Annotated in this window: 57 protein-coding genes and 1 other RNA gene (2 of these 58 only partly in view); 48 read left to right on the forward strand and 10 right to left on the reverse strand. The window is 55.4% G+C overall.

The features are described from left to right. The 9 genes from QHL1GM_RS01030 to hisD all read left to right on the forward strand — a co-directional run. Positions 1-481: the 3' portion of an ATP-binding cassette domain-containing protein gene (locus QHL1GM_RS01030; RefSeq protein WP_071692817.1), read on the forward strand. Its footprint begins 344 nt before the window's first position; only the last 481 of its 825 coding nucleotides appear in the window; the start codon falls outside the window, past its left edge; the stop codon is at positions 479-481. Between the two features lie 49 nt (positions 482-530). Beyond that, on the forward strand, positions 531-1,331 hold the full coding sequence (mlaE, locus tag QHL1GM_RS01035) for a lipid asymmetry maintenance ABC transporter permease subunit MlaE (protein WP_071692818.1): 801 nt from the start codon (positions 531-533) through the stop codon (positions 1,329-1,331). A gap of 16 nt (positions 1,332-1,347) precedes the next feature. Next, a complete protein-coding gene (gene mlaD / locus QHL1GM_RS01040; protein WP_071692819.1) occupies positions 1,348-1,812 on the forward strand; it encodes an outer membrane lipid asymmetry maintenance protein MlaD in 465 nt (154 codons plus the stop codon). 71 nt (positions 1,813-1,883) lie between these two features. After that, positions 1,884-2,540: a phospholipid-binding protein MlaC gene (locus QHL1GM_RS01045; protein ID WP_071692820.1), complete on the forward strand. Its 657-nt coding sequence runs from the start codon at positions 1,884-1,886 to the stop codon at positions 2,538-2,540. Next, positions 2,537-2,875, forward strand: a complete 339-nt coding sequence (locus tag QHL1GM_RS01050; RefSeq protein ID WP_071692821.1) for a lipid asymmetry maintenance protein MlaB — start codon at positions 2,537-2,539, stop codon at positions 2,873-2,875. The genes QHL1GM_RS01045 and QHL1GM_RS01050 overlap by 4 nt, the downstream gene beginning before the upstream one ends. 93 nt (positions 2,876-2,968) lie before the next feature. Next, positions 2,969-3,220, forward strand: a complete 252-nt coding sequence (locus tag QHL1GM_RS01055; protein ID WP_071692822.1) for a BolA family protein — start codon at positions 2,969-2,971, stop codon at positions 3,218-3,220. A gap of 10 nt (positions 3,221-3,230) precedes the next feature. Then, entirely contained in the window at positions 3,231-4,493 is a 1,263-nt protein-coding gene (gene murA / locus QHL1GM_RS01060) for a UDP-N-acetylglucosamine 1-carboxyvinyltransferase (protein WP_071692823.1), read from the forward strand. Positions 4,494-4,540: 47 nt separating this feature from the next. Then, complete coding sequence (gene hisG / locus QHL1GM_RS01065; RefSeq protein ID WP_071692824.1) at positions 4,541-5,194, forward strand: ATP phosphoribosyltransferase; 654 nt, start codon at positions 4,541-4,543, stop codon at positions 5,192-5,194. Between the two features lie 25 nt (positions 5,195-5,219). Further along, the gene (hisD, locus tag QHL1GM_RS01070) at positions 5,220-6,536 is read left to right on the forward strand and encodes a histidinol dehydrogenase (protein WP_254795233.1); all 1,317 of its coding nucleotides are present in this window, start codon (positions 5,220-5,222) and stop codon (positions 6,534-6,536) included. Between the two features lie 83 nt (positions 6,537-6,619). Here hisD and QHL1GM_RS01075 read toward each other — a convergent pair whose 3' ends face one another. Beyond that, on the reverse strand, positions 6,620-7,885 hold the full coding sequence (locus tag QHL1GM_RS01075; RefSeq protein ID WP_071692826.1) for a Do family serine endopeptidase: 1,266 nt from the start codon (positions 7,883-7,885) through the stop codon (positions 6,620-6,622). A 128-nt stretch (positions 7,886-8,013) separates the two neighbouring features. On the opposite strand from QHL1GM_RS01075, the gene QHL1GM_RS01080 reads away from it, so the two are divergent. Beyond that, complete coding sequence (locus QHL1GM_RS01080) at positions 8,014-8,775, forward strand: Nif3-like dinuclear metal center hexameric protein (RefSeq protein WP_071692827.1); 762 nt, start codon at positions 8,014-8,016, stop codon at positions 8,773-8,775. A gap of 58 nt (positions 8,776-8,833) precedes the next feature. Here the strand turns inward: QHL1GM_RS01080 and QHL1GM_RS01085 are convergent, their stop codons facing one another. Next, positions 8,834-9,292: a YhcB family protein gene (locus tag QHL1GM_RS01085; protein WP_071692828.1), complete on the reverse strand. Its 459-nt coding sequence runs from the start codon at positions 9,290-9,292 to the stop codon at positions 8,834-8,836. A 208-nt stretch (positions 9,293-9,500) separates the two neighbouring features. Between QHL1GM_RS01085 and zapE the strand changes: the two genes are divergently transcribed. The 8 genes from zapE (at position 9,501) to QHL1GM_RS01125 (ending at position 15,896) form a co-directional block, all read left to right on the forward strand. Next, the gene (zapE, locus tag QHL1GM_RS01090) at positions 9,501-10,697 is read left to right on the forward strand and encodes a cell division protein ZapE (protein ID WP_071692829.1); all 1,197 of its coding nucleotides are present in this window, start codon (positions 9,501-9,503) and stop codon (positions 10,695-10,697) included. Positions 10,698-10,881: 184 nt separating this feature from the next. Further along, complete coding sequence (gene rplM, locus QHL1GM_RS01095; protein WP_071692830.1) at positions 10,882-11,310, forward strand: 50S ribosomal protein L13; 429 nt, start codon at positions 10,882-10,884, stop codon at positions 11,308-11,310. 13 nt (positions 11,311-11,323) lie between these two features. Further along, on the forward strand, positions 11,324-11,713 hold the full coding sequence (gene rpsI / locus QHL1GM_RS01100; RefSeq protein ID WP_022523918.1) for a 30S ribosomal protein S9: 390 nt from the start codon (positions 11,324-11,326) through the stop codon (positions 11,711-11,713). A 208-nt stretch (positions 11,714-11,921) separates the two neighbouring features. Next, positions 11,922-12,521: a ubiquinol-cytochrome c reductase iron-sulfur subunit gene (petA, locus tag QHL1GM_RS01105; protein WP_071692831.1), complete on the forward strand. Its 600-nt coding sequence runs from the start codon at positions 11,922-11,924 to the stop codon at positions 12,519-12,521. Then, on the forward strand, positions 12,521-13,780 hold the full coding sequence (locus QHL1GM_RS01110; protein ID WP_071692832.1) for a cytochrome bc complex cytochrome b subunit: 1,260 nt from the start codon (positions 12,521-12,523) through the stop codon (positions 13,778-13,780). The genes petA and QHL1GM_RS01110 overlap by 1 nt, the downstream gene beginning before the upstream one ends. Further along, complete coding sequence (locus tag QHL1GM_RS01115; protein WP_071692833.1) at positions 13,780-14,547, forward strand: cytochrome c1; 768 nt, start codon at positions 13,780-13,782, stop codon at positions 14,545-14,547. Before QHL1GM_RS01110 ends, QHL1GM_RS01115 begins: the two co-directional genes overlap by 1 nt. A gap of 149 nt (positions 14,548-14,696) precedes the next feature. Continuing rightward, positions 14,697-15,323, forward strand: coding sequence for a stringent starvation protein SspA (gene sspA / locus QHL1GM_RS01120; RefSeq protein ID WP_071692834.1), 627 nt, complete (start codon positions 14,697-14,699; stop codon positions 15,321-15,323). Between the two features lie 66 nt (positions 15,324-15,389). After that, a complete protein-coding gene (locus QHL1GM_RS01125) occupies positions 15,390-15,896 on the forward strand; it encodes a ClpXP protease specificity-enhancing factor (protein WP_071692835.1) in 507 nt (168 codons plus the stop codon). Positions 15,897-15,987: 91 nt separating this feature from the next. On the opposite strand, the gene QHL1GM_RS01130 is transcribed toward QHL1GM_RS01125, so the two are convergent. The 4 genes from QHL1GM_RS01130 to QHL1GM_RS01145 form a co-directional block, all read right to left on the reverse strand. Then, the gene (locus QHL1GM_RS01130; protein ID WP_071692836.1) at positions 15,988-16,560 is read right to left on the reverse strand and encodes a BON domain-containing protein; all 573 of its coding nucleotides are present in this window, start codon (positions 16,558-16,560) and stop codon (positions 15,988-15,990) included. 89 nt (positions 16,561-16,649) lie between these two features. Further along, on the reverse strand, positions 16,650-17,240 hold the full coding sequence (locus QHL1GM_RS01135) for a phosphoheptose isomerase (protein ID WP_071692837.1): 591 nt from the start codon (positions 17,238-17,240) through the stop codon (positions 16,650-16,652). Between the two features lie 48 nt (positions 17,241-17,288). Then, complete coding sequence (locus QHL1GM_RS01140) at positions 17,289-17,660, reverse strand: YraN family protein (protein WP_083570942.1); 372 nt, start codon at positions 17,658-17,660, stop codon at positions 17,289-17,291. Beyond that, on the reverse strand, positions 17,650-19,158 hold the full coding sequence (locus QHL1GM_RS01145) for a penicillin-binding protein activator (RefSeq protein WP_071692839.1): 1,509 nt from the start codon (positions 19,156-19,158) through the stop codon (positions 17,650-17,652). Before QHL1GM_RS01145 ends, QHL1GM_RS01140 begins: the two co-directional genes overlap by 11 nt. Positions 19,159-19,272: 114 nt before the next feature. Between QHL1GM_RS01145 and rsmI the strand changes: the two genes are divergently transcribed. The 17 genes from rsmI to lpxC all read left to right on the forward strand — a co-directional run bounded on the left by rsmI (position 19,273) and on the right by lpxC (position 38,350). Next, on the forward strand, positions 19,273-20,130 hold the full coding sequence (rsmI, locus tag QHL1GM_RS01150) for a 16S rRNA (cytidine(1402)-2'-O)-methyltransferase (protein WP_071692840.1): 858 nt from the start codon (positions 19,273-19,275) through the stop codon (positions 20,128-20,130). Between the two features lie 32 nt (positions 20,131-20,162). After that, positions 20,163-20,533, forward strand: an RNA gene (rnpB, locus tag QHL1GM_RS01155) — RNase P RNA component class A. A 67-nt stretch (positions 20,534-20,600) separates the two neighbouring features. Beyond that, positions 20,601-21,557 carry a 16S rRNA (cytosine(1402)-N(4))-methyltransferase RsmH gene (rsmH, locus tag QHL1GM_RS01160; protein ID WP_071692841.1) on the forward strand — a complete coding sequence of 319 codons (957 nt, stop codon included), beginning with the start codon at positions 20,601-20,603 and terminating at the stop codon, positions 21,555-21,557. An 8-nt stretch (positions 21,558-21,565) separates the two neighbouring features. Beyond that, positions 21,566-21,901, forward strand: a complete 336-nt coding sequence (ftsL, locus tag QHL1GM_RS01165; RefSeq protein ID WP_071692842.1) for a cell division protein FtsL — start codon at positions 21,566-21,568, stop codon at positions 21,899-21,901. Beyond that, a complete protein-coding gene (locus QHL1GM_RS01170; RefSeq protein WP_071692843.1) occupies positions 21,898-23,604 on the forward strand; it encodes a penicillin-binding protein 2 in 1,707 nt (568 codons plus the stop codon). Before ftsL ends, QHL1GM_RS01170 begins: the two co-directional genes overlap by 4 nt. Before the next feature lie 19 nt (positions 23,605-23,623). Beyond that, on the forward strand, positions 23,624-25,117 hold the full coding sequence (locus QHL1GM_RS01175; protein ID WP_071692844.1) for a UDP-N-acetylmuramoyl-L-alanyl-D-glutamate--2,6-diaminopimelate ligase: 1,494 nt from the start codon (positions 23,624-23,626) through the stop codon (positions 25,115-25,117). Further along, positions 25,117-26,469, forward strand: coding sequence for a UDP-N-acetylmuramoyl-tripeptide--D-alanyl-D-alanine ligase (gene murF, locus QHL1GM_RS01180; RefSeq protein WP_071692845.1), 1,353 nt, complete (start codon positions 25,117-25,119; stop codon positions 26,467-26,469). Before QHL1GM_RS01175 ends, murF begins: the two co-directional genes overlap by 1 nt. A 14-nt stretch (positions 26,470-26,483) precedes the next feature. After that, positions 26,484-27,566 carry a phospho-N-acetylmuramoyl-pentapeptide-transferase gene (gene mraY / locus QHL1GM_RS01185; RefSeq protein ID WP_071692846.1) on the forward strand — a complete coding sequence of 361 codons (1,083 nt, stop codon included), beginning with the start codon at positions 26,484-26,486 and terminating at the stop codon, positions 27,564-27,566. A gap of 72 nt (positions 27,567-27,638) precedes the next feature. Next, on the forward strand, positions 27,639-29,027 hold the full coding sequence (gene murD / locus QHL1GM_RS01190) for a UDP-N-acetylmuramoyl-L-alanine--D-glutamate ligase (protein ID WP_071692847.1): 1,389 nt from the start codon (positions 27,639-27,641) through the stop codon (positions 29,025-29,027). Beyond that, positions 29,024-30,205 carry a putative lipid II flippase FtsW gene (ftsW, locus tag QHL1GM_RS01195; RefSeq protein WP_071692848.1) on the forward strand — a complete coding sequence of 394 codons (1,182 nt, stop codon included), beginning with the start codon at positions 29,024-29,026 and terminating at the stop codon, positions 30,203-30,205. Before murD ends, ftsW begins: the two co-directional genes overlap by 4 nt. Positions 30,206-30,238: 33 nt before the next feature. Further along, positions 30,239-31,336, forward strand: a complete 1,098-nt coding sequence (gene murG / locus QHL1GM_RS01200; protein WP_071692849.1) for an undecaprenyldiphospho-muramoylpentapeptide beta-N-acetylglucosaminyltransferase — start codon at positions 30,239-30,241, stop codon at positions 31,334-31,336. Positions 31,337-31,386: 50 nt separating this feature from the next. Beyond that, the gene (gene murC / locus QHL1GM_RS01205) at positions 31,387-32,799 is read left to right on the forward strand and encodes a UDP-N-acetylmuramate--L-alanine ligase (protein ID WP_071695869.1); all 1,413 of its coding nucleotides are present in this window, start codon (positions 31,387-31,389) and stop codon (positions 32,797-32,799) included. Then, entirely contained in the window at positions 32,796-33,737 is a 942-nt protein-coding gene (locus tag QHL1GM_RS01210) for a D-alanine--D-alanine ligase (RefSeq protein ID WP_071692850.1), read from the forward strand. The genes murC and QHL1GM_RS01210 overlap by 4 nt, the downstream gene beginning before the upstream one ends. A 40-nt stretch (positions 33,738-33,777) precedes the next feature. Further along, positions 33,778-34,491, forward strand: coding sequence for a cell division protein FtsQ/DivIB (locus tag QHL1GM_RS01215; RefSeq protein ID WP_071692851.1), 714 nt, complete (start codon positions 33,778-33,780; stop codon positions 34,489-34,491). A 313-nt stretch (positions 34,492-34,804) separates the two neighbouring features. Further along, entirely contained in the window at positions 34,805-36,094 is a 1,290-nt protein-coding gene (gene ftsA / locus QHL1GM_RS01220) for a cell division protein FtsA (RefSeq protein WP_071692852.1), read from the forward strand. Between the two features lie 34 nt (positions 36,095-36,128). Further along, a complete protein-coding gene (ftsZ, locus tag QHL1GM_RS01225) occupies positions 36,129-37,304 on the forward strand; it encodes a cell division protein FtsZ (RefSeq protein WP_071692853.1) in 1,176 nt (391 codons plus the stop codon). A 134-nt stretch (positions 37,305-37,438) separates the two neighbouring features. Beyond that, a complete protein-coding gene (gene lpxC, locus QHL1GM_RS01230; RefSeq protein WP_071692854.1) occupies positions 37,439-38,350 on the forward strand; it encodes a UDP-3-O-acyl-N-acetylglucosamine deacetylase in 912 nt (303 codons plus the stop codon). Between the two features lie 136 nt (positions 38,351-38,486). Here the strand turns inward: lpxC and QHL1GM_RS01235 are convergent, their stop codons facing one another. After that, positions 38,487-38,948, reverse strand: a complete 462-nt coding sequence (locus tag QHL1GM_RS01235; RefSeq protein ID WP_071692855.1) for a DUF721 domain-containing protein — start codon at positions 38,946-38,948, stop codon at positions 38,487-38,489. A 112-nt stretch (positions 38,949-39,060) separates the two neighbouring features. Here QHL1GM_RS01235 and QHL1GM_RS01240 point away from each other — a divergent pair, with 112 nt between their 5' ends. From QHL1GM_RS01240 to QHL1GM_RS01255, 4 genes are all read left to right on the forward strand, one after another. Next, positions 39,061-39,423 (forward strand): hypothetical protein, encoded by a 363-nt coding sequence (locus QHL1GM_RS01240; RefSeq protein WP_071692856.1) that lies wholly within the window; start codon positions 39,061-39,063, stop codon positions 39,421-39,423. 89 nt (positions 39,424-39,512) lie between these two features. Beyond that, the gene (gene secA / locus QHL1GM_RS01245; RefSeq protein ID WP_071692857.1) at positions 39,513-42,245 is read left to right on the forward strand and encodes a preprotein translocase subunit SecA; all 2,733 of its coding nucleotides are present in this window, start codon (positions 39,513-39,515) and stop codon (positions 42,243-42,245) included. A 67-nt stretch (positions 42,246-42,312) separates the two neighbouring features. Further along, entirely contained in the window at positions 42,313-43,542 is a 1,230-nt protein-coding gene (argJ, locus tag QHL1GM_RS01250) for a bifunctional glutamate N-acetyltransferase/amino-acid acetyltransferase ArgJ (RefSeq protein WP_071692858.1), read from the forward strand. Between the two features lie 82 nt (positions 43,543-43,624). After that, the gene (locus QHL1GM_RS01255; RefSeq protein WP_071692859.1) at positions 43,625-44,581 is read left to right on the forward strand and encodes a Nudix family hydrolase; all 957 of its coding nucleotides are present in this window, start codon (positions 43,625-43,627) and stop codon (positions 44,579-44,581) included. Between the two features lie 97 nt (positions 44,582-44,678). Here the strand turns inward: QHL1GM_RS01255 and QHL1GM_RS01260 are convergent, their stop codons facing one another. Both QHL1GM_RS01260 and QHL1GM_RS01265 read right to left on the reverse strand, forming a co-directional pair. Beyond that, on the reverse strand, positions 44,679-45,593 hold the full coding sequence (locus QHL1GM_RS01260; protein WP_071692860.1) for a carbon-nitrogen hydrolase: 915 nt from the start codon (positions 45,591-45,593) through the stop codon (positions 44,679-44,681). Positions 45,594-45,603: 10 nt separating this feature from the next. Beyond that, positions 45,604-46,665 carry an agmatine/peptidylarginine deiminase gene (locus tag QHL1GM_RS01265; protein ID WP_071692861.1) on the reverse strand — a complete coding sequence of 354 codons (1,062 nt, stop codon included), beginning with the start codon at positions 46,663-46,665 and terminating at the stop codon, positions 45,604-45,606. A gap of 179 nt (positions 46,666-46,844) precedes the next feature. On the opposite strand from QHL1GM_RS01265, the gene QHL1GM_RS01270 reads away from it, so the two are divergent. Both QHL1GM_RS01270 and QHL1GM_RS01275 read left to right on the forward strand, forming a co-directional pair. Then, positions 46,845-48,086 (forward strand): lipoprotein-releasing ABC transporter permease subunit, encoded by a 1,242-nt coding sequence (locus QHL1GM_RS01270; RefSeq protein WP_071692862.1) that lies wholly within the window; start codon positions 46,845-46,847, stop codon positions 48,084-48,086. A 40-nt stretch (positions 48,087-48,126) separates the two neighbouring features. Then, positions 48,127-48,855, forward strand: a complete 729-nt coding sequence (locus QHL1GM_RS01275) for an ABC transporter ATP-binding protein (protein WP_139245589.1) — start codon at positions 48,127-48,129, stop codon at positions 48,853-48,855. 16 nt (positions 48,856-48,871) lie between these two features. Here the strand turns inward: QHL1GM_RS01275 and QHL1GM_RS01280 are convergent, their stop codons facing one another. Next, positions 48,872-49,429, reverse strand: a complete 558-nt coding sequence (locus QHL1GM_RS01280) for a DUF2062 domain-containing protein (RefSeq protein WP_071692863.1) — start codon at positions 49,427-49,429, stop codon at positions 48,872-48,874. A gap of 97 nt (positions 49,430-49,526) precedes the next feature. Here QHL1GM_RS01280 and QHL1GM_RS01285 point away from each other — a divergent pair, with 97 nt between their 5' ends. The 7 genes from QHL1GM_RS01285 to murB all read left to right on the forward strand — a co-directional run. Then, complete coding sequence (locus QHL1GM_RS01285) at positions 49,527-51,806, forward strand: DNA internalization-related competence protein ComEC/Rec2 (RefSeq protein ID WP_071692864.1); 2,280 nt, start codon at positions 49,527-49,529, stop codon at positions 51,804-51,806. 71 nt (positions 51,807-51,877) lie between these two features. After that, complete coding sequence (gene msbA, locus QHL1GM_RS01290) at positions 51,878-53,614, forward strand: lipid A export permease/ATP-binding protein MsbA (protein ID WP_071692865.1); 1,737 nt, start codon at positions 51,878-51,880, stop codon at positions 53,612-53,614. A 27-nt stretch (positions 53,615-53,641) separates the two neighbouring features. Beyond that, complete coding sequence (gene lpxK / locus QHL1GM_RS01295; protein WP_071692866.1) at positions 53,642-54,670, forward strand: tetraacyldisaccharide 4'-kinase; 1,029 nt, start codon at positions 53,642-53,644, stop codon at positions 54,668-54,670. Between the two features lie 13 nt (positions 54,671-54,683). Beyond that, a complete protein-coding gene (locus QHL1GM_RS01300; RefSeq protein WP_071692867.1) occupies positions 54,684-54,929 on the forward strand; it encodes a Trm112 family protein in 246 nt (81 codons plus the stop codon). Next, positions 54,929-55,729, forward strand: coding sequence for a 3-deoxy-manno-octulosonate cytidylyltransferase (kdsB, locus tag QHL1GM_RS01305; protein ID WP_071692868.1), 801 nt, complete (start codon positions 54,929-54,931; stop codon positions 55,727-55,729). The genes QHL1GM_RS01300 and kdsB overlap by 1 nt, the downstream gene beginning before the upstream one ends. Positions 55,730-55,796: 67 nt before the next feature. Further along, entirely contained in the window at positions 55,797-56,261 is a 465-nt protein-coding gene (locus QHL1GM_RS01310) for a low molecular weight protein-tyrosine-phosphatase (protein ID WP_071692869.1), read from the forward strand. 25 nt (positions 56,262-56,286) lie between these two features. After that, positions 56,287-56,541, forward strand: the 5' end (the start) of a protein-coding gene (gene murB, locus QHL1GM_RS01315; RefSeq protein WP_071692870.1) for a UDP-N-acetylmuramate dehydrogenase. The gene runs 756 nt beyond the window's last position; only the first 255 of its 1,011 coding nucleotides appear in the window; it begins with the start codon at positions 56,287-56,289; the stop codon falls past the right edge of the window.

Here is a 56,541-nt window from a genome sequence, read left to right on the forward strand (position 1 = left end):
CGACACCATGGTGCGCGATCTAGTGTTGCTCAAGCTACAGGCTGTCGGGTTGCGCGGAGCGCGACACTTAACACCTGCGGAGCTGTCCGGAGGGATGGCGCGCCGGGTGGCGTTGGCGCGTGCGGTGGCGCTGGATCCCGAGTTGATTCTGTATGACGAGCCGTTTGTTGGCCAGGATCCCATTTCAATGGGCGTGTTGGTGCAGCTAATTAAGCGCCTTAATCAAGCACTGCAGCTCACCTCTGTGGTGGTCTCTCATGATATCAAGGAGACCTTGAGCATCGCGGACTACCTCTATTTGATTGCTGATGGTCAAGTGGTGGCTCATGGCACACCGCAGACTTTGGACGCCAATCAAGATCCGCGGGTTAGTCAGTTTATTCATGGCGAACCCGATGGCCCGGTGCCGTTCCACTATCCTGCTGAGGCATTTTATCGCGATATTTTGGGTGAAGCCCCGGCGACACAGATAGGTAGCTGACAAATTTAGCTTAAATGTACAAATGCAGGGTAAATAAAGGGCAGGGTTAATGCAGTCAAAATTCTCTAACAGCGCCGCGCGGATTACCCGGCTGGGACGCCGAGGGTGCGACTTAATGGAAGCGCTGGGTCGAGCTGGCGTGTTTCTATTTCAGTCGGCGATTGGTCTGCCTTCCCGAGAAGGTTGGCGATTATGGTTGCACCAGATGCACTTTGTCGGCGTTCTTTCGATAGCCATTGTGCTGGTCTCGGGGCTGTTTATCGGCATGGTGCTGGCGCTGCAGGGCTATACCATTCTGGTCGATTTCGGGGCTGAGCAGGCGCTTGGCCAAATGGTGGCGCTTTCGCTATTGCGTGAGCTAGCACCGGTTGTGGCGGCGCTGCTATTTGCCGGGCGGGCAGGCTCTGCGCTTACCGCCGAGATTGGTTTGATGAAAGCGACAGAGCAGCTCACCAGCATGGAAATGATCGGTGTTGACCCGCTGCGTCGCGTGGTGGCTCCTCGATTATGGGCAGGTTTCGTGTCGCTGCCTATTCTTACGGTGGGGTTTAGCGTGGTGGGTATCTGGGGAGGCTACCTGGTGGGCGTTGAGTGGTTAGGCGTCTTTGAGGGTTCCTATTGGAGCAACATGCAGGCCAACGTGACCTTTATCAATGATATTGGTAACGGCATGATCAAAAGCGCCGTGTTTGCGTTGGTGGTGACCTGGATTGCGGTGTTCCAAGGTTATGATTTGGTGCCCACTTCTGAAGGTATCTCCCGTGCTACTACGCGCACAGTAGTGTATTCGTCGCTTGCAGTATTGGGGCTTGATTTTGTGTTGACCGCCATCATGTTTGGCGGCCTTTAATGGCTGGAGCAGTTTCATGAAACGCAGTAAAACCATGGAGTTCGGTGTTGGCTTGTTTATGGTGGCAGGCATCCTAGGGCTTGTGTTCCTCGGCTTGCGTGTTAGTGGATTGACGCTCTCTGCACCCACACAGTCGTTTCAGCTAGAGGCCAACTTTGCCAATATTGGCAGCTTAAAGCCCCGCGCCAGGGTTACTATGGCTGGCGTAACGGTGGGTCGGGTAGAAGCCATTGAGCTGGATACGCAATGGTTCGATGCACGGGTAGTGTTAAGTCTGGATAGCGAGCTTGAAGGCCAGCTCTCAAAAGATTCGATTGCCTCTATCCTGACGGCAGGTTTGTTAGGTGAGCAGTACATTGGCCTGAGCGTGGGCGGCGACCCCGAGGTGTTGGAAAATGGCGACACTATTCGAGATACCCAGTCGGCGCTGGTGCTGGAAGAACTTATCCAGCAGTTTGTGTCCAATATGGCAAGTAACTAGTGTTCCAAATGACAGGCTCCAATCAGTGTAATAACGGGCCCAGTGCAATAAATGGTAGGGAGATAATGGCTATGAATGGAATGAACACAATGTTGGGGCGTTGGTTATTAGGGTTGATGATCGCAATGCTAATGGTACCGCTACAGTCACAGGCCCAGTCTCAAACGCCAGAAGAGATGATTCGCGTTAACGTTGAGTCACTGATGGCTGATCTTGAAGGCCGCAAAGATTACTACGCTAACAACCTTGGCGAGCTCGAAGAACTGGTGGATAGCAATCTCGATCAAGTGGCTGACTTCCGCTACATCGGTGCTAGCGTGATGGGCAGCTATTTTCGCAACGCTTCGCCTGAACAGCGTAGCCGCTTTGTTGATGTGTTTCGCCAGACGCTGATTGATACCTATACCCGCGGTCTGGTGACGTTTGATTATGATGAGCTGCGGGTATTGGATACCCAGCAGGCTCAGCGCTATGACGACCAGGCCAGCGTTGCCATGGAAGTGGTGGCCAATAATGGAGAGGTGTATCCCGTAAGCTATAGCCTGCGGCTCTCCGACGGCAAATGGCGGGTAGTTAATGTGATCGTTAATGGTATTAACCTAGGCCTGACGTTCCGCAATCAGTTTGATCAAGCCATGCGCGACAACAACCGTGATTATGACGCGGTTATTAATGGGTGGTCGCCTGAAGTGGGTGTTGACGAGCTTGAGCAGGGAGGCGATGCGTGACAGCGCTGTTTTCACACCCCGACGTCACGGTTAGCGTAGAGAACGCTACCTTGCTTGTAGTAGGTGATGTGGAGGTAACCTTGGCGGCCGATTTGGCCGCCAGTGGTGTTAAATGGCTCAAGCACACCGAGCTAACCTCGATAAGTTTAGATTTTAGTCTTGTTGAAAAAGCCAGCAGTGCCGCCATTAGCGTGCTGTTTGAATGGCTTCGAATTTGTCGACAGCGCGGTATTCAGATCCAAGCCATTCTTTTTTCAGCTCCGCTACGCCGACTTGCCTCCTTGGCTGAGTTGGATGCTTTGATCGATCAGCCAGCAACTACTCTGGCCGTTTAACGCCTCGGCATCGCCAAGCGCACTGCTTTTCTTTATTATGTCGACCCAATTACGTTCATTAATAACGATGACCCCAAAGGAGTTTTCTGCGCCATGCAACCCAACGAGGTAAAAGCACTGCTTGAATCCCGTATTGACGGATGCCGGTTCCATATCCAGGGTGAAGGCTGTAACTTTCAGGTGATTGCGGTTGGCGATGCCTTTGAAGGTCTCTCTCCGGTTAAACGTCAGCAGCTTGTTTATGCTGCGCTGAGCGACGAGATCGCCTCGGGTGCGCTCCACGCTATTAGCATTAAAACGTTTACTCCGGCGCAGTGGCAAACTGCACCGGAAAACGTCCAATAACGGTCGCCCCATGGATAAATTAATTATTACCGGCAACGGATCGGTAGACGGTGAAGTGTGGGTGAGTGGCGCCAAAAATGCAGCGCTGCCTATTCTGTGTGCCAGCCTGTTGGCCGATGGCCCTGTGGTAATCGGTAATTTGCCGCACTTGCAGGATATTACCACTACGCTTGAGCTGCTTGGCCGCATGGGCGTTGAACCGGTGATGGGCGAAAAGCTGAGTATTCAGTTGGATGGCTCCCAGGTGACCCAGTGCCATGCGCCATATGAGCTCGTGAAGAAAATGCGTGCCTCGATCCTGGTACTGGGCCCTCTGCTTGCCCACTTCGGGAAAGCCGATGTGTCGCTACCCGGCGGTTGCGCCATTGGCTCGCGCCCGGTTGATTTACACATTCGCGGTTTAGAAGCCATGGGGGCGGAGATTCGCGTTGAGGCCGGCTATATCCGCGCGCGGGTCGACGGTCGTCTAAAAGGGGCGACTATCTACTTTGATACCGTGACAGTGACCGGTACTGAAAACCTGCTGATGGCGGCGACTCTTGCCGATGGCAAAACCGTTCTAGAAAACGCTGCCCGCGAGCCTGAAATCGTCGACTTGGCAGAGTGCTTGATCAAGATGGGCGCTAAAATAAGCGGTCAAGGCACTGATACCATTACTATCGAAGGCGTCGAAAAACTGCACGGTTGCGAACACGATGTCATGCCCGATCGTATCGAGACTGGCACGTTTTTAGTCGCCGCTGCCATGACTGGCGGGCGGGTAAAGGTCAAGCGCACTCGGGCCAATATTCTGGATGCGGTCATCGCCAAGCTGGAAGAGGCGGGTGCTGAAGTCACCAGTGGCGACGACTGGATTGCCCTGGATATGCACGGCAAGCGTCCCAAGGCGGTAAATATTCGTACCGCGCCTTATCCTGCTTTCCCTACCGACATGCAGGCGCAGTTCGTTGCCATGAATGCGGTGGCCGTGGGGCACTCTCGGGTAGTCGAGACTATCTTCGAAAATCGCTTTATGCACGTTCAAGAGCTAAACCGCATGGGCGCCAATATCGTGCTGGAAGGCAACACCGCTTTGATTGAAGGGGTCGATAAGCTTTCCGGGGCGCCGGTAATGGCAACCGACCTGCGCGCGTCGGCTTCGCTGGTGATTGCTGCCATGATGGCCGAGGGCGAAACACTTGTAGACCGCATCTATCACATTGACCGCGGCTACGAGTGTATCGAAGAGAAATTGCAGCTACTGGGTGCGCGTATTCGCCGTATTCCTGGCTAGACCATTTCTGCTAAGCCCCTGCATGCTAATAACCACTGGGCGACACGATGAGTAAGCAACTGATTTTAGCCCTCTCGAAGGGTCGTATTCTGGAAGAGACACTGCCGCTGCTAGCCGATGCGGGTATTACGCCCGCAGAGGATTTAAGCAAAAGTCGTAAGCTGCTATTTGATACCAACTTGCCCGACGTAAAACTGGTGATTATCCGCGCCACCGATGTGCCCACCTACGTTCAACTAGGGGCAGCCGATGTCGGTATTGCAGGTAAAGATGTACTGCTTGAGCACGGTGCCGAAGGGCTTTATGAGCCGCTGGATTTGGAGATTGCCCGCTGTAAGTTGATGACAGCGGGTGTGACCGGCCAATTGCCAGCCCGTGCCCGGCGTCGGGTGGCAACGAAATTTGTTAACGTGGCCCGACGCTACTACGCCGAGCAGGGAATTCAAGCCGAGGTGATCAAACTTTATGGCGCTATGGAACTGGCGCCGTTAATGAACCTCGCCGATGAAATTGTCGATATCGTCGATACTGGCAATACCTTGCGGGCAAATGGTATGGAACCACGTGAGCTTATTGCCCATATCAGCACCCGGCTAGTGGTGAATAAGGCTGCTATGACGATGAAGCATGAGCGTATTAAGCCGTTATTAGAGCGCTTGGACACTGCGGTCAAAAAGCGTCAGGCCCAGCTTGCCGAATGATGTGAGGTGACCCATGAGTGAACCCATGAGCAAACAGACGACTGCGACGATTTCACGGCTATCGACAAGCGATGCTGCCTTTAACCAGCGACTTGATGAACTGTTAGATTGGGAAGGGGTGTCTGACAAAGCGGTGCAGGCGCGGGTCGAAGGAATTCTTGCCAGCGTAAAGCAGCGCGGCGATGCGGCGGTAGTGGAAGCCACGAACCGCTTTGACCGGCTTTCTGCTACCTCTATGGACGAACTGCAGTTGACACCCGAGCAGTTGAAAAAAGCGTTTGATAACTTGCCCGCCGAGCAGCGCGAGGCGCTCTCCACTGCCGCCGAGCGGATTAAGCGCTACCACGAGCGCCAGAAGCCCAGCTCCTGGCAATACGAAGAGGCAGACGGCACGGTGCTGGGGCAGAAAGTCACCCCGCTGGATCGCGCCGGTATTTACGTTCCTGGCGGAAAGGCTGCTTATCCCTCGTCGGTGCTGATGAATGCCATTCCTGCCCATGTGGCCGGCGTGCGCGAAATCGTTATGGTCGTGCCTACGCCGGATGGCGTGCTCAATGAGCTGGTGCTGGCAGCGGCCCACCTAGCGGGAGTGGACTATGTGTTCACGATTGGCGGTGCCCAAGCGGTCGCAGCGCTGGCTTACGGCACTGAAAGTATTCCCCGAGTCGATAAAATAGTTGGGCCGGGCAATATTTATGTGGCCACGGCTAAACGTGCGGTATTTGGTCAAGTGGGGATTGATATGATTGCCGGGCCTTCGGAAATTATGGTGGTTTCCGATGGACAGACCGATCCCGATTGGCTGGCGATGGATCTATTTTCTCAAGCCGAGCACGACGAAGATGCCCAGGCGATCTTGGTGAGCTGGGATGCTGAGCACATAGATGCCGTTGAAGCGGCCATTGAGCGGCTGCTGCCGACCTTAGAGCGCGAAGAGATCGTGCGTGAGTCGCTGCGTAAGCGAGGAGCGTTGGTGCTCTGCCAGGACGCCCAAGAGGCGATTACGCTGATTAACCGGATCGCTCCTGAACACCTGGAGCTTTCGATTGCTGCCCCGGAAACGTGGTTAGACGATATTCGCCATGCTGGCGCCATCTTTATGGGACGTTACACCGCCGAAGCGCTGGGTGATTACTGTGCTGGACCAAATCACGTGCTGCCTACCTCTGGCACGGCGCGTTTCTCTTCACCGCTGGGGGTTTACGATTTCCAGAAGCGCTCTTCGATTATTCACTGCTCCGCAGACGGCGCTTCTGAGCTGGGTAAAATCGCCTCGGTATTGGCGCGGGGTGAGTCGTTGACCGCCCACGCCCGCTCAGCGGAGTACCGGATTAACGATTGATACGACCGCTATGGCCAGCGCGCTCATATCACTAGCCGTGTATTAGTAGCTGGACGATTAGTTACTATGTGTTTGTAGGCATGCTATGAGTCGCGTTGGCCGTGCGTCTCTTCATTAATCGGGATGGTGGGTAGCGGACGCTCTCCTACTTCCAGCGTCATTTCCATCCGTTCACCGCTACGTACGATGGTTAATGGTAGCGAGGTGCCGGGGGCAATAGAGGCAATTTCGCTCATCGTGGAGCGGGCATTCAAAATAGGTTGGCCGTCGACGGCGAGGAGTACATCGCCTGGTTCTAGTCCCGCTTTCGCGGCGGGCCCGCCGCTAACCACGCCTGCGACGATCACCCCTTGAGGTGTTTGCAGCCCAAAGGAGGCAGCCAGCTCCCTTGATAGTGCCTGTGCTTCAATGCCCAGCCAGCCACGAATCACTCGTCCTTGGGTGACCAGTTCATCCAAAATGCTGTGGGCAAGGTTGGCGGGAATTGCAAAGCCAATACCCTGAGAGCCACCTGAGCGCGAGAATATCGCCGTATTGATGCCAACCATTGCTCCTTCAGGGTTGACCAGTGCGCCACCTGAATTGCCCGGATTGATGGCTGCATCTGTTTGGATAAAATCTTCGTAGGCGTTTAGCCCTAAATGGTTTCGCCCTGTGGCGCTAATGATGCCCATGGTAACCGTCTGGCCCACGCCAAAAGGGTTGCCAATGGCAAGCGCTACGTCGCCCACCGCTACGTCGGCAGAGTCTGTCAGTTCAATTACCGGCAAATCGTCCAGGTTAATTCTCAACACGGCTAGATCACTTTCAGGGTCTGTGCCGATCACCTCGGCAAGGGTTTCGCGTCCGTCACGCAGCGCGACCTGGATTTCATCGGCGCCGTTGATGACGTGGTGATTGGTAAGCACGTAGCCGTCCTCGCTGACAATAACGCCAGAACCCAAACTTGAGAGCATGCGCTGGTGGGTCGTTGCGTCATCGCCCTGGTTATCAAAAAATTGCTGAAAAAACGGATCTGACATCAGCGGGTGCTGGTCGCGCTCAACAATGCGCGAAGAGTAAATATTTACCACCGCTGGCGCGGCTTGCTCCACTGCCTGTGCGTAACTGACGGGCCCATCGTTGCGGGAAAGCGGCGCTGCCTGGTGAATTTCCGGTGCAGGGCGATTGGGATTCGGCTCTGCTACTGTAGGAATCGTAGAAATAACCGGAGCGGGAGGTTGAGGGGCTTGTGGTGATGACTCACGAAACGGGTTGGGCAGCTGCTCGGGGAGCGCAAATAGGATCACCAAAGCGAGCAGCACGCCAGTGATAATAGGCCATAGGTAAGGCAGCACGTAGCGTCGCATGCAATCAATTCCTTAACGGGTCGGTCTCGCTGTTCGCGATAAAAAGCAGCGAGTTTTACAATGGTTTTATGGTAACACTTTCTTAGCAAGTACCTCACGGGTGCAGTTAAATCAATAAAGGACTCAATATGATTCATCGTGACCAATTAGTGGCGGCCTGTGACCATCAGTTACGTGCGTCTGAATTTAAAGATTTTACGATTAACGGTTTACAGGTGGCGGGTGGCGAGCACGTCAAGCGCATCATGACGGGCGTGACTGCCTGCCAGGCCCTGCTGGACGAAGCCGTGGCTTGGCAAGCGGATATGGTACTGGTGCATCACGGCTACTTTTGGAAAAACGAGCCCGTGGCGATTACCGGCATGAAGCAGCGGCGGATTAAAACCCTGCTTGATCATGACATTAGCCTGTTAGCGTATCATCTGCCCCTGGATGCCCATGCAGAGATGGGCAACAACGCTGAGTTGGCCCGACGCCTGGGGTGGAAAGTAGAGGGGTGTATTGATGGCGAATTGGGGGAGGGGCTTTTGTGGTCAGGGCGATTACCGCAGCCACATTCTGTCGGCGAGCTGGCGGCGCAAATAGCGCAAACCTTACAGCGTGAGCCTTTGGTCATTGAAGCCCCACAAGTGGGGGATATTGAGCGTATCGCCTGGTGCACCGGTGGTGCACAGGACATGATCACCGCCGCCTTTGAGGCCGGCGCGCAGGCCTTCGTTTCAGGTGAAATATCTGAACGAACTACCCACTTGGCGCGGGAAATGGGGATTCACTATATCGCCGCGGGACATCATGCCACTGAGCGTTATGGGGTTCAGGCGCTTGGCGAATGGCTAAGCGATGAGTACGACGTCGAACACCGCTTTGTGGATATTGATAATCCTGCTTAACATATTAAATGCCCCGGATCGTTGATGTCAGAAGCCGGGGCAAAGCAGTCACTAACTATTAGTAGCGCGGTGGCTGGGGTGTCGCCACCTCATTGCCTCTCAAACCAAAATCTTCTGATAGCGTGCCGCCCTTACCATCCGCATAGTCGCGGGGAGTGGCAGGAGTGGTGGCGTCCGCCTTTGTCTGCTGCTCTTGCGTTGAATCGATGCCCGAGAGATCGAGGCTAGGCTGAATGGCCGCGTCGCGTATATTCCACTCCTCTGCGTCCTCTTTGAGTTGAAGCTCTAACTGGTTAGCTTCATCGCGGATATTGCTTAAGCGTTGATAAATGCCCGTTAAATGGCTGCCCACGCTGCTCTTCATCTCGGCAATCTGGTGCTCGCGTTCGAGCAGCTTTTGACGCATGGAAGCAGCCTCACGCTGGCTTTTGCTGAATAGGCGGTAGCAGCCTAATCCAACAATCACACCGACGATAAAACCGATAATGGCAAAGGTTAATGGTGAGCTTGCGTCCACAGTGTTCTCCCTGGCGCCTTGAATAAATAGTTAGGCTGCATTAGCTGGCAGCTTAAGAAATCAAACAGGCTGCCATTATAGGCGTCAGTCAGCCGGTTGGGTCAATCCACTCATGCGCTTAGATGACTCTGCGGGTATAATCGCAGTCTTCTTAAGGTTGCCAGTGGTTGTGCTGGTTACTGCCTTACATGTTGTGGGAGGCGATTGCATGTCATCAACATCTGCGGGTAGGGCAGCGTCAAAAACGCGCCTTGCATCGCCAATAGAGCGCTATCGAGCGGACTTAGAGCGCGATGATTTTCAATATGATGCAGCCCAGGAGTTGGCGGTAAAGCATTTGCAGCGGCTTTATGACGAGCTCGTCGCTGCGCCAACAACCGTCCCCAAAGCGCTGGTCGCTAATAAAGGGCTGCACAAAGGCTTAAAAGCCAAAATGGCGGGGTTGATGGGTAAGAAGTCCTCGTCATCTGATGAGCCTGTCTTGCCTCAAGTTAAGGGGCTCTATTTTTGGGGCGGGGTAGGGCGTGGTAAGACCTACTTGGTCGATACCTTTTATGAAGCCTTACCCTTTCCCGACAAAATGCGTACCCATTTTCACCGTTTTATGCAGCGCGTCCATAATGAGCTGACCCACTACAAAGGTGAAAAGAATCCGCTGGCCCTCATCGCGGGTAAATTTGCCACCGAGGCCCGGGTTATCTGTTTTGATGAGTTTTTTGTCAAAGATATTACCGATGCAATGATTCTTGCCAACCTGCTGGAGGCGCTGTTCGAGCGTGGGGTGGTGTTGGTAGCGACCTCTAACATCGTGCCTGATGATTTATATAAAGATGGCCTGCAGCGGGCGCGCTTTCTGCCAGCCATTGAGCTTGTGAACCGCCATTGTGAGGTGGTTAACGTCGATTCTGGGGTCGATTATCGATTGCGCGCGCTAGAGCGAGCGGCCATTTTTTACTCGCCGCTAGACGAGGCGGCAGAGCGCGAGCTAGCGCGCAGCTTTCGGGAAATAGCCGGGCATGAGGGGGAGACAGAGGCGTCGCTAGAGGTAAATCATCGCGTGTTGAAAACGCGTCGGCTGCATGACGACGTCGCTTGGTTTGAGTTTGTCGAGCTCTGCGATGGGCCGCGGAGTCAAAACGATTATATTGAACTAGCCCGCGAGTTCCATACGGTGCTGGTTTCCAATGTGACGTGTATGGATGCCAAACAGGATGATCAGGCGCGCCGCTTCATTAATATGGTCGATGAGTTTTATGATCGTGGCGTCAAGCTACTGATGTCCGCGGAAGCGCCGATTGAAGAGCTTTATCGCGATGGCAAGCTAACGTTCGAGTTCCAGCGGACTCTCTCTCGTCTGCAAGAGATGCAGTCCAAGGAGTACTTGGCGCTGGCGCACAAGCCCTAGGGCCTTACGGGGCGTCGGCTAAGTAAAAAAGTCACAATACGGCTTAACTTGTCACTAGCCTTACTGTAGAATGCCGCCTCGCTGCATGTTGCTGGGTTAAACCAGCAACCAAAAAGAATAGGGATGGTGCTTCGCCGTATAACGGTGTAAGTCACCCAATACATTTAATCTGGTGATTTCATCCATGAAGACGTTCAGTGCTAAGCCGCAGTCCGTCCAGCGCGACTGGTATGTAGTCGACGCTACGGACAAAACGCTCGGTCGTCTGGCAACCGAGATTGCTCGCCGCCTACGTGGCAAGCATAAGCCCGAATTTACCCCTCACGTTGATACTGGCGACTACATCGTCGTCATCAACGCAGAGAAAGTCCACGTAACCGGTAATAAGGCGAAGGCAAAAACCTATTACCGCCACACTGGTTACCCGGGCGGTCTGCGCTCTATGACATTCGACAAAATGCTTGATCATGCGCCCGAGCGTATCATTGAGTCTGCCGTTAAAGGCATGTTGCCGAAAGGTCCCTTGGGCCGTGCCATGTACACTAAATTGAAAGTGTATGCTGGCAACGAGCATCCGCATGCTGCCCAACAGCCGCTTGAACTGAACCTCTGAGGAAATCTTCGCCATGACACAGCAGTATTACGGTACCGGGCGCCGCAAGACTTCCACCGCTCGCGTGTTTATGAAGCCGGGCTCTGGCAAAATTACTGTCAATAACCAAGACCTAGACCTCTATTTTGGTCGTGTTACCGGTCGTATGGTTGTTCGCCAGCCGCTTGAATTGACTGAAACCCTTAACCAGTTTGACATCTTCGTGACTGTCGCTGGTGGCGGTGGCTCTTCTCAAGCTGGCGCCATTCGTCACGGCATCACTCGTGCCCTGATGAACTACAACGAAGACCTGCGTCCTTCGCTACGTGCCGCAGGCTACGTAACGCGTGATGCGCGTCAAGTTGAACGTAAGAAAGTCGGCCTGCGCAAAGCACGTCGTCGTCCGCAGTTCTCCAAGCGTTAATTTTTACGCTATGCGGCAAAACGCCCAGGTCATCGACCTGGGCGTTTTTTATTGGAATATCAAAAAATTATATTGCTCGTACCACTATGGTCACGAGCGGTTGTTCTTGTGCACAGCGCTTTGTTTTTTTACCATAGAGCGTAATTAATATTCGTCGTCGCAAGACGCCTTTGCGGCGGAACGGGTAAGCTGATGGGAGAAACCTGAAATGGCAGATAACGGCGTAAACAAAGGCCGACGCCGTTTCCTCGTAGGCGCCACCTCCGTTGTGGGTGCGGTAGGTGCTGTCGGGGTAGCGGTACCCTTTGTGGCTTCTTGGCAGCCTAGTGCCAGGGCAAGAGCGGCGGGTGCTCCCGTTCAAGCAGATATATCCAAGCTTGAACCTGGGCAACGGATGACCGTTGAGTGGCGGGGACGTCCGATTTGGATCATCCATCGCACACCTGAAATGATTGAGCGCACAGAGTCGCTCGAAGAGGGGGTACTCGCTGATCCAGAATCAGCCGAGCCGCAGCAACCAACTTATATTGAAGGGCACATGCGCTCTATCAAGCCTGAGATTGGGGTGCTGATTGGTATCTGTACGCATCTGGGCTGTTCGCCGCTTTTCCGGCCAGAGCCTGACGCTGAGGGTGTTGGCGTCGATAACTGGCCGGGTGGTTTCTTCTGTCCTTGCCATGGCTCTCGCTTTGATTTGGCTGGTCGCGTGTTCAGTAACGTCCCCGCACCAACCAATCTTGAGGTGCCACCCTACCGCTTCGAAAATGATGACATCATTATCGTCGGCGAAGATGAGGAGTCTGCCTAATGGGTAATCCGAATAAAGCCAAGGCGGAAAAAGGCATCATGCGTTGGGTGGATGACCGCTTTCCCGCTACACAAATGTGGCAAGAGCATCTCTCCAAGTACTACGCGCCGAAGAACTTTAACTTTTGGTACTTCTTTGGTTCATTAGCGCTGCTAGCGCTTGTTAACCAGATTCTTACCGGTGTCTGGTTGACCATGAGCTTTAACCCCTCCGCTGAAGGTGCGTTCGATTCCGTCGAATACATCATGCGCGATGTGGAGTGGGGGTGGTTGATTCGCTACATGCACACCACAGGGGCCTCGGCCTTCTTCCTCGTCGTCTATCTGCATATGTTCCGTGGCCTCTTATACGGCTCTTACAAAGCACCCCGCGAGCTAGTGTGGGTCTTTGGTATGACTATTTATCTGGTGCTAATGGCGGAAGCCTTCATGGGTTACCTGCTGCCGTGGGGGCAAATGTCTTACTGGGGCGCACAGGTAATTATCTCGCTGTTCTCGGCGATTCCGGCTATCGGTCCCGATTTAGCGCAGTGGGTACGTGGTGACTTCCTGATTTCAGGTATTACCCTTAACCGTTTCTTTGCGCTGCACGTGGTCGCATTGCCAATCGTCATTCTGGCGCTCGTTGTACTGCACATCATTGCCCTGCATGAGGTGGGTTCAAACAACCCAGACGGCATCGATATCAAGCAGAAGAAAGATGAGGCCGGTGTGCCGTTGGATGGGATTCCGTTCCACCCCTATTACACGGTGAAAGACCTTGTTGGCGTAGCAGTATTTCTGTTCGTTTTCTGTGTGGTGGTGTTTTATTTCCCAGAGGGCGGCGGCTACTTTATTGAAAAGCCAAACTTTGACCCCGCGAACCCGCTGCAGACGCCTGATCACATTGCGCCCGTTTGGTATATGACGCCTTTCTACGCCATTCTCCGCGCGATAACCTTTTCGGTGTTTGGCTTAGACGCTAAGTTCTTGGGCGTTATCTTTATGGGGGCGGCAATTGCAATATTGTTTGTTCTGCCCTGGCTGGATCGTAGTCCGGTACGCTCAATGCGTTACAAAGGCTGGATGTCGAAAACCATGCTGACGCTGTTTGCTATCAGCTTTGTCATCCTGGGTGTTTTGGGCGTGTTGCCATCGACAGAGGGTAGGACGCTCCTGGCTCAGGCGTGCACCGTGATCTATTTCGCCTTCTTTGTCTTGATGCCGTTCTACACCAAGCTGGAGAAGACTAAACCCGTTCCGGAAAGGGTGACTGGCTAATGAAAAAGTATCTATTTGGACTCCTTTTCGCGTTAGTGCCAGTAACGGCGATGGCAGCGCCAGCTGCAAGTGTGCCTCACTCAATGGATCCTGATCTGCAAGATCAGGCCTCGCTGCAAAATGGCATGAAGCTCTATGTGAACTACTGCATGGGCTGCCACTCGCTTCAGTATCAACGCTTTTCCCGTGCGGCTGACGACTTGGGAATGCCTCAGGATCTGGTTGAAGAGAACCTTATTTTCTCACCTGAACTGGCCTATAACGACCAAATGCATAACGCTATGAGCAGCGGCGATGGTGAGAGTTGGTTTGGTGCGCCGCCGCCGGATCTGTCTCTCAAGACGCGTGTGCGAGGAACCGATTGGATTTACTCCTACTTGCTCGGGTTCTACAAAGATCCTAGCCGTCCCACGGGCGTTAACAACACGGTGTTTGACCTAGTGGCAATGCCAAACGTGTTGGAGCCTCTGCAGGGCGTTCAAGAGCTGGTATGTGCTGAAACTGACCGCCCGGTAGAAGGCCAAGAGCCGGATGCGTTATCGGGCAAGTACCAGTCTTGTGATGTGCTGCAAGTGACCGAGCCAGGCGAGCTCGAGCCTGCGGAGTTTGAGGAAGCGATGTATGACCTTACTAACTTCCTGGCTTATGTAGGTGAGCCTTCCAAGCTTCAGGCCCAGGCGCTGGCGCCTAAAGTACTGATCTTTATTTTCATTTTTGGTGTGATTGCTTACCTGCTCAAGCGTGAGTACTGGCGAGACATCCACTAATTAGTAGTAGCTGATGGTCAGTTAGGCGCACGGCGTAAGTCGTGCGCCTTTTGCTTGTCAGCATGGCAGTAAAGCAAAGCAAGCTGGCTTCCCCTAAGGTAGCGCTGGCGTGTTATTATCCAAGATTGTTTTGATGTGAGGATGCTTTCATGGGTGTTGTGGCCAAGCGGTCGTCGATGATCTTTTACTCAGGTAGTGATGATCATTTCAGTCATCGTGTGCGCATTGTGCTGGCCGAGAAGGGGGTTGCCGTCGATATCGTCGATGTGCTCGAAGAAAAACCGCCGGAAGAGCTGGCAGACCTCAACCCGTACAACAGCGTACCGACGCTGTTAGATCGTGACTTGGTGCTGTATGAGTCCAAAGTCATGATGGAGTACTTGGATGAGCGTTTCCCGCATCCTCCGCTGTTGCCTGTTTATCCTGTAGCGCGTGCGCAAAGCCGCCTATGGATGCACCGCATTGAGCGCGAGTGGTGCCCAATGGTCGACCTGATTCGCAGCGGTGGAAAGAAAGAGGCAGATAAAGCGCGTAAAGAGTTGCGTGAAAGCCTGATCGGCATATCGCCTATTTTCGAGGATATGCCTTACTTCATGAGCGAAGAGTTTACGCTGGTGGATTGCTGTTTGGCGCCTGTATTGTGGCGTTTGCCGGAACTCAACATCGAGTTGCCTGAAAAGCAGGTCAAGCCGCTGCTGTCATACATGTCGCGAGTATTCGAGCGTGAAGCGTTTAAGGCATCTTTAAGTGAGCGTGAAAAAGAGATGCGCGCTTGAATTCATTTGGCTCCTTTGTGCTCGACAAGGGCAGGGAGCCTTTCTTGTAAGGAGGAGGGAGTCTAGATGAAATCGAGTCGCCCCTATCTCGCCCGAGCGCTCTACGAGTGGTTGTTGGATAATGAGCTAACGCCTTATCTGGTGGTTGACGCTACCTTGCCAGGCGTAGAGGTTCCGCGTCAGTTTGTTCAGAACGGTCAGATCGTTTTGAACGTGGCGCCGACCGCTGTGCGTGATCTTTTTATGGAGAACCAGGCGATAGGCTTTAATGCGCGCTTTGGCGGGCAACCTATGCAGGTAATGATACCGATCCCGGCCTTAATCGCTATTTACGCCCGTGAGAACGGTGCAGGTATGGTCTTTGGTCACGAGCCTGAGCTAGGCGATGGAGCCGAGTCCTTTGGCGATATTGAGGACGAAGATAAGCCCTCTACCAAACCGGAGTTGTCGGTCACAGAGCCTGTTCCTGAGAAAAGTGACAGTGATACTAAGGCTTCAAGCGAAGAGGCTGATAAAGAGGCTCAAGCGAAGAGCAAGACGAAGAAAAAGCCCACCCTGCGGGTCGTAAAATAACGCCCTGGGTTGCTTACAAAAAAAGCCTCGCTCATTTGAATTGAGCGAGGCTTTTTTTATGGCTACTAGAACGCAATGGGGAAATAGCGGGTTAGTCTAGGTAATCAAATACTTTTACGATTCGCTGTACGCCGCCAACCGAGGAGGCTGCATTGACGATCCGATCAGCCTCTTCGCGGGTAACGCGGCCCATCAGGTAGACGCTGGCATTTTCAGTGGTGACTTTTATCTTCGAAGAGTCAATACGGTCATTGGTTGCCAGATGGCTGATTACATTGGTAGTTAGCCAGGTGTCGGTCAGGCGCTGGCTAGCCGGTAGGCGGGCGGCAATGGTGAGTTCGTTGTGGACGTCAGTAACACCGCGTAGGTTACTGGCAACTTCACCCGCCTTATCGCGAAGCTCTTCACTGGGTACTTGACCCACCAGAAGCACGACGCCGTTATAGCTATGAGCGCGAATACGGGCATCGCCTAGCCGGCCGTCGGCACGCTTTAGCGCGGCATCAACTTCACGCTCAATGGTGGTATCGATAGCTTCAACATCGTCGCTACGCTGGGCATAATTGGACTGATTAGAGGCTGAGTTGTTGGCACAGCCGGTAATGAAGAGTGCCGCGCAAAGCACAGCGGCTATTAAGGCGCGAGGGGAGAGGCGTTGGGCCATCGGTATGACTCCTTGATGCTAGCAGTAAAGCATTGTTTAAAAGGTTTGGTTAAAAACCACTCGCTTGGTGACGCTATAATAAGTTCTATTTAGGCGCTGCCAAACAGCTGTTCATCGATAAGATCGCATAGACAGTGAATCACCAGCAGATGAACCTCCTGAATGCGGGCCGTCGATGTAGCCGGGACGCGAATTTCACAATCATCCTGGCCTAAGAGTGACGCCATGTCGCCACCGTCGCGACCCGTGAGGGCGACCACCGTCATTTCACGATCATGGGCGGCTTGAATCGCTTGTACAATATTACCTGAGTTACCGCTGGTGGATATGGCCAGCAGCACATCCCCCGGCTGACCTAGGGCGCGAATCTGCTTTGAGAAAACCTCATTATAGCTGTAGTCGTTAGCAATTGAGGTAAGCGTAGACGTATCGGTCGTAAGCGCCAGTGCAGGTAAGCTGGGGCGTTCGCGCTCGAAGCGGTTGAGTAGCTCAGAAGAGAAGTGCTGGCTATCGCCGGCACTGCCACCATTACCGCAAGCGAGAATTTTCCCTTCGCTAACAAGGCACTGCACCATCATTTGGCTAGCCACTTCAATAAACGGCGGAAGTACTTCGCTGGCGTAAGTTTTGGTGTCAATGCTAGCGTTGAAGTGGCCGAGTATCCGAGATTGAAAGTCCATCAGGGCTTCCTGGTTAAATTAAAGTGTAAAGACCGTTTTTAAAGACAGTCAAAAGGCATCAAAAGCAGCTTTCACCCAATGGAATTCGAGATTGGGCTGCTTGCCCGTTATCGCTAGGATATCAAAGCGGCAGGGTGATGAAAGCCCGCTGCGGGCGATATAGAGCCTTGCCGCACGCACCAAGCGTTGCTGTTTCTGGTATGAGACCGTTTCCAGCGGATGTCCGTAGCGCGTCGTCGTGCGGTGTTTGACCTCAATAAAGACGAGAATATCGCCATCTCGCATTACCAAGTCAAGCTCACCTCCTTTCACGTAATGATTCTGCGTGACAAGGGTGAGCCCCTGTTGGCGCAGCCAGTGAGCGGCAAGCTGCTCAATGGCTGCGCCGCGGGCACGGGCAGTGTGGGCGTTAGTCGTCACTGTCATCCAGGTTAGGGATTAAAATGGGTGAGGGCACACCGTTCTGGAATTTGGCCCAGGGTAGTTCGCGGTAGATACGACCGTCGTCGCTTAAGTAGAGGGTGCCGGTGCTGCCATTAAGGCCGTTCAACTCGCCAAGGTTGGAAAAGCGGATAGCCAGCTCGTAAGCATCAACGCCCATTGCCATCAGGCGGAACATGGAAGCATCAGATTCGTCCCGCAGGCTTTGGTAGGTAGATGCATAGGGCAGGGCCTCTTCGCCACCGACGGCGGCGTCAGGGATCTGCCAAGGGATATCCACGAACATGACCTCGTTTAGATCTTGGTCAAGGCGTGTCTGAAGGCGCCCTTCATGCAAGTGTGAGGTAGCATAGATCGGCAGATCGGGGGCGTAGTAGTAATCCATAGTCGGTGGCACCTGGCGCGCATACTCGGGCAGGGCGAGCAGGAATAGGGCATCAATATTGCTTAGACGCGCGCGATCACCGCTGACATTGAGCGCGGTTTGTACGGCATTGGAAACCGAGCTATCCGGGTTGTAGCGCACGGCGTTGTTGATTTCGCCGCCCTGGCTATGCCACTCGTTCCAGAAGGCTTCGCCTACGCGTCTGCCCCAGCCGTTATCCGGTACCATCATGGACATTTGACGGTGACCATCCTGCCAGGCACGACGGGCAGCTTGGCGCGCTTCATCTTCGGCTGAAAGGCCGTACTGGAAGAGTCGCTGGGCTTGGTTGTTATCGCCGCTGCCATAGTTGAGCGCCAGTGTCGGAAGCGGCACGCTATCGCGCTGCTCTAGCTGGGTTACTTGATCCTTATCTAGCGGGCCAATAATTAACTGCGCATTCATTTGTTGGGCGCGGTCGTAAAGCTCATCCATTGAGTAGCTCGAGGCGTCCAGGAAGCTCAACTCTACATTGCTGCCTTTAACATCATGGTGCTGCCGCATAGCCGTAGCGATGGTATTGGCGACGCTGCTAAGCGGGCCTGATTCGGGCAGTGCTACCACGATGCGGCGTATTTCCTGACCCTCAAGCTCTGGCAGTGCAACGCTCACCGCACCGCTGGGCTGATCAAGCGCCTCACGGGCCCAGCGCTGGCGCTCTTCAAGCCGCTCCTGCTGGTTGGCCTGCATTGGCAGCTCGTCATCGAGTACCTGAGTGGCGCGCAGTACGGCACGGGGTTCATCTAGCGCGCGGGCAAGCTCGGAAAATAGCAGTGCCCAGCGTACCCGGTCGGATTCTGAGAGCAAGCTTTCATCAATCCCATCGGCGGTTTCGAAGGCTCTGTCGCGCTCACCTTGGCGAGCCAGAATGTTAGCCGCTTCCAGGCGTGTTTTCGCGGCTTGCTCTGGCGCTTGCTGTTCCGCTTGGCTGAGTAGCTGGCCAGGGTCTTCATCGGGCACTCGATCTACCACGCTAGGCGATTGCATCGCACAGCCAGCAACGAGAAATGCCACAAGAGCAGCGGCGACTAAGCCACGTAATGACTGTTTCATGTATCCTTCCTTAGGTTTCCATTTGCGCTGTCGCTGCTTGTCAGCGATTGACCAAGCCACTGCACAAGCATAGCGCACCAGCAGGGCAAGCCATCAACGAATTGAGAGTCAACAATGACAGACGATAATCCGGGCACATTGTACGTGGTTGCCACGCCAATTGGGAATTTGGATGACTTAACCGCGCGTGCCGCTCGGGTGTTGGGCCAGGTGACGCGAATTGCCGCTGAAGATACTCGCCATAGTGGCCGCCTGTTGGCGCACTTGGGGCTAAACAAGCCCATGCTCTCTTTACACGAGCACAATGAAGCGCGTCGGGTAGATACTTTGGATAGTTATCTCGCTGCGGGTGAAGATATTGCCCTGATCAGTGACGCCGGAACACCGTTGATTAGCGATCCCGGCTTTGTGCTGGTACGAGAGTTGCGGGCACGCAATCGCCATATTGTGCCTATTCCCGGCCCTTGTGCGCTGATTACTGCGCTGTCAGGAGCGGGCCTGCCGACAGACCGTTTTGTATTTGCCGGTTTTCTACCTGCCAAGCCAGGCGCACGACGCCAAGCATTGGAGGGTTGGAAAACCCGCGAAGAGACGCTGGTGTTTTATGAATCTCCACATCGTATCGTGCACACCCTTGAAGCGTTACTGGAACAAATGGCGGATCGCGATGTGGTGCTGGCACGTGAGCTAACCAAGACCTTCGAGACGTTTCTACACGGTACGCCTGCATCGTTACTGGAGCAATTGGCTGCCGATCCTAATCAAGCCCGCGGCGAATTCGTGGTGATTGTTGCCGGGGCGCCGCCGGTTGAGCAGAGTGAGCATCAGGATATATCAGCGGACGCCTTGCTGGAGGCGCTGCTGGCAGAGGCGGTTGGCGTGAAGCAGGGCGCTGCGATTGCCGCGCGAATGCTCGGTGGACGTAAGCAAGTCTGGTACGCGCGTTTGCAAGCAATTAAAGGTGAGCATTGAGGCAAATCGAGGGCGCTGGTATGCTTGCCGCCGGAGTTGGCCAGACAGTCGCCGCTAATACCCCTCAAAAGGTGTTGGGGGAGGAAAGTCCGGGCTCCATAGGGCAGAGTGCCAGGTAACGCCTGGGCGGCGTGAGCCGACGGAAAGTGCAGCAGAGAGTAGACCGCCTAAGCCCCTGAAATAAACCTCTGGGGCCGGTAAGGGTGAAAGGGTGCGGTAAGAGCGCACCGCGCGCCTGGTAACAGTGCGTGGCATGGTAAACCCCACTCGGAGCAAGACCAAATAGGGATCCAATGGCGTGGCCCGCGCTGGATCCGGGTAGGTTGCTTGAGCGCTGTGGTAACGCAGCGCCTAGAGGAATGGCTGTCCACGACAGAACCCGGCTTATCGGCCGACTCCCCCACTTACGTACCAGAGCGTGTCCGCACGCTCTTTATTACGCTGTCACTATCATTTTGTGTGAGAAAAACATGCCTTCTCCTGACGCTGAACAGGTTGCTAACTGCTTTCGCCATACCAGCGTACTACTGGAAGGTGCTGTCGATGCCCTGGTGCACGATGCGCGAGGCGTCTATTTAGACGGCACCTTCGGGAGAGGCGGTCACTCACGGTTGATTCTTGATCGTTTGGATGCCCAGGGCCAACTGCTCGCTATGGATCGCGATCCCCAAGCGATTGCTGCGGCTGCTGAAATAGACGATTCACGCTTCCAGATTGCCCAGCGAGAATTTGCTCAGCTTGCCGAATTTGCCCGTGAACAGGGCGTGTTCGGTAAGCTTTCCGGCGTTTTACTCGATGTTGGCGTTTCTTCGCCTCAGTTAGATGACCCCGAGCGCGGCTTCAGCTTTATGCGCGACGGCCCGCTAGATATGCGTATGGATCCTACCCAAGGGCAAAGCGTGGCTGATTTCCTGGCCCGGGCCAGTGAGTCCGACATCGCCTATGTGTTTAAAACCTATGGCGAAGAGCGTTATGCCAAACGTTTGGCCCGCGCCGTGGTCACTCGCCGGGTTGAGAGGCCGTTTACCCATACGGTCGACCTGGCCGAAGTATTGAAAGTGGCTCACCCCGCCTGGGAAAAGGGGCGTCACCCCGCCACCAAAGCGTTTCAAGGGCTGCGTATTTTCGTCAACGGCGAACTGGAGCAGTTAGACAGCGCCTTAGACGCCGCGCTTGAGGCGCTGGCGCCTGGTGGCCACTTAGTGGTTATCAGCTTTCACTCGTTGGAAGATCGCCGCGTGAAGCGCTTTATTCGCCACCATGTCCGCGGCGATACCGACTTACCGCGAGGGGTGCCGATTCGCGACGATCAAATGAATCGGCGTCTTGAAGCACTCGGCAAAGGTGTGCGGCCAAGCGAGGAGGAAGTGGATGCCAATCCTCGCGCACGCAGCGCCGTCATGCGGGCTGCACGCAAACGGATGTAATTATCATCATGAGCATGGATCGGATTGAGCAGTGGGCAGCCACGCTACGCACCGAATGGCCTTTCAGGGTGCGTTTACGCACCTGGCCGGTGGCTATTACGCTACTGTTTCTACTCTGCATAGCCTCCGGGTTGGGCGTGGTTGTCACTACCCACATGACGCGGGTTCAATTTGCTCAGCTGCAACAGCTGGAGCAAGAAGAGAACCAGCTGCAAACGGAGTGGGGACAACTGTTGCTTGAGGAGGGCGCATGGTCGACGCCTGCCCGTATTGAGCAAATTGCCACTGACCGACTGGGTATGCGAATCCCCGATGTCCATGATGTTGAGGTGATTCGACCATGAGAAGCGAACGTCGAGGCGGTACCTCGCGTCTGGCGCCGATTGCGCCTCCGCTAGGCGGCGGGCGTTTTATGTTTATTCTGCTCGCGATTGGCTTGGCATCGGCTATTTTGATTGGCCGTATTACTTTGCTGCAGGTCATTGACCGCCCCTTTCTGCAAAGCCAGGGTGACGCGCGCACTCTCCGTCACGAAACAATCCCTGCCCACCGCGGCATGATTACAGACCGCAATGGCGAACCGTTGGCGATTTCCACGCCGGTGGTAACCCTTTGGGCCAATCCGCAAGAACTTCCCGAAGATGCTATACAGCGTGTAATGCTGGCCCAGGGGTTGGGCATGTCGCTGGGCGACTTCGAGGCGCGGGTGGCGCGCTTTAGCGAGCATGAGTTTATGTATTTGCGCCGCCAGATGACTCCCGCAGCGGCACAGCAGATTCTAAACCTGCGCACGCCTGGCGTTTACCCCCAGCGTGAATATAAACGCTACTATCCCGCTGGTGAAGTCGCCGCTCAGCTGCTAGGGGTGACCAACGTTGATGATGTCGGTCAGGAGGGCTTGGAGCTTTCCTATCAGCCTTACCTAGCGGGGCGACCAGGTCAGCGGCGGGTCATTAAAGATCGCCGTGGGCGTCTGGTTCGCGAGCTGGGTGTTATTGACGAAGCCCAGCCGGGCGGCGAGCTGACTCTCTCCATTGATCAGCGCATTCAATATATGGCCTACCGGGAGCTGCGCGCAGCGGTGGCTGAGAATGAGGCTGATGGCGGCGTACTGGTGATGATGGATGCCCGTACGGGAGAGGTGTTGGCTATGGCTAACTTGCCCTCCTACAACCCTAATAACCGAGCGGGGCTTGATCCGCGTGGGTTGCGTAACCAGGCCTTGGTCGATGTATTTGAGCCCGGCTCGGTGATGAAGCCGCTGGCTATGGCTGCCGTGTTAGAGAGTGGCGTGGTGGATCGCAACTCTGTGGTTGATACCTCGCCCGGCTGGATGCGATTGGATCAGTTCACCATTCGCGATTTCCGTAATTATGGCGAACTGGATCTACCCGGCATTCTGGAGAAATCATCGAATGTGGGTATGGCCCGCTTGGCGCTGCAATTAAGCGATACGGCGATTTGGGAAAAGTATAATCAGCTAGGGCTGGGGCAGGCGGCCGGAACCGGTTTTCCTGGTGAGTCTACTGGCAGCTTGCCGGCGCCGGTTCGCTGGTCGCGCAGCGAGCGGGCGACGCTCTCCTACGGTTACGGCCTGTCTGTGTCAGCGGTGCAACTGGCCAGTGCTTACACGGCACTAGCTAACGATGGCGTTCGTTTGCCGCCCTCACTGATACGCCTTTCTGAGCCACCCCAAGGCACTCCCGCGATAGAGCCCACGGTTGCCAATGACCTGTTGCGGATACTGGAGACTTCCGTTGCTGCCTATACTGGCGGGCGGAGAGCTCGGGTCGAGGGCTATCGGGTCGGGGGTAAGACGGGCACGGTGCGCAAAATAGGCCAGCAGGGCTATACCACCGATGCATACCGCAGCGTCTTTGCCGGTATTGCACCTATTTCTGACCCGCGTATTGTCACTGTGGTAATGATTGATCACCCCAAGGCAGGCGAATTTTATGGCGGCGCTGTCGCCGCACCGGTTTTTTCCAGTGTGACGGGGAATGCTTTACGCTTGCTGGACGTCCCGCCGGACCACGAGGCGGAATAGTTTTTTTTAAGGAGATGGCATGACGCTGAGTCCAGGCGAAATATTAACGGCGCTCGCGAAAGTATGGCCCAAGTCACCACTGCCCGCTGACCTGCCTAAGCTGCCGGATCAGCTGCGCATTGAAATGAATACGCGCACGCTCACCAAGGGCGACATTTTTGTAGCCGTGCCTGGCAGTCAGCGCGATGGGCGCGATTTTATTGAGCAAGCCCTTGAGGCTGGGGCTTCGCTTATTTTAGCGCAGGCATCTCATGGCGATGTACAGCTTGAGGGGCGGGTACTGAAGCTGCCCCATCTGTCGTCGCGTTTAGGCGAGCTGGGGCGGGCACTGTATAAAGTGCCCAGTGACCTGGAAGTAATTGCAGTAACCGGTACTAACGGTAAAAGCTCTGTTACTCACTATATTGCGGCCCTCAGCGAAGCATTGGGAACACCTGCAGGTCTTGTCGGCACCTTAGGTGTGGGACGCCCTGGCGAGCTGAGTGATAGTGGCTTAACCACACCTGGCCCCTTGGCGCTGCAGGCGACGCTGGGTGAGTTGGCCCAGCAGGGCGTAAGGCGTGTTGCCTTGGAAGCTTCATCTCACGCTCTGGATCAGTATCGGTTGGAAGCGGTCAATGTCGGCGTCGGGGTATTTACCAATCTGACTCGTGACCATTTGGATTACCACGGCAGCATGGCGGCCTATGCGGCTTCGAAAGCCAAGCTGTTTCGCCGTTCTGAACTCAGTTTGGCAGTGGTGAATGGAGATGACCCCTTGGCGCGCCTAATGCTGGCTGGTGCTAGTAGCCGCGTACGTGTGCTGGCCACTGGCCAAGATGAAGCCGTTACGTTGCGGGTGCTGGATTGGCAGGCGTTTGAGCAGGGGCAGCAAGCGATGATTGCGACTCCCGACGGCGAGAAGATGCTGCGTTTGAAGTTAATGGGTCGCTTCAACTTAGATAACGTGCTGCTGGCGATGGCCGTGCTGTATGGGTTAGGCGAATCCCTCGATGCGCTGTTCGATGCAGCAACAGCGCTATCACCGGTGCCAGGGCGGATGGAGCGCTATGGCGATGGGGACGCCCCCAGCGTGGTGGTGGATTACGCCCACACGCCGGATGCTCTGAAGAGTGCCCTTCAGGCGCTACGCGCTCACTTGGGCGACGCGGGTAAATTATGGTGTGTGTTTGGCTGCGGAGGGGATCGCGATACGGGTAAGCGAGCCGAAATGGCTCGAGCCGCCGAGCAGTTGGCCGATCACATCGTCGTCACCGACGATAACCCGCGCAATGAATCTGCCGCGCAAATCCGTGAGCAGATTTTGACCGGGTTCTCAGCGGCATCGCAGCCGATTGAAATCGCTGATCGTCGCGAAGCCGTATCAGCGGCCATTAAACAAGCTGGCGCTCAGGATGTGGTGCTGATCGCTGGAAAAGGGCATGAGGCGTACCAGGAGATCCAGGGGGTACGCCACCCTTACGCCGATAGCGAAGAGATCCAGCGCGCCTTTGCCCTGCGGAGAGCACAGTAATGCACTGGGCTCTTGGCCAAGTGGCCGCGGCGCTCGGCATCGAAGCGCCGCCAGGAAGTGCTCAGATAGCCGTCAATTCAGTCGTTACCGACAGCCGTAAAATTGAGCCTGGGTGTCTGTTTATTGCCTTAAAAGGGGTTAAGTTCGACGCCCATGATTTTGTCGAACGTGCCCAGGAGTTAGGCGCTGCGGCGGCTCTGGTAGAGGCTACCGTTGCCAGCGACTTACCCCAGCTGGTTTGCCCCGATACGCGGCTAGCCTTAGGGTTACTGGCCGGTGCACATCGGCGCACGTGGCATGGCCCGTTAGTGGCAGTCACTGGCAATAGCGGTAAAACCACGGTGAAGGAGATGTGCGCTGCACTACTGACGCCTTTAGGCGAGGTGTTAGCAACCGAGGGGAATTTGAACAACGATTTCGGTGCGCCGCTGACCCTATTGCGATTGCGCCAGCAGCATAAAGCCGCTGTGATAGAGCTAGGCGCTAATCATTTGGGTGAGATTGCCTGGACTGCGCCGCTTGCACTGCCCGATATTGCGATTATTACCAATGTGACCGGCGCCCATGTGGGCGAGTTTGGCGGTATGGGCCAGATAGCCCAGGCGAAAAGTGAATTGCTAGCCGGGCTAGGTGAGCAGGGTACGGCCATATTGAACCGCGATGATGATTACTACTCCTTCTGGGCTTCTCGAGCGGCCCCAAGGCGAGTGGTCAGCTTTGGTTTTCATCCCCAGGCTGATGTCAGCGCCTCAGCGCTTTCCTGTGATCCTCAAGGGCGGTATGCTTTCACGCTGCTGCAGCATGGCCAGGCGCTGGGCCAAGTGCGTTTGCCGCTGCTCGGCAAGCACAATGTCAGCAATGCTTTAGCTGCCGCCGCTGCGGCACTAGCGCTGGGTGTGTCGGCAGAGCAGATCATTGAGCGCTTGGAATCACTGCAAACGCTAGCGGGTAGGCTAACCGTGGTGCCCGGTTTGCGGGGTGCCAAGCTGCTGGATGACACTTACAATGCTAACCCGGGGGCGGTCAAAGCGGCCCTGGATACGCTGGCGAGTTTCCCGGGCCCGCGCTGGTGTGCGCTAGGCGCCATGGGCGAGCTGGGGCAGGATTCAGCGGCGTTACACGCAGATATTGGCCGCTATGCCGCTGCACTTGGCATTGATGAGCTGCTGACGCTGGGCGATGCCGCACGCGCTGCAAGTGAAGCCTTTGGTCGTGGGCTGCATTTTAACGATTACGAGGCGCTAACGCGTCATGTCACTAATACTTTGCCGCCGGACACCACTGTACTGGTGAAAGGGTCGCGCAGTGCGGGCATGGAACATGTCGTTAATGCACTGCGTTCGGATAAATAAGGTAAACGCCGTTCATGTTACTTCACTTGGCGAATTTTCTATCGCAGTACCAATCTGATTTTCAGGTAGTTAACTATTTAACCCTGCGCGTGATTTTAGGCGCTCTCACGTCGTTAATGCTCTGCTTATGGCTTGGGCCATGGATGATCCGCAGGCTGGTCGAGGGGCAAATCGGCCAATCCGTACGTGACGATGGTCCTCAGTCCCACCTTTCCAAGGCGGGTACCCCGACCATGGGAGGGGCGATGATTATATTGGCCATCGCCCTCAGTACTTTGCTCTGGGGAGACTTAACCAACCTTTATATCTGGGTGGTGTTAGGCGTCACGCTAGGTTTTGGTGCCATCGGCTGGGTCGATGATTACCGCAAAGTAGTCGAGAAAAATCCGCGTGGGCTACCCGCCCGCTGGAAGTATTTCTGGCAGTCAGTGGTAGGGCTTGGAGCGGCAGTGCTGCTCTATTTGACCGCCTCGACGCCGGTCGAAACCAGTTTGCTGGTACCGCTGTTCAAAGAGGTCGCTCTACCGCTGGGCGTTTTCTATATCGTGCTTAGCTATTTTGTGATTGTGGGCAGTTCCAATGCGGTTAATTTGACCGATGGTCTCGATGGCTTGGCGATTATGCCCACGGTGCTGGTGGCCATGGGCTTGTCGGTGTTTGCTTATGCCAGTGGCAATACTGTTTTTGCCGAGTACTTACATATTCCGTTCATTGCAGGTACCGGCGAGCTGGCGGTTTTTTGCGCCACCATTGCTGGCGCCGGGCTGGGCTTCTTATGGTTCAACACTTACCCCGCACAGGTCTTTATGGGCGACGTAGGTGCCTTGGCACTAGGGGCTGCATTGGGCGTGGTGGCAGTGATCGTGCGTCAGGAAATTGTGCTGTTTATTATGGGCGGTATTTTTGTCATGGAGACGGTGTCGGTGATTCTTCAGGTGGGCTCTTATAAACTCACCGGGCGACGCATCTTCCGCATGGCGCCATTGCATCACCACTATGAATTGAAAGGCTGGCCTGAACCGCGGGTAATTGTGCGCTTTTGGATCATTACCGTGGTGCTGGTGCTGCTCGGCCTCGCAACGCTCAAGGTTCGTTAATGAAAGTTCGTTAATGCAAATGGCCAAGAATGGATTGACGGGTCGAAAGCATGAGGCGAGAGGGAGCCTGTGATGGTTCGAGTTGCTAAAGGTTTAACGCTAGTGGTGGGGCTGGGGCTATCGGGTCGTGCGATTTGCCGCCATTTAAGCCGTTTAAATGTGCCCTACATAGTAGCGGATACGCGTGGCGAGCCACCGGGATTGGATGACTTTAAAGCTGCTCATCCAGGGGTCGATATTCACTGCGGTCCGTTAACCTCACTGGATCTGCGTGATGTTGAAGAGGTGGTGGTTAGCCCTGGGCTTGATCCGAGAATGCCGGGCTTAAAAGAGCTGGCGGACCAGCTAAACCCGCGCACAGGTGAACCGATGGTGGTGGGCGAGATAGCCCTCTTTGTACGTGCCGCTAACGCTCCCATTGCTGCTATCACCGGATCCAATGCCAAATCAACGGTCACTACGCTGCTGGGAGAGATGGCCGCTGCCGCCGGTGTGAATGCGGCGGTGGGGGGGAATCTTGGTACTCCCGCGCTGGATCTGTTGGCCAGCCATCCCGATGCGGCACTCTACATTCTTGAACTTTCAAGTTTTCAGCTTGAGACGACTCCCTATCTTGGTGCGCGCTGCGCTGCTTTCCTGAACTTATCCGAAGATCACCTCGATCGCCATGGGGATATGCATGGCTATCGCACCGCAAAACAGCGTATTTTTATCGGTGCAAAGAGTGCCGTGGTGAATGCCGATGACCCCCGCACGTGGCCAGAACATCCCGTTGACCAAATGGCTTACTTTACTCAAGCAGCCCCTAAGGGGGACGAGTGGGGGCTGGCGTTTCACCATGAGAAGCCTACGTTAATGCAGGGGGGCAGCCCTTGGTTGGCCATCGATGAGTTAAAAATGGCCGGTCAGCACAACTACCTCAATGCATTGGCCGCGCTGGCCATGGGGCAGGCGTTGGGCTTTGCGGCTGCGCCCATGTGCAGCGCGCTGCGAGAATTTAAAGGCTTGGAACACCGCAGTGAAGTGATTGCAGAAATTAACGGCGTCACCTGGGTCAACGACACCAAGGGTACCAACGTCGGCGCTACCTTAGCGGCCATTAATGGCATTGGTGCAACGCTGGAAGGGCGTTTGATTCTACTGGCGGGTGGGGTAGGAAAGGGCGCTGATTTTTCCCCTTTGGCCGAGCCTCTTTCTAAGTGCGCGCGGCACGTGCTGCTTTTCGGTTTAGATGCTCCCCGGCTAGCTGGCGCATTGATTGAACACGTCAGCATTCAGCAGGTTGAGGATTTAACCCAGGCGATGGAGGCAGCTTTTGAGCTTGCCCAGTCGGGAGACTGCGTGCTGCTCTCGCCCGCCTGCGCGAGCCTGGATCAGTTTGCCAACTACCAGCAGCGCGGCGAAGTATTTCGCCGCTGGGTGCAGGGCAAAACATCACCTACCGCTGGGGAGGCGCTATGAGCCGAGTTCAGCGTCTTCGTACGGTGCTTACCACGCGCGATCTGCCCTGTGATATTTGGCTGATTATAGCGGCGGTTGCCTTGGCGGGGTTGGGCTGGGTGATGGTCAGTTCGGCATCGATTGGTTTGTTGGAAGATACCTATCACTACTCACGCCAGCACGGTATCTTCCTGGTGCTGGCCATCATGGCCTGCATCTTTATGCTCTGCGTGCCGCTTGAAGTCTGGCGGCAGAATGCAGCGCTGATTCTGCTCGTTTCTATTTTCCTATTGGTTTTAGTGTTGTTTGTTGGTCAAGAGATCAATGGTAGTAAGCGTTGGATAGCGCTGCCGGGGCCCTTGCCGAGTTTACAGGTCTCCGAATTTGCCAAAGTCGGGCTGATTTTCTACATGGCGGCGTTTATGTCGCGTTTCACCTACGATTTGCGTCGCCGAGCGTTCAGCATGTGGCGCCCACTAGCCGTGCTGGCGGTGCCCGCTGGGCTGCTTTTTTTAGCGCCTGATTTCGGCGGCATGGTGGTCTTTACCGTTTGTGTGATTGGTATGCTGATGATGAGCGGTGCATCGCTCGTGCTGCTGCTGGGCAGCGGGACACTCCTTGGCTCTGGGGCGGTGATGATGGTGGTAATTGAGCCCTACCGGCTGGCGCGCTGGACGAGTTTTCTAGATCCCTGGGCCGATCAATTCGCAACCGGCTACCAGTTAACCCAAGCGTTAATCGCCTTCGGGCGGGGACATGTAACGGGCACAGGCTTGGGTAACAGCGTGCAAAAATTACACTATCTGCCCGAAGCACATACCGACTTTATCTTTGCGGTAATTGCTGAAGAGCTGGGCATGATCGGCGCGATTATCGTCGTACTGTTATTCACTCTATTGATTGCCCGCGCTATGTGGGTAGGTCGTAAAGCGGAGCTTTCAGGGCATCTGTTTGGTGCTTATGTCAGTTACGGCATCGGCTTTATTGTGGCCGCCCAGGCGTTTATTAACATGGCGGTAAGTTCTGGGCTGTTGCCGACCAAAGGGCTAACGTTGCCGCTGATGAGCTATGGCGGCTCTAGCCTGTTAGTCACTGGCATTATGGTCGGGTTACTGCTGCGCACAGATGCCGAAACACGTCATCGGCCGCGACGCGCGTCCACCCCGTATAAATCCCGCCATGAGCCGCGTTTATCCTAACGCTATGCCGCTTGGTGTTATCAGGAGTTTGATGTGACGACTAACGTTAGCCGACGAGTACTGATTATGGCAGGGGGCACTGGCGGCCATGTGTTTCCAGCATTGTCACTCGCCAACGCTTTGCAGGCGGAGCAGGTCGACGTTGAGTGGTTGGGCAGCCCTAGAGGGATTGAAAACCGTCTGGTGCCCGAAGCGGGCATTAAATTACATACGATTGCGGTTAGTGGGCTGCGCGGCAACGGCTTGATGGGGTGGCTCAAAGCACCGCTGAATCTTAGCCGTGCGATCTTGCAGGCACGCGCCGTTATTCGTGACTTCAAGCCCCATGTGGTGGTCGGCTTGGGTGGATTTGCCAGTGGACCTGGCGGGTTGGCAGCATGGTTGACGCGCGTTCCCTTGGTTATCCATGAGCAGAACGCCGTGGCAGGCCTGACTAATCGCGTACTGTCGCGATTGGCTAAGCGCACCTACGCCGCCTTTCCTGAGGCTTTCGGGGAGCGTGCCGAGGTCATCGGCAACCCGGTGCGTGATGATATCGCCGCCTTGGGGAGCTCACCACTAGATGAGGAAACGCTCTCTTCCCGGCCTCTACGCTTGTTGGTGGTGGGCGGTTCGCTCGGCGCTGTCGCGCTTAACGAACGCTTGGCTCCTGCACTGGCTGCGCTGCCCATTGAGCGGCGCCCTCAAGTACGCCATCAGGCGGGTAAGAGTCGTGATGAGGCCACTACTGAAAATTATCAACAGCACGGCGTGAGCGCTGAGGTTAGCCCCTTTATTGACGATATGGCCGCCGCCTACGAGTGGGCCGACTTAGTGGTGTGCCGCTCCGGCGCGCTGACAGTCGCGGAGTTAGCTGCTGCGGCCAAACCCGCACTACTAGTGCCATTCCCTTTTGCCGTCGATGATCACCAGCGGATCAATGCCCAGGTGCTAGTCAAGGCGGGAGCGGCAGTGTGTGTGGTTCAATCTGAGCTCACCGTTGAGCGGTTAAGTGAATTTTTAAATCAATTGCTCGTCCCGAATACCCTGGTAGCGATGGCGGCCAATGCACGCCAAGCTGCCCATTTAGACGCTACAAAGCGCTTGGCTGAAGGGTGTTTGGCGATGGTGCCGTTAGGAGACCCCGCGTGATCGATTCAGACAAAACCATAGCACCCTCACGTTCTGCCGCTGGCCCCGGCATGCGCCGAATTCGGCGACTCCATTTTGTCGGCATTGGTGGCGCAGGGATGTGCGGTATTGCCGAAGTGCTAGCGAATCAAGGCTACACCGTGAGCGGTAGTGATGCGAAGACCTCTTCGGTCGTGGAGCGGCTGCGTCAATGCGGTGTTAGTGTCGCGATCGGGCACGCCGAGGCCAATGTCGAGGGCGCTGATGTGGTGGTGGTGTCGAGTGCCATTGATGAAACCAATCCAGAAATACGTTGGGCCCATGAGCACCGTGTGCCGGTAGTGCGCCGGGCTGAAATGCTTGCTGAGCTAATGCGCTTTCGTCACGGCATCGCCGTGGCGGGCACCCATGGCAAAACAACCACGACCAGCTTGACGGCGACGCTGCTGGCGGAAGGAGGGCTTGACCCTACCTTTGTGATTGGCGGGAAATTAACCAGTGCCGGTGCCAATGCCCGCTTAGGCGAGGGGGACTATTTAGTTGCCGAGGCCGATGAGTCCGACGCCTCCTTTTTGCACTTACAGCCGATGGTGTCGATTGTCACCAATATCGATGCTGACCATATGGCGACCTATGGTGGCGATTTTGAGCGGCTCAAAAGTACTTTTATCGAATTTCTCCACAACTTGCCGTTTTATGGCTTGGCTGTGCTGTGTATCGATGACCCCCATGTGCGCGTGCTGTGCGAGCAGGTGAAGCGGCAGTTCGTGACCTATGGGTTTGACAGCGATGCCGATTACCGGATTGTTGATTTTGCCCAGCGTGGTGGTGAAGTGTCGTTCACAGCGTTACGCCCTGGCGGCGCTGCGCCGTTAGACGTGCGTTTGGCTATGCCGGGGCGCCACAATGCCCTAAACGCCATGGCGGCGATTGTGGTGGCTACCGATGCAGGCGTGAGTGATAGCGCTATTCTGAGTGGTCTGGCAGGTTTTGCCGGTGTCGGTCGCCGTTTCCAGGTGCATGGTCACTTTCCTGCGCCCCACGGTGGCGGCGATATCATGCTGGTGGATGACTATGGTCACCATCCCCGGGAGGTTGACATGGTGATACAGGCAATTCGCGCCGGATGGCCGGATCGTCGCCTGGTTATGCTTTATCAGCCCCATCGCTATAGCCGTACCCGCGATTTATACGAAGATTTTGTCAGGGTGCTTTCTCAAGTCGATACGCTGGTGCTGCTCGATGTGTACAGTGCCGGTGAAGCGGTTATCCCTGGCGCTGAGGGGCGCACTTTGGCGGGCTCTATTCGTCAGCGTGGTGACGTTGACCCGCTATTTGTCGAGCACAAACATGAACTGCCTGCGCTATTAACCAACGTATTGCGCCCAGGCGATATTTTAATCACCCAGGGCGCCGGTGATGTGGGGGGAATCTCCATGCGCTTGGCACAGGCACAGCTAGCGATGAACGAGGTGGATCTGTGAGCGTTGACGTAACAACTCCCCAGTCTCTTGAAAAAGTCGTTGTCGTTTATGGAGGAACCTCCGCTGAACGCGAGGTGTCGCTGAAAAGCGGTGCGGCGGTGCTTGAAGCGCTGCAGCGTAAAGGTGTCAATGCTTGCGGCTATGATCCCCGTGACAATGGCTTGGTCGGTTTAGAGCAACTGGCTCCCTCGCTGGTCTTTGTGGCTCTGCATGGCCGCGGCGGCGAAGATGGCACTTTGCAGGGAGCTTTGGAGCTGCTCGGTATTCCTTATACCGGCAGCGGGTTGCTCGCTTCGGCCCTGGGGATGGATAAGCAGCGCACCAAGCAGGTATGGAGCGCGGTTGGGCTACCCACTCCTGAAAGTATTATGTTGGAGGCAACGTCGGAGTGGTCCGCCGTTGTCGAGCAACTTGGCCTGCCGCTGATTGTGAAGCCCGTGCATGAGGGGTCGACGCTGGGCATTAGCATCGTGAAAAGCCAGGCAGCGCTTGAAGCGGCCTATCATGAGGCCGCCCAGTTCGATGCCCGCGTGATGGCGGAGCGCTTTATAGTGGGCGACGAATATACCGTTGCGCTGCTAGGTGATCAGGTGTTACCTGCGATTCGAGTTGAAGTGCCCGGAGGTTTCTACGACTACGAAGCCAAATATATCGCTAATACTACCCAGTACCATTTGCCCTGTGGCTTGTCGGCGCAAGACGAGGATGAGCTTGCATTGCTCTGCCAACAGGCGTTTGCCGCTATCGGCGGAGTAGGCTGGGGTCGGGTTGATGTCATGCGCGATAGCGAAGGGCGTTTTTGGCTATTGGAAGTCAATACGGTACCTGGCATGACCGATCATAGTTTGGTACCTCAAGCGGCGGCTCATGCGGGCATAAGCTTTGATGAACTGGTGCTGCAAATACTCAACACCGCAGGTGAGCAGTTCACAGCATGACTAATGACTTATTCAAAAGCGGCTTTTTAAAAAGTGCCTTATGAAAAGGCGTAACGCTTGGTTGGGAATTCTCCTGCTGGCGCTGCTGATGGGAGCAGGCGGGCGGGCGCTTTGGCTGTGGCTAGATCGTCCGATTGAGCGGGTGTCGATTCGCGGCGAATGGGAGTACGTCAGCGCCGACTACCTGCGTACTCAGTTGGCGCCTCTGGTGGTCGATGCCACTTGGCTATCTGCTGATTTGGGTGAATTGCGCGACCGTGCGCTGCAAGTGGGCTGGTTAAATGAAGTGCGCATTTCCCGTGAGTGGCCGAATGCACTGGTCTTTGAGCTGGTTGAGCAGGAGCCCGTGTCGCGCTGGAATGATGACTTCTTACTTAACTCTGAAGGCGAGCCTTTCGCTTTTGCGCCATTATCACCACCCACAGGTTTGCCCGATCTAGCAGGCCCTGCTGGCAGCAGTGAAGAAGTGTTGGACTATTACCATCGGTTAAAACTGCACTTTGAACAATTATCGCTGAATCTTACTCAACTTCGTTTAGAGCCGCGTGGTGCCTGGCGGCTGCAATTAAACGATGGTGCTTGGGTGATGTTAGGTCGGCGGCAGCATGAAGTACGCTTAGCACGGTTGTCGGCTTCTTGGCAGCGTGAGTTGTCGTCTCTTGGTGAGCAGATCCGCTATATTGATCTGCGCTATCCTAACGGTGTTGCGGTTGCCTGGCATGGAGAAAGTGAATTTGCGGTGCAAGATGAGTAACTCTTCTATTACTTAATGCAAATAAGGTGTAAAAGTGAGTGGTTGCCATCGTTGAAAAAGTCAATAATCAGCTTTAAATTGCTACCCAAGCCTATTATTGTGGGTTTGTGCTAGTCGTATTGCGACTAATGTTTCTATACTATGGTCCAGCTGCGGTTTAAATAGTTTTTAATTTCGACTATTGGCACTTAGCGATTGTCTGAAAAATAGTACTGATTATTTTGGGTAGCACGCTTTCAATGTTAAGCGTTGGATTAAGCGCCACCCTATTTATATTTATTTTTAACAATGACGCAAGGAGATTTCCCGACTCATGGCAGGCTCACCCAACGCATCCAATATGGTGGTCGGGCTGGACATTGGAACGTCCAAGGTCGTCGCGATAGTCGGTCAACCTACCGATGATGGCGGAATTGAAATTGCAGGTATTGGTTCGCATCCTTCGCGTGGCATGAAGCGTGGCGTGGTGATCAATATTGAATCAACGGTGCAGTCAATCCAGCGCGCCGTTGAAGAAGCGGAGTTAATGGCCGGTTGTGATATTCACTCGGTATACGTTGGCGTGGCAGGCAGCCACATTAGCTCAATGAACTCGGATGGCGTAGTCGCCATTAAAGAGCGTGAGGTGACACCCTCTGATATTGAACGAGTGATTGACTCCGCACGGGCGCGCGCTATCTCAGAAGGTCAGCGAGTGCTCCATGTGCTGCCCCAAGAGTTCTCGATTGATGCTCAAGGTGGCATTCGTGAGCCGCTCGGCATGTCCGGGGTGCGCTTGGAAGCGCAGGTGCACTTAGTGACAGCCGCTTTAAACGCGGTGCAAAATATCGAGAAGTGTGTGCGCCGCTGTGGTCTTGAAGTTGATGCTATTATCTTAGAGCAGCTCGCCTCTAGTATGGCTGTGCTTACTGAAGATGAGCGTGAACTGGGCGTCTGTATGGTCGATATTGGTGGTGGAACCACCGACATGGCTATTTTTAGCGAAGGCGCCATACGCCACACGGCGGTGATCCCTATCGCTGGGGATCAAGTCACTAACGATATCGCCATGGCGCTGCGAACACCCACGCAGCACGCTGAAGAGATCAAAGTTAAATACGCTTGCGCGCTAACCCATTTAGCCGCAAGCGATGAAATGATTAAAGTACCTAGCGTAGGTGATCGTCCTGCGCGTGATCTATCGCGTCAAGCGCTCGCTGAAGTGGTAGAACCACGCTATGAAGAGCTATTTACGCTAGTAAGAGACGAATTGCGCCGTAGTGGCTATGAAGACATGGTGGCTGCTGGGATAGTACTTACCGGTGGTACCTCGCGCATGGAAGGGGTTAGCGAATTGGCGGAAGAGATTTTCCATATGCCCGTTCGCATCGCATGTCCGCAGAATGTAAGAGGTTTGGCGGACGTCGTGTGTAACCCCATTTATGCGACGGGCGTTGGTCTGCTGCATTATGCCTTGCAGGAAACGCGTCATGGGCAAGGTCTAAGAAGCCACGGGGGAGTGGTTGCAGCCCACAGGGGTCGCAACGAGCTTGCCCGGCGTGATATCAAGGAAGACCATTCGGCGCTGGCAAGAATTAAAGGCTGGTTCAAAGGAAATTTCTGACAGGGCCGCAAGCGCGGTTCAGGAGACGGGGCTTATGTTCGAATTGGTAGATAACGCACCCTCGAGCAGTGCGGTCATCAAAGTGGTTGGTGTTGGCGGCGGTGGCGGCAATGCTGTTAACCACATGGTCGAAAGCAATATTGAAGGCGTTGAGTTTATCTGCGCCAACACGGATGCCCAGGCGCTCAAGCGCTGTGCAGCAAAAACCGTGTTGCAACTGGGTAGCGAAATCACTAAAGGATTAGGCGCAGGTGCCAATCCTGACGTGGGCCGCCAAGCAGCAATGGAAGACCGCGAACGCATCGCGGAATTGCTGGTAGGCGCTGATATGGTGTTTATCACTGCTGGTATGGGCGGTGGTACGGGCACCGGAGGTGCTCCGGTGGTTGCCCAGGTCGCCAAAGAGTTGGGCATTCTCACCGTTGCGGTGGTGACTCGCCCCTTCCCCTTTGAAGGGCCTAAGCGTATGCGCGCTGCTGAAGAGGGCATGAAAGAGCTCTCTGAGCACGTTGATTCGTTGATCACTATCCCCAACGAAAAGCTACTTTCCGTGCTGGGCAAGAACGCCACGTTACTGACAGCCTTCAGTGCAGCTAACGATGTGCTGCTGGGTGCTGTTCAAGGTATCGCAGAACTGATCACCAGTCCGGGTATTATCAACGTCGACTTTGCTGACGTGCGCACCGTTATGTCTGAAATGGGCATGGCGATGATGGGTACCGGAGGGGCGACAGGCGAAAATCGTGCTCGCGAAGCTGCCGAGAAAGCGATCCGCAGTCCGTTGTTGGAAGATATCGATCTTCACGGCGCACGCGGTATCTTGGTCAACATCACTGCTGGTCCTGATTTGTCGATCGGCGAGTTCAATGATGTGGGCGCTACAGTTCAAGAGTTTGCTTCTCCGGATGCCACCATCGTCGTCGGCACCTCCATTGATATGGAAATGTCTGACGAACTGCGTGTCACCGTTGTTGCCGCTGGCTTGGATGGGCAAAAACCTAAAGCGGCTGCTCGCGAGCCGGCCCGTCGTTCTGCAGCGGAATCCTCTGATTACCGCAAGCTGCAGCAGCCAACGGTGATGCGTCAGCAGGCAACTGCACGCGCTGAAGCACCTGAAACAGCCGCTAAACCTCGTCCTGAAAAGCGTCGTGCTTCTGAAGCCGATGATTACCTGGACATCCCCGCGTTTCTACGCCGCCAGGCGGATTGATTCTCGAAATCAGGCTCATTGCAACAGCGAGCGAGCGTTTTATTGGCTAAAACGCTCGTTTGCTGTTAAAGTGAACACTGTTTGATAACTTTTTCCCTGCGGTTATTACCGTCATAAGAGCTCGGCTACTATCCATGATCAGACAACGCACCCTACAAAACGTCATTCGCGCCACTGGAGTGGGCCTGCATTCAGGCAAAAAAGTCCATCTAGCTTTGCGTCCGGCGCCGGCCAATACTGGGATTGTGTTTGTTAGAACCGATCTGGATCCCGTTGTACACGTACCTGCACGGGCAGAATTGGTCGAAGATACCAAATTATGTACTGCTCTTGTCTTTAACGGGGTCAAGGTAGCTACCGTTGAGCACTTGATGTCAGCCTTTGCTGGCCTGGGTATCGACAATGCCTATGTGGATGTTAGCGAACCTGAAGTACCCATTATGGATGGTAGCGCGAGTCCGTTTGTTTTCTTGATTCAGTCAGCGGGTATTTTGGAGCAGGATGCTGCGAAGAAATTTATTCGCATCAAGCATCGTGTGGCAGTGACTGATGGCGACAAAGAAGCGGTTTTCTTACCCCATCAAGGGTTCAAGGTCTCCTTTGCCATCGACTTTGATCACCCTGTTTTTGAGCAGCAAAAGCAGACCGCGTTAATCGATTTCTCGACCACGTCTTTCGTCAAAGAAGTCTCCCGTGCGCGTACCTTCGGATTTATGCGTGATTTAGAGTTTTTACGCTCTAATAACCTAGCGTTAGGTGGCAGTTTAGATAACGCTATCGTGGTTGACGATTACCGCATTGTTAATGAGGGAGGTTTGCGCTACGAAGATGAGTTCGTTAAGCATAAAGTGTTAGATGCTATCGGCGATCTGTACCAGCTGGGTTATAGCTTGATCGGCGAGTTCCGTGGAGTGAAGTCAGGTCACGCGCTGAACAACCAGCTATGCCGCGAGTTGATGGCGCAGCCCGATGCCTATGAGATTGTCACCTTTGAAGAAGACAAAGCGGTGGCACCGATTTCCTATGCCGCGCCCGCAATGGCCTGATGTAGCTAGGCTTAGCTTTTTATATAAGCGCTTTTTTACTTTTGATTCATAAAGCATCGCTTAGGCGGTGCTTTATGCTTTTAAGAGTGTGGCAATAGGTCGCTAAGCCTGATTAGTAGAGAAGACAGTGTGAGCGTTACTTGGCTGGCCGAGCATGAGAGGCAAGGCGTTCCAGGGCGCGTTTTAACGTAGGATTGGTAGTGTCTTCAGCGCACTCGGCTAGCGTTTTACCTGCATCGGCTGAAAGGGTACGTGTATTGCGCGGTGGTGCCACGATAGGGCGCACCGGGCGTACTTTAAAGGTAAAACCGCTTACCCCTTCAAAGCCGGGCAACTGATGAAGCAGTTCTAATAAGCGCCGTTGTTCAAAGCGCAACCATGTCAGCCAGCCCGCCTGACCACTAATTAGGGTTAAGCGTCCTTCGCTAAAGCCGCCAACAAAAATATGCTCACGCATCTCTTCAGGTAGATGCGCGCGCAGGTGCCGTTGGGCCTGATCGATTAAGCGAGACAGGCGCATTAACTTATTAATATCGCCCGACTTTGAGAGCAGGCGGGCGATGGGCTGTGCGCGAGAACGCTTAACCTTTATACTCATACGCTTAATTCCTAGGGTACCGCTAACCTAGGGTACCGCTAATGATGAGGTCGCAAATATTAGCCGATTTCATTTTAGTCGATTTTACCACGCCCAGGAGCCTGTCTACAGCATGTCACCTACGCTTGATGTTCAATCAGCTTTGCCGCGGCGCAATCGCCGTTACGGTTTAGCGCGTTGGTGGCTGGCCGGTCTTCTAGTGAGCTGCCTTTTGCCCGCCAGTTTAGGCCCTACGGATGCGTTCCGTAGTGGCGAGCGTAGCGTCACTATCTGTTTCTGGGTGCCTGCGATTTTGCGCGCGCAGTCCCACTGGATTGCTAAGCGCCGGAGGGCTCTGCAGCGCTGGGCACAAAGTCCCCAGCATTTTGCTCCTGTACGATGTCTATGTCACTGGCTAGCCCCAATGGCTATGCTGGTCGCCGCACGGGATGTTTTGACCCAGCGCGGCCCACCTTTCCGACGAGTCTGCCGTTAAAACACCTACTTTGTGCATGCTCTGTAGATAATGAGCATGTTGAGAAAGGGCAAAGTCCGATGGGACGCTCGTGAATACTTGGATATTTCATGCTTAATAATTTATTACGCAAAGTCGTTGGTTCTAAAAATGACCGCGATGTTAAACGCATGCACAAGAATGTGCCGCAGATTAACGCCTTAGAAGCAGAGCTCGAGGCGATTAGCGATGCTGAGCTGCAAGGCAAAACCGCTGAGCTGCGCCAGCGCTTAGAAGCCGGTGAGTCTCTGGATGCACTGCTAGCGCCCGCCTTTGCAATCGTTCGAGAGGCCAGTAAGCGCGTTATGGGCATGCGCCACTTTGATGTGCAGATGGTGGGTGGCATGACCCTGCACCGTGGTCGTATCGCTGAAATGAAAACCGGCGAGGGTAAAACGCTGGTAGCGACGCTGGCGGTGTATCTGAATGCACTGCCGGGTAAAGGCGTGCACGTGGTCACGGTAAACGACTACCTGGCCCGGCGTGATGCCGAGTGGATGCGTCCGCTGTATGAATTCCTAGGCTTGTCTATTGGCGTGATCTTTTCCGGTCAGACTGGCGAAGAGAAGCGTCATGCATACCACTGCGATATTACCTACGGTACCAACAACGAGTTCGGCTTCGATTATCTACGCGATAACATGGCGTTTTCGTTAGAAGATAAAGTCCAGCGTGGCCTACATTACGCAATTGTCGATGAAGTTGACTCGATTCTTATCGATGAAGCGCGCACGCCACTGATTATTTCCGGCGCGGTAGATGAAAATACCGACCTTTATAAAGTCGTTAATCAACTTGCCCAGCAGCTTGAGAAAGGCGAAGAGATTGAAGATGACGAGGCCACGGTTGTTGGTGACTTCTTGGTCGATGAAAAGCAGAAGCAGGTAGAGCTAACGGAGCAGGGGCATAATAAAGTTGAAGAGTTAATGCGCGCTGAAGGCTTATTGGGCGATGAAGAGTCGCTGTATGCCGCGCAAAATCTTAACTTGCTGCAGCATATGCACTCGGCGCTGCGTGCCCGTTATCTCTATAACCGTGATGTCGACTACATTGTTTCTGAAGGTCAGGTGGTGATTGTTGATGAGCATACTGGCCGCTCTATGCCAGGGCGCCGCTGGTCGGAAGGGTTGCACCAAGCTGTTGAGGCCAAAGAGGGCGTCACGGTGCAGCGCGAAAGCCAGACGCTCGCCTCAACGACTTTCCAGAACTATTTCCGTCTATATGAAAAATTAGCCGGGATGACCGGTACGGCGGATACTGAAGCCTTTGAATTTCGTCAGATTTACGGTCTAGATGTGGTGGTGATTCCCACCAATCGGCCATTGGCTCGTAAAGACCTGAACGATTTGGTTTATTTGAGCGCTGAAGAGAAGTACGAAGCGATCATCAAGGATGTCAAAACCGAAACCGAAGCCGGGCGTCCAGTACTGGTAGGTACGGCTTCGATTGAAACATCCGAGTACCTTGCCAAGCTGATGCGCGATGCAGGGCTGACGTTCAGCGTGCTTAACGCCAAGCAGCACCAGAGCGAAGCCGAAATTATTGCTCAGGCAGGCCGCCCAGGGGCGATTACGATTGCCACCAATATGGCCGGTCGTGGCACCGATATCGTTCTAGGCGGTAACTGGGAAGCCGAAGTTGCCAAGTTGCAAAACCCCACTCAAGAACAGGTTGAAGCGTTAAAAGTCGAGTGGCAAGCGCGTCACGATGGCGTGCTCGCCGCTGGCGGCCTGCATGTGGTGGGTTCGGAGCGCCATGAGTCACGGCGTATCGACAACCAGCTGCGTGGCCGTGCTGGGCGTCAGGGCGACCCTGGTTCGACACGCTTCTTCTTATCGCTTGAAGATAGCCTGATGCGCCTGTTTGGCTCCGACCGCGTCAAACGCTTGATGCAGGCATTGGGCCTTGAGCATGGCGAAGCCATTGAGCATAAGATGGTCTCTAACGCCGTTGAGCGTGCCCAGAAGAAAGTCGAAGGACGTAACTTCGACATTCGTAAGCAGCTGCTTGAGTACGACGACGTTGCCAACGATCAGCGCCGTGTTATCTACGACCAGCGCAATGAGATTCTGGCTGCGGACGATGTCGCTGATGCCGTTATCGGTATCCGCGAAGAGGTGATGGAGACGGCCATCAGCGACTACGTGCCGCCCCAGAGCCTGCCCGAGCAGTGGGATCTGCCCGGTTTGGAAGCGTACCTGAAAACTGAGCTCAACCTTGACGCACCCGTAGTTAAATGGGCCGCCGAGGATGACCGCTTCAGTGAAGAACAGCTACGCGAACGGCTGCAGACGATGCATCGCGAGGCCTATGCAGCCAAAATCGAGGCGGCGGGTGAGAAACTGATACGTCGCTTTGAGAAACAGGTCATGCTGCAAGTGCTGGACACGCGCTGGAAAGAACACCTTCAGTCGATGGATCATCTGCGTCGCGGTATCCACCTACGCGGTTATGCCCAGAAAAATCCCAAGCAGGAGTACAAGCGTGAATCCTTTGAACTCTTCCAGCACCTGCTCGAGCACATTAAAGCCGATGTAACGCGCATTCTGAGCCACGTGCAGGTTCGTCAGCCCGAGGAAGTAGACGCCCTTGAGCAGCAGCGTCGCGAAGCGCTGGCCCGGGAAACCGCCACGGCGGCAAGCCGTCATGGCGCCCCGGCCCCGGAGCAGGCCGAAACCGAGCAGGAAGCACCTGGCGTTGATGGCCGACCTGTGCGTCGCGAAGGCCCAAAAGTTGGCCGCAACGACCCCTGTTTTTGTGGCTCGGGTAAAAAGTATAAGCAGTGCTGTGGAAAATTAAGCTAACGGCGCCCGTTTTTAAGACCGTTTTTGAGACGGTTAGTAAAACGGTCTGTGTCTAAAGGAGAGAGTCATGGCGGTTGGAAACACTCCCTTTCCAGAGTTGCCACCCCTAAAAGGGGTGCGCCTGGGGGTTGCAATGGCGGGTATCAAAAAGCCGGATCGTCGTGATGTTGTGGTGATTGAGCTGCCCGAGACCGCGACGGTGTCAGGGGTCTTTACCCGTAATGCGTTCTGCGCCGCGCCCGTTTTGGTGGCCAAGCAACACCTTGAACAGTGTCGGGCAGGCAACCGTTCGCCACGCTTTTGGCTGATCAATACCGGCAATGCCAACGCGGGTACAGGCGAAGCAGGTTTGCGCGATGCGCGAGCTAGCTGTGCTGAGCTGGCTAAACAGGCGGGCGTGTCTGAACAGGACGTACTGCCATTTTCAACCGGTGTGATTGGTGAGCCGCTGCCGATGGAGCGTCTGCTCGCGGGATTGGCACCGGCGCTTGAAAGTTTGTCCAGCGACAGTGTTGCCTGGGAGCACGCAGGCCAGGGCATTTTAACCACCGACACTCGGGCCAAAGGTGCCACCTGTGCGGTTGAAATAGGTAATCAGCAGGTAACGATTAACGGCATCACTAAAGGGTCCGGCATGATCAAGCCCAATATGGCGACCATGTTGGGATTTGTGGTGACCGATGCGGCTATCGAGGCATCGCTACTGGATCGGCTGCTGCGTGAAACAGTCGATCGCTCGTTCAACTGCATTACCGTGGACAGCGATACCTCAACCAATGACGCCTGTATGCTGGCGGCGACCGGCACAGGTCCGCGCATCTCTGATGATGAGCAGATTGCTGTTTTCAGCAACGCCCTACAGCGGGTAATGACCGAGCTGGCGCAGGCGATTATTCGCGACGGCGAGGGCGCAACTAAATTCGTTACCCTTCAGGTTGATGAGGCGAAAAGCCGTCAAGAGGCGCTTGATGTGGCCTTCACCGTTGCGCACTCACCGCTGGTTAAGACCGCCCTTTACGCCTCAGACGCTAATTGGGGGCGTATTTTGGCTGCGGTTGGGCGAGCGCCTGTGAATGACTTTGACGTCAATCGTGTGGTGATTGATTTAGGCGATGTGCGGTTAGTTGAAAATGGCGGGCGTGCTGCAGGCTATACCGAAGCGGCAGGAAGCGCCGTCATGGCCCAGTCGGAAATTACCATTCGCATTAACTTGGGGCGGGGCGAGGAAAGTGCCACAGTATGGACCTCCGACCTCTCCCATGACTATGTGTCTATTAACGCGGATTACCGCAGCTAGCTAGTCGGCCCTGAAAGGGGCGTTGGTTGGCAGGGGTAGTGGGCACATGCAGTGAATAAAGACGTAACGAGTATATGAGTCTATGAGCATAAAGGTAAAACGACGGGTTCACGTCGCGGCGGCAGCGATTATCAGCGCCGATCAACAGCAAGTACTGATCGCTCGTCGGCCATCAAACGTAGATCATGGCGGGCTTTGGGAGTTTCCGGGCGGCAAATTGGCCCCTTATGAAACCGGGCTTGAAGGGTTAAAGCGTGAGCTGCACGAAGAGCTCGGCGTTGAGATTGTTTGTGCTCAACCGTTGATTCGCGTCCATCATGAGTATCCCGACAAGCATATCCTGCTAGATGTATGGCAGGTGCACGAGTTTGCTGGCGAGCCCTTTGGGCGAGAAGGGCAGGCGGTGCGCTGGGTGCCTATGAGTGAACTCTCCAACTATCCTTTCCCGGCGGCAAATTTACCGATTCTGCGAGCGGTAAGACTGCCTACCGAGTATTTGATTACCGGCGAAGAGGCTGACGAAGCGCGCTTCGATGCATTTTTGGAGCGCGCACTACGTGAAGACAAGATTCGCCTGGTGCAGCTGCGCGCCAAGCAGTTGGATGAAGCGGCTTATCTGGCCCGTGCCCAGCGTGCCTTGAGCCTGTGTCGTGAGCACGGTGCACGACTGCTGCTCAATGGTGAGCCGACGCTGCTTGATCACATTGACGCCGATGGCATTCATTTGACCAGCGAGCGTTTGATGCAGCTTGAGCGTCGTCCGATTGCCGAAAGCAAGTGGTTGTCGGCATCGACGCACAATCAAACGCAGTTGACTCAGGCGGCGGTGTTAGGCTGCGACTTTGTTAGTTTGTCGCCGCTGCGCACCACGCCGTCGCACCCTGAAGTGTTCCCGCTCGGCTGGCATGATTTCCAGCAGTTGGTTGAGCGCGCAGGCATGCCGGTGTTCGCACTTGGCGGCATGACGCGCTTTGATGCCAATCATGCCCGTGCCGTGGGCGCTCAAGGTATCGCCTCAATTCGTGACTTCTGGAAATAAACGGCCGCGTTAGCCCGCCGTGTGTCATCAAAAAAGCCTGCCTGGGTATTTCTCCCAGGCAGGCGTTTTGTTTTTTTATTGGGGTTTTATCGCGGGGTTAGTCGCGGTAGCGGCGAGTTAAATCCCCATAAGCATCTACGCGACGATCCCGCAGGTACGGCCAGATGCGGCGGGTATTTTCACTGCGCGCCATATTTAGCTCAACGACTAACTGCTCGGTCGCTTCCCCCGCATGGGCCAATAGTTCGCCTTGCGGCCCGCAGACAAAACTCCCCCCCCAGAACTGAATGCCGTCTCCCACCCCAGAATGATCCGCCTCAAAGCCAACTCGATTGGCCACTAGCACAGGCAAACCGTTGGCCACACCGTGTGCGCGCTGAATCACTGTCCAGGCATCTTTTTGGCGGCTCTTTTCTTCGCTATCGTCGTTGGGGTCCCAGCCGATCGCCGTGGGGTAGAGCAGTAAATCGGCACCGGCTAGCGCCATAAGCCGTGCAGCTTCGGGATACCACTGATCCCAGCAGACCAAGACGCCGAGGCGGCCCACGGATGTTTCGATCGGGGTAAAGCCCTCTCCGCGAGCGCTGTCATGATCACCCGGTGTGAAGTAAAACTTCTCATAAAATCCAGGATCATCGGGAATGTGCATCTTGCGATACTGGCCGACGCGACCTTTGGCGCGGTCATAGACCACGGCGGTATTGTGGTAGAGGCCCGGTGCGCGGCGCTCAAATAGCGAGCCGACCAGGACGATGTTCAATTCCTTGGCAAGCGCTGCTAGACGTTGGCCGGTCGGGCCGTCGAGGGGCTCTGCTAGGTCAAACAGCGAAGGATCTTCATACTGGCAAAAGTAGTGAGTGGTATGCAGTTCCTGGAGCAGTACCAACTGGGCGCCTTGCGCAACGGCACTGCGAATACCTTCTTCGCTTGCTGACAGGCTTTGGGCTTTGTCCGGCCACGCGGGTTGCTGCACAACAGCGACGGTTAGCGTCGAGCTTGATTTAATCGACATGGTGGCTCCTTTATTCAGTGGTATCACCCGAACCCTGGGCAAGCGTGCCTTGTGGAAGCTGCATGGTTAAACAGTGCAGGCTGCCATGTTGGCGAATAACGCTGACACACTCAATCGGAATTAGCGTGTGCTCGGGAAAAGCAACCGCTAGCGCGTTCAGTGCAGTGACATCCGACGGGTCGCCGTAGGTAGGCACCAGTACGGCCTGATTGATGATCAGGAAATTCGCGTAGGTGGTGGGTAGGCGGTGGCCATCTTCCGGGTCAAAGCAGGCTTGGGGCCAGGGCAGTGGAATAAGCTGGTAGGGTTCGCCATTGCGTTGCCGGAAAGCCTGCAGCTCTTGCTCCATCGCCGCCAAGGCCGCGTAGTGCGGGTCGTGGGGGTCATCACAACGCACATAGGCGATGGTGGTTGGGTTACAGAAGCGTGCCAGGGTATCAATATGGCTGTCGGTATCGTCGCCCTCTAAATGACCGTTGGCCAGCCACAGCACACGGTCAACGCCGAAGTCTTCGCCAAGCTGCGCTTCTACATCTTGACGAGATAGCGTGGGATTGCGATTGGGATTAAGCAGGCATGCTTCAGTGGTGAGCAGGGTACCTTCACCGTCGGTTTCTATACCACCACCTTCCAGTACCAGATCACGCGAGGCCACCGGGCAGGCCCAGGCGCCCGCATCAGCAAGCGACTGGGTGAGCAAGTTATCGCGCTCGGCGGGAAATTTGCCACCCCAGCCGGTGAACGTGTAATCGAGTAGCAATAATTGGTCATCTTCGTCGATCACGCTGATCGGGCCATGATCCCGCGCCCAGGTATCGTCGGTGGGTGCGACAATAAGCTGCAGGCGTTCGGCTGGCACAGCGTAGGCGTGAAAAGTGTCGGTTAAGCGCTGTTTAGTGGGCTCGTCGGGTACGCAAATAAGCACGCGCTGATAGCGCGCGGTGGCAATCACAATGCGTTCGAGAGTAGCTTCGATGCGCGCAAGCAGAGGCGCCCAATCGCCGTCTGGGCGTGGCCAGGTCAGTTGTATCCCATCCTGGGGATACCATTCGGGTAGCAAACGATACGTCATAAAAGCGCAGCCCCACGGTCAACAGTAAATCGGCGCAATGTAGGGCGTGGCGGGGCAAGTTGCAAGCGTAACGTTTTTATTCTGAACGCTTACGGTCCAGGCCGCTCTAATGGCCGTTTGAACATGCAGAGAGACTAAAAAAACCGTACCATGAGCGCTTATTGATAAGGAATGACGCCATGCTTGATCGTTTGCCTTTTCTGGTGGGGCTGCGCTACGTGCGCGCTAAACGCCGGAACCACTTTATTTCGTTTATTTCGCTCACCTCAATGTTGGGGCTAATGTTGGGGGTCGCCGTACTTATTTTGGTGTTGTCGGTGATGAACGGCTTCGACCACGAGCTGCGCACGCGTATTTTAGGCATGGTGCCCCACGCTAAAATTGAGTCCCGGGTAGGGATGGTGGAGTGGGAAACGTTAGCCGAAGAGTTGATGCAGCGCGAACGGGTCATTGGTGCGGCGCCTTTCGTTGAGCAGCAGGGTATGTTCTCCGTGGGTGGGCGTAATCAGGGCGCCATGGTCAACGGCATCAATCCAGAGTGGGAAGACCGAGTGTCGATTATTGGCGAGCACATGCGTCAAGGCGAGCTGACTGATCTGGTTCCCGGTGAGTGGCACGTGGTGTTGGGCTCAATGCTGGCACGCAACCTGGGCGTTGGCGTGGGCGATCGAGTGACGCTGCTGGTGCCTGAAGCATCGATTACCCCTGCGGGGGTCTTTCCGCGCTTAAAACGCTTTACCGTCAGCGGTATTTTTAGCGTCGGTGCTGAGCTAGACGCTAATTTGGCCTATGCCAATATTGAAGATATGCAAACGCTTGCTCGTCTTGGCGATGCGGTGGGCGGGCTTCGCCTAGAGTTGGATGATCTGTTTGCCGCCAGTAGCGAGACCCAGGCGATTCTCAATGAGCTTGGCCCGGAGTATCGCGGCAGTGATTGGACCCTCTCCCAAGGTAATCTTTTCCAGGCGATACAGATGGAAAAGCGCATGATCGCGCTGCTGTTAACCGTGATTATCGCTGTAGCGGCGTTTAATATCGTCTCGACGCTGGTCATGGTAGTCACCGACAAAAGCGCGGATATCGCCATTCTGCGTACGATAGGTGCTAAACCGAGCTCGATTATGGGGATTTTTATTGTTCAGGGCATGGCCATTGGGTTGATTGGTATCGCCATGGGGGTGGCCGTTGGTGTACTGCTGGCGCTGACCATAGCTGATCTGATTGGCTGGGTGGAAGGAACGCTGGGCATTCAGTTCTTGGATGCTGGTGTCTACTTTATTAGCAACCTGCCTTCTCGTCTGCAGTGGAACGATGTAATCAATATCGTATTGGCAGCCTTTGGACTGACGTTCCTGTCAACACTCTACCCCGCTTGGCGGGCGGCAAAAGTTCAGCCAGCGGATGTGTTGCGCTATGAATAATGGCTTCAGGAATAACGGTTCAAGGAACAAGGATGACACGATGTCTATGAATTCGACGTCTCGCAATGCCGGGCAAGAGGCCGCGGTCATGCTCGATTGTCAAGCGCTGACACGCACCTACAGTGAGGGGCCCCAGGATCTGACGGTACTGGATAACCTCAGTTTGCAGATGCGCGCCGGAGAGCGGGTGGCCATTGTGGGTAGCTCAGGTTCGGGTAAGACAACGCTACTAAACCTGCTGGGCGGCCTTGATCGTCCCAGTAAAGGCAGCGTAGTTATCGCTGGTGAGCCGCTATCAGGGTTGAATGAAGCGGCGCTGGGCAGCTTTCGTAACCGCTACATCGGCTTTGTCTACCAGTTCCACCATCTGTTGGCGGAATTTACCGCCGTCGAAAATGCGGCGTTACCGCTAATTATTCGCGGACAGTCGAAAAAGGTAGCCGAGAAGCGGGCCATGCAGATACTCGAACGGGTAGGTATGCAGCCGCGGGCAGATCATAAGCCGGGGGAACTTTCCGGTGGGGAGCGTCAGCGGGTGGCGATTGCCCGAGCGCTGGTCACCGATCCTAGCCTGGTGCTGATGGATGAGCCAACGGGCAATCTGGATCAAACCACAGCAGCAACGATTTTGGCGCTGATGGATGAACTGGCCAAAGAGAGCGCCTGTGCGTTCGTGATTGTGACCCACGACGTTAGCCTGGCAGCCCATCAAGACCGCGTGCTTAAGCTGGATGCGGGTAAGCTGGTCGAGCAGGCACCGACGCTTTAACCGTCGAGTTCAATCCTCAAACCTTATCGTCAAATTCTGCTTCTATCTGTGCACGCCGCTGCCGACGTATCTGGCGGCGGCGTTTCCAGTTATGGGAGACGTGCCAGCGCCAGATCAAGCGAATGCCAATATTAACGACGATGGCTAACATTACCGCTGTTACCAAAGAGCCGACGATCAGTGGCGGCATAATGTCGTGCATCTGTTCGGCGATCCAGCGCGTTGAAATACGTGAGGGTGCCTCCCGCACGGGCGCGCCGAGGATAAAGGTGCCAATCCAGTAGTTGCCGTAAAAAATCAACGGCATCGTTAATGGATTAGTAATCCATACCAAGCCCACCGAGAGGGCTAAGTTGCAGCGTGTTAGGCGCGCGCCCAGCGCGGCAACGACCATCTGAAAGGGGATGGGCAGCATCGCACAGAACACGCCCACGCTAAACGCATTGGCAACGCTTCGGCGAGTTAAAAGCCACAAACCCGGATCTGCAATCAGCGGTGCCATAAAGCGTAGCGAGCGCTGTTTCCTGATAGTGTCGGGTTTGGGCATGTAGCGCTGCAGGAACCTGCGCGGCATGACGGATACTCTTACCTATCGATGTGGCCCATTATCCATATCGAGCTGCCTTTCGGCTATGCTAGGCCATCAATGAAGCGTCACCAGAGAGGGTTCTATGCGGTTAGGTGTTGCCATGCCAGCGGCGCTTGCGGCACTCGCAGGGGGGATTTTTGCCTGGTATTGCCACACTGCAGGGGTGACCCCAAGCGCGTTTGGGTGGCTGTTGGTAGCCGCCTTACTGGTAATGGGGTGGCGCCCGCGCATAGGTATATGGCTGCTAATCGGCTCGTGGGTCTTTATTAGCGTACAAGGTGAATGGGGGAGTCGCTTACCGGCGGGGCTAAGCGGAGAAGACCTTGCCGTTGAGGCAACCGTGTTGACCGCCCAGCCGGTGGGTAACGCCACGCGCCTGCTGTTAAGCGTTGATCAGTGTCAAAGCTCTTCAACTAGCGTGACACAACGGCCCAGCTGTTCCTCGCTCGCCAAGGTGCGCATAACCGCTTATAGCGATGAGCGATTTAAGCCCGGTGAGCAGTGGCAAATGACGTTGCGTTTGCGACCTCCCAGTGGCTTTGCCAACCCTGATACCTTCAATTATGAGCAGTGGCTGTGGCGAGAGGGGATCCACGCGACAGGCTACCTGCGCCAGGAGCCAGCGCCAGTTCGGCTCTCTGCTGCTGGCCCTTCGCTGCGCCAGTTAGCACTGGATTTTTTAGCCCGTCAGCCACTCGACGATCGAACCAAGCGCTGGCTGGCAGCATTGACGTTAGGCGATAGCGAACAGCTTACCCAAGACGACTGGTCGCTGCTGAATGCCACCGGCACCACGCATCTGATGGTGATTTCAGGATTGCATGTCGGGCTGGTGGCGTCTTTTGTGCTGCTGTTGGCCAGGCTAGTGGCTCGGTTTGCAACCCCCACTAACTGGCGCATGCGCACCTGGCCGTGGTGGGTGGCAGCGCTAGCCTGTGTCAGTTATGCCACCCTTGCAGGGTTGGCACCACCAGCCATGCGGGCGATGGTGATGACATTGATCGGGCTGTGGGTGCTCAGTGGTCGGCATGCACCGGGGGCTTGGCAGGCGTGGTGGCTGGCGCTTGCGCTGGTACTAATGGTTGATCCGCTCGCGTTATGGCGGCCGGGCATGTGGCTGTCATTTTTGGCAGTAGCGTGGCTGATTATTATTTGGCAGGGACGGCGGCGTCCTCAGGGTTTAAAGGGCTGGTGTTGGGCGCTGGTGAGATCGCAGCTGCTGCTAGCTCCGCTAATGGCTGCCGCTGTCTTGGTGGCCTTTGGTCGAGTGGCGCCAGCCGCCCCATTGATCAATTTAGTCGCCGTGCCCTGGGTGAGCTCGGTAATGGTGCCAACGGCACTGCTAGGGTGGCTACTGTCACTTCTTCCCATGGTAGGAGAGGCGCTGTGGTGGTTGTTTGAGCAGGCGCTGAGCGTTTTCCACCTGTTGCTGACGCTTGCTGTGCAGCACTGGCCATTGTGGGAACCTGATCGGTCGTTAACCTATCCGCTCGCCTTTGCACTGCTACTGCTCTCGTTATGCTGGGGACTACCCGCTGTGCTGCCAGGTTTACGGCTGGCTGCCACGGCGTTGGTCTTAGCGCTCCCGTGGTGGTCGCTTTCATCATCGATTCCTCAAAATACGCTTAAAGTTAGCGTCCACGACGTTGGGCAGGGGCAGGTGATAGAGCTGCGTAGCGAACATTATCGCCTGCTTTACGACACCGGGCCGCGCTTTCGTAGTGGCTTTATGCCGCTGGAAACGCTGTGGTCGCCGGGGCAGAAGTTTGATCAAGTGATAGTCAGCCACGCTGATAATGACCATGCGGGCGGTATCGGCGCATTGCTAGCCGATCATCGGGTCAGTCAGTGGATGGCTCCCGCGGGTGAGGGGCTGCCAGTTTCAGGTATTGACTGTCAGCGTGGTCAAAAATGGCAGCATGACGGAGTGAGTTACCGTATTCTCTGGCCGCCCGCGGGTGATAACGATTTATCGGCCAACGATCGCTCCTGTGTACTTGAGGTGAGCGTTGGTGAGCAACGACTGCTGATTACCGGAGATGGGGGCACAGAGGTAGAGCGACGCTTTCTGCGTGAGGTGGAGCTGCCCGTTAGTGTATTGGTGGCAGGGCACCATGGCAGCGGCACCAGTTCGGGGGTTCAGTTTGTGCGCCATACCGCACCAGAGCATGTGATATTTAGCGCCGGGCGAAGTAATGCTTTCCAGCATCCGGTAGATTCTGTGGTGCGCCGTTTTCGCCAGCAGGGAAGCTGTCTATGGAGTACTGCTCATGACGGAGCCTTGTTATTTTGGTTAAACGCGGCCCAGCCCATTCAGGTTGAAACGACGCGGCCAGTGCCAAGACGACGCAACCAGTGTTGAAGCGCGTCGCCATCAGGTAGAATTCCCCGCACTGCATACTATAGGCCCCAGGGTCTAGGCTAGGAGCGAGTGTGACTGATTCAAGTTGGGGTATCTATAAGCGGTTGTTGGGCTATGTGAAGCCGCATTGGCGGGCTTTTGCGCTAGCGATAGTGGGCTTTGTGGTTTACGCGGCGTCGAGTACCGCGCTGGCGGAAATGATGAAGCGCTTGATTGATGGCATTCAAAACCCAGATGCGGCGTTTCGGCTATTTCTACCGCTGTTTGTGATTATTATGTTTTCCGCCCGGGGGGTAGGTACTTTTTTAAGCACCTACTTCATGGCCTATGTGGGCCGCTACGTGATTCATACCCTGCGTTGCGATGTGTTTGCTCATCTACTCCATCTTCCAGGCTGGTTTTTTGACCATCACTCCAGCGGCCAGCTGGTATCACGGGTAACCTACCACGTTGAGCAAGTCGCGGGGGCGGCCACCAAAGCGGTGACGATTATTCTCCGTGAAGGGCTGTTCGTTGTCGGCCTGGTGCTCTACCTACTCTGGACTAACTGGATGCTAACGCTGCTGTTTTTGGGCGTTACGCCGATCATTGCGGTAGTGGTGAGCTACGTCAGCAAGCGCTTTAGGCGCATTTCAAAGCGCATTCAGCACTCCATGGGCGATGTTACCCATATTGCCTCAGAAGCGCTGTCGGGCTACCGGGTAGTCCGTACCCACGGCGCCGAGCAGTATGAAAAGCAGCGCTTTGAGCGGGTAAGCGAAGAGAACCGCCGTCAGAGTATGAAAGAAGCCATGACCCGTGCGGTCAGCTCCCCCGTGATTCTGATGCTGGTGGCTATCTCCATGGCGCTACTGGTCTGGCTGGCCATGGCGCCCTCGCTGATGGCGAACATGACGCCCGGTGAGTTTGTGGCTTTTATTACTGCAGCCGCCCTGATGATCAAGCCCGTGCGCCAACTGACCGAGATTAACGGTGAAATTCAGAAAGGCCTGGCGGCCGCGTCAGAGCTTTTCGGATTGCTGGATAGGGCACCTGAAGAGGATAGCGGCAAACATATCGCCAGCCGTTTAAGCGGCGATGTCGTGATCGATCATGTTAGCTTCCGCTACGCTGACGATCAGCCCGATGTCCTGCACGATATTAATCTGCGCATAGCGCCAGGCGAGCTGGTGGCGATAGTCGGGCGTTCGGGGAGCGGCAAGTCCACTCTGGTCAGCCTGTTGCCGCGTTTCTATCGTCCCAGCCAGGGGAGTATTACGATCGATGGCATTAATGTTGATGAATACGCGCTCGGCCCACTGCGCCAGCAGATTGCCCTGGTGTCGCAGCAGGTGACGCTATTTAACGCCTCGATTGCCGATAATATTGCTTACGGGGTGGCCAATCCTGATCCCCAGGCTGTACAGGCTGCGGCTGAAGCCGCCTATGCCCATGAGTTTATCGATAAACTGCCCAATGGTTATGCCACCACGGTGGGAGAAAATGGCGTGATGCTCTCAGGCGGCCAACGCCAGCGGCTGGCGATAGCCCGGGCGATTTTCAAGGATGCGCCGCTGCTTGTGCTGGATGAGGCCACTTCCGCGTTGGATACGGAGTCCGAGCGCTATATTCAAAAAGCCCTTGAGCGAGTCTGTGAAGGGCGCACCACGCTGGTCATTGCCCACCGCCTCTCCACCATTGAGCGGGCTGACCGCATTGTGGTGATGGATCAGGGACGCATTATCGAAGAGGGGTCGCATCAAGCATTGCTGGAAGCCGATGGCGCCTACGCAGCACTCCATCAGCTACAGTTCCAAGAAGCGCCATGAGCCTTTTTTCGATATGAGCCTATTGTGATGAACTTTGCCAAGAGAACACTGGCGGAGCGCTGGCTACAAGGCGCATACCAGGGCAGTCGCTGGCTATCGCCGCTGAGGCCGTTAGGGGCGCTTTACCAGTGGGCCATGGCGCGGCGCGAGCGTGAGTACTCTAGCGGCAAGAAAGCCACTTGGAAGGCGCCAGTGCCGGTTATTGTGGTCGGCAATATTACTTTGGGCGGAACGGGTAAATCGCCGCTGGTGGCGTGGCTAGCTGGCTGGCTGGTGGCCCAAGGCTGGTCGCCAGGTATCGTTAGCCGTGGCTATGGCGGAAAAGCGCCCCGTTACCCGCTACTGGTCACCGCCGACACTAACGTTGCCGAAAGCGGCGATGAGCCACTGATGCTGGCACAGCAGACGGGGCTTCCAGTGGCCGCAGACCCCAATCGCGTGCGCGGAGTTCAGGCACTGGTAGAGAAGGGCTGCGATATTATCTTGAGCGACGACGGTTTGCAGCACTTGGCGCTGGATCGAGATATCGAGCTGGTGGTTGTGGATGGTGCTCGTGGTTTGGGCAACGGGCGCTGCCTGCCCGCCGGGCCGCTACGCGAGTCTCCCAGTCGGTTGCAGCGTGTTGACGCGGTGATCGTCAACGGTGACTTACAGTCATCGCTGTCGGTTGCCCCGACTATTATGCAGTCAGCCACCACTATGCAGCTGGCACCGCTGTGCTGGCGCCGCCTTGATGACGGCGCACGTTTTCCGCTCGCGCCACTGCCGTTTACGCTGCCGGTGCACGCGGTGGCAGGTATCGGACATCCTGAGCGCTTTTTTCGTACGCTCTCCGCGTTGGGTGTTGAGGGCGAGTGGCACCCGTTAGCCGATCACCAGCACTTTAGTGCGGACGCGCTAAGCTTTATCAATACCCGCCCAGTGATTATGACCGCTAAAGACGCCGTGAAGTGTTACGCCCTGGCTCCGTCCAACAGCTGGGTACTAGATGTGGAAGCAACCCTTCCGCCCGAATTTGAGCACTGGCTGGCAGCGCGGCTGTCGGCACTTTCCTGAAGGAGATACGCGCATGGATAAGGAACTGCTGGCAATGCTGGTTTGCCCGTTGTGTAACGGTAAACTGAAGTATGACCGCGACGCTCAAGAGCTGCGCTGCCACTATGATGGCCTTGCCTATCCGATCAAAGAGGGGATTCCGTTGATGTTGCCGGAAGAGGCTCGCGTGATGGATGCCGATGAAAAGCTGCACACTTCACAAGGGCGTTCACCAGGGCGTTCTCCAGGACGTCCTCAAGAGCGCTCTGGAGACGCTTAATGACCGTCTTTGATGACATGGCTGATGAAATGGTTGATTTCAAGGTGCCTGATTTTACCGTCGTCGTGCCTGCCCGCTACGGCTCTACCCGGCTGTCCGGCAAGCCATTGCTCGATATTGCCGGGCAGCCGATGGTCGCTCACGTATGGCGCCGTGCTTGCCAAAGCCACGCCAGCCGGGTGGTCGTGGCAACAGATGATAGCCGTATTCGTGATGCCATGCTGCCCTACGGCGCCGAAGTGATCATGACCCGCGACGATCACCCTTCGGGCACCGACCGCTTAGCCGAGGTGGCTGATATATTGGCATTGACGGATGATGCGCTGCTGGTGAATGTGCAGGGCGATGAACCGCTGATCCCTCCCGCGCTGATCGACCAGGTGGCGCTGCGCCTAGCCGACGATCCTGAAGCGTCGATAGCCACGCTGGCGGAGCCTATCAATGATGTGGACACGCTGTTCAATCCTAACGTGGTCAAGGTAGTGCGCACACTGCAAGGCCGCGCGCTGTATTTCTCACGGGCACCCATACCTTGGGATCGTGAACAGTTCAAAGCGCCACCGACCATGCTGGCAACCGATGCTTGGCTGCGCCATATCGGTTTGTATGCGTATCGTGCCGGTTTTCTAGCCGCCTACCGTGACTGGCCCGCCTCAAGCCTTGAGCAGCTTGAACAGCTCGAGCAGTTGCGTGCGCTGCAGAATGGTCACGCGATTCAAGTGGCGCTGGCCTGCGAAATAAACCCTGCTGGTGTTGATACGGCCGAGGATCTAGCGCGGATTCGGGCGCTGCTGACCTAGCGCGTGTTCGGGCGCTGCTGGCCTAGCGCGTGTGCTGCTTGAGTAGCCCAGCTTTTAAGGAGCTATCGTGAAAGTGTTATTTGTATGTTTAGGCAATATTTGCCGTTCACCCACCGCCGAAGGTGTTTTTCATCGTGCCCTTGAGCGAGCGGGAATGGCCGATGAGGTTGAGATAGACTCCTGCGGCGTTGGCAGTTGGCATGTAGGCAAAGCGCCAGACGCCCGCGCCCAGCAGGCAGCGCTACTGCGCGGTATTGATTTAAGCGGCCTGCGTGCCCGCCAGCTAAGCGAGCACGACTTTACCCAATTCGACTACGTGCTGGGCATGGATCAGGACAATTTACGCGCCATGCGCGAGCTGAAGCCTGCCAATAGCCAGGCGCATGTTGGGCTGTTTTTAGATTTTGCCGGTACCCCCGGTGCCGAAGTGCCAGACCCCTATTATGGCGGTGATGAGGGGTTTGAGAAGGTTCTAGATATGATTGAAGCGGCATCAGAAGGGCTGATTCGACACCTTAAGCGAGAGCTGTAATGGGTCTGAAGGTGTGGCTACACAGATGAATATTCTTAGCAATGTGGATTTGTCCGCCGCTAATACGCTTAGGCTGCCCTGCCAGGCAGAGCGCTTCGCGGCACCAACGACATTAACAGCACTACGTCAAACGTTAGCCGAGGCACGCCGTGAAGGCTGGCCCGTTACGTTGCTAGGTGGTGGGAGCAATGTTCTACTTCCCGGAGCACTACCAGGTTTGGTGGTGCGGCCTGATTTGCAACAGTGTTGGTTTAGTCAGCGTCAAGGGCATGTGCTCGCC

Source organism: Halomonas sp. QHL1 (assembly GCF_001882345.1).
In the GTDB taxonomy this organism is placed as follows: domain Bacteria; phylum Pseudomonadota; class Gammaproteobacteria; order Pseudomonadales; family Halomonadaceae; genus Vreelandella.

Coding starts and splice junctions, on each gene's coding strand:
- mlaE (WP_071692818.1), top strand. CDS start 531: ATGCAGTCAAAATTCTCTAACAGCGCCGCGCGGATTACCCGGCTGGGA.
- mlaD (WP_071692819.1), top strand. CDS start 1,348: ATGAAACGCAGTAAAACCATGGAGTTCGGTGTTGGCTTGTTTATGGTG.
- QHL1GM_RS01045 (WP_071692820.1), top strand. CDS start 1,884: ATGAATGGAATGAACACAATGTTGGGGCGTTGGTTATTAGGGTTGATG.
- QHL1GM_RS01055 (WP_071692822.1), top strand. CDS start 2,969: ATGCAACCCAACGAGGTAAAAGCACTGCTTGAATCCCGTATTGACGGA.
- murA (WP_071692823.1), top strand. CDS start 3,231: ATGGATAAATTAATTATTACCGGCAACGGATCGGTAGACGGTGAAGTG.
- hisG (WP_071692824.1), top strand. CDS start 4,541: ATGAGTAAGCAACTGATTTTAGCCCTCTCGAAGGGTCGTATTCTGGAA.
- hisD (WP_254795233.1), top strand. CDS start 5,220: ATGAGCAAACAGACGACTGCGACGATTTCACGGCTATCGACAAGCGAT.
- QHL1GM_RS01075 (WP_071692826.1), bottom strand. CDS start 7,885: ATGCGACGCTACGTGCTGCCTTACCTATGGCCTATTATCACTGGCGTG.
- QHL1GM_RS01080 (WP_071692827.1), top strand. CDS start 8,014: ATGATTCATCGTGACCAATTAGTGGCGGCCTGTGACCATCAGTTACGT.
- zapE (WP_071692829.1), top strand. CDS start 9,501: ATGTCATCAACATCTGCGGGTAGGGCAGCGTCAAAAACGCGCCTTGCA.
- rplM (WP_071692830.1), top strand. CDS start 10,882: ATGAAGACGTTCAGTGCTAAGCCGCAGTCCGTCCAGCGCGACTGGTAT.
- rpsI (WP_022523918.1), top strand. CDS start 11,324: ATGACACAGCAGTATTACGGTACCGGGCGCCGCAAGACTTCCACCGCT.
- petA (WP_071692831.1), top strand. CDS start 11,922: ATGGCAGATAACGGCGTAAACAAAGGCCGACGCCGTTTCCTCGTAGGC.
- QHL1GM_RS01110 (WP_071692832.1), top strand. CDS start 12,521: ATGGGTAATCCGAATAAAGCCAAGGCGGAAAAAGGCATCATGCGTTGG.
- QHL1GM_RS01115 (WP_071692833.1), top strand. CDS start 13,780: ATGAAAAAGTATCTATTTGGACTCCTTTTCGCGTTAGTGCCAGTAACG.
- sspA (WP_071692834.1), top strand. CDS start 14,697: ATGGGTGTTGTGGCCAAGCGGTCGTCGATGATCTTTTACTCAGGTAGT.
- QHL1GM_RS01125 (WP_071692835.1), top strand. CDS start 15,390: ATGAAATCGAGTCGCCCCTATCTCGCCCGAGCGCTCTACGAGTGGTTG.
- QHL1GM_RS01130 (WP_071692836.1), bottom strand. CDS start 16,560: ATGGCCCAACGCCTCTCCCCTCGCGCCTTAATAGCCGCTGTGCTTTGC.
- QHL1GM_RS01135 (WP_071692837.1), bottom strand. CDS start 17,240: ATGGACTTTCAATCTCGGATACTCGGCCACTTCAACGCTAGCATTGAC.
- QHL1GM_RS01145 (WP_071692839.1), bottom strand. CDS start 19,158: ATGAAACAGTCATTACGTGGCTTAGTCGCCGCTGCTCTTGTGGCATTT.
- rsmI (WP_071692840.1), top strand. CDS start 19,273: ATGACAGACGATAATCCGGGCACATTGTACGTGGTTGCCACGCCAATT.
- rsmH (WP_071692841.1), top strand. CDS start 20,601: ATGCCTTCTCCTGACGCTGAACAGGTTGCTAACTGCTTTCGCCATACC.
- ftsL (WP_071692842.1), top strand. CDS start 21,566: ATGAGCATGGATCGGATTGAGCAGTGGGCAGCCACGCTACGCACCGAA.
- QHL1GM_RS01170 (WP_071692843.1), top strand. CDS start 21,898: ATGAGAAGCGAACGTCGAGGCGGTACCTCGCGTCTGGCGCCGATTGCG.
- QHL1GM_RS01175 (WP_071692844.1), top strand. CDS start 23,624: ATGACGCTGAGTCCAGGCGAAATATTAACGGCGCTCGCGAAAGTATGG.
- murF (WP_071692845.1), top strand. CDS start 25,117: ATGCACTGGGCTCTTGGCCAAGTGGCCGCGGCGCTCGGCATCGAAGCG.
- mraY (WP_071692846.1), top strand. CDS start 26,484: ATGTTACTTCACTTGGCGAATTTTCTATCGCAGTACCAATCTGATTTT.
- murD (WP_071692847.1), top strand. CDS start 27,639: ATGGTTCGAGTTGCTAAAGGTTTAACGCTAGTGGTGGGGCTGGGGCTA.
- ftsW (WP_071692848.1), top strand. CDS start 29,024: ATGAGCCGAGTTCAGCGTCTTCGTACGGTGCTTACCACGCGCGATCTG.
- murC (WP_071695869.1), top strand. CDS start 31,387: ATGCGCCGAATTCGGCGACTCCATTTTGTCGGCATTGGTGGCGCAGGG.
- QHL1GM_RS01215 (WP_071692851.1), top strand. CDS start 33,778: ATGAAAAGGCGTAACGCTTGGTTGGGAATTCTCCTGCTGGCGCTGCTG.
- ftsA (WP_071692852.1), top strand. CDS start 34,805: ATGGCAGGCTCACCCAACGCATCCAATATGGTGGTCGGGCTGGACATT.
- ftsZ (WP_071692853.1), top strand. CDS start 36,129: ATGTTCGAATTGGTAGATAACGCACCCTCGAGCAGTGCGGTCATCAAA.
- lpxC (WP_071692854.1), top strand. CDS start 37,439: ATGATCAGACAACGCACCCTACAAAACGTCATTCGCGCCACTGGAGTG.
- QHL1GM_RS01235 (WP_071692855.1), bottom strand. CDS start 38,948: ATGAGTATAAAGGTTAAGCGTTCTCGCGCACAGCCCATCGCCCGCCTG.
- QHL1GM_RS01240 (WP_071692856.1), top strand. CDS start 39,061: ATGTCACCTACGCTTGATGTTCAATCAGCTTTGCCGCGGCGCAATCGC.
- secA (WP_071692857.1), top strand. CDS start 39,513: ATGCTTAATAATTTATTACGCAAAGTCGTTGGTTCTAAAAATGACCGC.
- argJ (WP_071692858.1), top strand. CDS start 42,313: ATGGCGGTTGGAAACACTCCCTTTCCAGAGTTGCCACCCCTAAAAGGG.
- QHL1GM_RS01255 (WP_071692859.1), top strand. CDS start 43,625: ATGAGCATAAAGGTAAAACGACGGGTTCACGTCGCGGCGGCAGCGATT.
- QHL1GM_RS01260 (WP_071692860.1), bottom strand. CDS start 45,593: ATGTCGATTAAATCAAGCTCGACGCTAACCGTCGCTGTTGTGCAGCAA.
- QHL1GM_RS01265 (WP_071692861.1), bottom strand. CDS start 46,665: ATGACGTATCGTTTGCTACCCGAATGGTATCCCCAGGATGGGATACAA.
- QHL1GM_RS01270 (WP_071692862.1), top strand. CDS start 46,845: ATGCTTGATCGTTTGCCTTTTCTGGTGGGGCTGCGCTACGTGCGCGCT.
- QHL1GM_RS01275 (WP_139245589.1), top strand. CDS start 48,127: ATGTCTATGAATTCGACGTCTCGCAATGCCGGGCAAGAGGCCGCGGTC.
- QHL1GM_RS01280 (WP_071692863.1), bottom strand. CDS start 49,429: ATGCCGCGCAGGTTCCTGCAGCGCTACATGCCCAAACCCGACACTATC.
- QHL1GM_RS01285 (WP_071692864.1), top strand. CDS start 49,527: ATGCGGTTAGGTGTTGCCATGCCAGCGGCGCTTGCGGCACTCGCAGGG.
- lpxK (WP_071692866.1), top strand. CDS start 53,642: ATGAACTTTGCCAAGAGAACACTGGCGGAGCGCTGGCTACAAGGCGCA.
- QHL1GM_RS01300 (WP_071692867.1), top strand. CDS start 54,684: ATGGATAAGGAACTGCTGGCAATGCTGGTTTGCCCGTTGTGTAACGGT.
- kdsB (WP_071692868.1), top strand. CDS start 54,929: ATGACCGTCTTTGATGACATGGCTGATGAAATGGTTGATTTCAAGGTG.